At 52.5% G+C, this 57,671-nt stretch carries 55 protein-coding genes and 1 pseudogene; 33 read left to right on the top strand and 23 right to left on the bottom strand.

Features of this window, described 5'->3' with window-relative positions:
* Positions 1 to 90: 90 nt before the first annotated feature.
* The gene (locus tag ACO0K9_RS08850; RefSeq protein ID WP_422983918.1) at positions 91 to 1,383 is read left to right on the top strand and encodes a tetratricopeptide repeat protein; all 1,293 of its coding nucleotides are present in this window, start codon (positions 91 to 93) and stop codon (positions 1,381 to 1,383) included.
* A gap of 490 nt (positions 1,384 to 1,873) precedes the next feature.
* Here the strand turns inward: ACO0K9_RS08850 and ACO0K9_RS08845 are convergent, their stop codons facing one another.
* Genes ACO0K9_RS08845 through ACO0K9_RS08835 form a run of 3 tightly spaced genes read right to left on the bottom strand, consistent with a single transcriptional unit; the run spans position 1,874 to position 4,596 of the window.
* The gene (locus ACO0K9_RS08845; RefSeq protein WP_422983916.1) at positions 1,874 to 3,475 is read right to left on the bottom strand and encodes an ammonium transporter; all 1,602 of its coding nucleotides are present in this window, start codon (positions 3,473 to 3,475) and stop codon (positions 1,874 to 1,876) included.
* 20 nt (positions 3,476 to 3,495) lie between these two features.
* On the bottom strand, positions 3,496 to 3,834 hold the full coding sequence (locus ACO0K9_RS08840; RefSeq protein WP_110254759.1) for a P-II family nitrogen regulator: 339 nt from the start codon (positions 3,832 to 3,834) through the stop codon (positions 3,496 to 3,498).
* A gap of 15 nt (positions 3,835 to 3,849) precedes the next feature.
* The gene (locus tag ACO0K9_RS08835; RefSeq protein ID WP_422983914.1) at positions 3,850 to 4,596 is read right to left on the bottom strand and encodes a TorF family putative porin; all 747 of its coding nucleotides are present in this window, start codon (positions 4,594 to 4,596) and stop codon (positions 3,850 to 3,852) included.
* Positions 4,597 to 4,967: 371 nt separating this feature from the next.
* Between ACO0K9_RS08835 and ACO0K9_RS08830 the strand changes: the two genes are divergently transcribed.
* From ACO0K9_RS08830 to ACO0K9_RS08810, 5 genes are all read left to right on the top strand, one after another.
* Positions 4,968 to 5,210, top strand: coding sequence for an accessory factor UbiK family protein (locus ACO0K9_RS08830; RefSeq protein ID WP_422983912.1), 243 nt, complete (start codon positions 4,968 to 4,970; stop codon positions 5,208 to 5,210).
* 16 nt (positions 5,211 to 5,226) lie between these two features.
* Positions 5,227 to 6,750: a YifB family Mg chelatase-like AAA ATPase gene (locus ACO0K9_RS08825; protein ID WP_422983910.1), complete on the top strand. Its 1,524-nt coding sequence runs from the start codon at positions 5,227 to 5,229 to the stop codon at positions 6,748 to 6,750.
* Positions 6,751 to 6,885: 135 nt separating this feature from the next.
* Positions 6,886 to 7,629, top strand: coding sequence for a DUF2076 domain-containing protein (locus tag ACO0K9_RS08820; protein ID WP_422983908.1), 744 nt, complete (start codon positions 6,886 to 6,888; stop codon positions 7,627 to 7,629).
* 433 nt (positions 7,630 to 8,062) lie between these two features.
* Positions 8,063 to 9,640: a DUF1800 domain-containing protein gene (locus tag ACO0K9_RS08815; protein WP_422983906.1), complete on the top strand. Its 1,578-nt coding sequence runs from the start codon at positions 8,063 to 8,065 to the stop codon at positions 9,638 to 9,640.
* A 24-nt stretch (positions 9,641 to 9,664) separates the two neighbouring features.
* Complete coding sequence (locus ACO0K9_RS08810) at positions 9,665 to 10,867, top strand: DUF1501 domain-containing protein (protein ID WP_422983904.1); 1,203 nt, start codon at positions 9,665 to 9,667, stop codon at positions 10,865 to 10,867.
* Here ACO0K9_RS08810 and ACO0K9_RS08805 read toward each other — a convergent pair.
* On the bottom strand, positions 10,839 to 13,040 hold the full coding sequence (locus tag ACO0K9_RS08805) for an ATP-binding protein (RefSeq protein ID WP_422983902.1): 2,202 nt from the start codon (positions 13,038 to 13,040) through the stop codon (positions 10,839 to 10,841). The two genes, ACO0K9_RS08810 and ACO0K9_RS08805, sit on opposite strands and share 29 nt — an antisense overlap.
* Before the next feature lie 248 nt (positions 13,041 to 13,288).
* Here ACO0K9_RS08805 and ACO0K9_RS08800 point away from each other — a divergent pair, with 248 nt between their 5' ends.
* Together ACO0K9_RS08800 and ACO0K9_RS08795 are read left to right on the top strand one after the other, a co-directional pair.
* A complete protein-coding gene (locus ACO0K9_RS08800; RefSeq protein WP_422983900.1) occupies positions 13,289 to 13,609 on the top strand; it encodes a hypothetical protein in 321 nt (106 codons plus the stop codon).
* Positions 13,606 to 13,872, top strand: coding sequence for a DUF1161 domain-containing protein (locus ACO0K9_RS08795; RefSeq protein ID WP_422983898.1), 267 nt, complete (start codon positions 13,606 to 13,608; stop codon positions 13,870 to 13,872). Before ACO0K9_RS08800 ends, ACO0K9_RS08795 begins: the two co-directional genes overlap by 4 nt.
* Before the next feature lie 96 nt (positions 13,873 to 13,968).
* Here ACO0K9_RS08795 and ACO0K9_RS08790 read toward each other — a convergent pair whose 3' ends face one another.
* Both ACO0K9_RS08790 and ACO0K9_RS08785 read right to left on the bottom strand, forming a co-directional pair.
* Entirely contained in the window at positions 13,969 to 14,460 is a 492-nt protein-coding gene (locus ACO0K9_RS08790) for a GNAT family N-acetyltransferase (protein ID WP_422983896.1), read from the bottom strand.
* A gap of 36 nt (positions 14,461 to 14,496) precedes the next feature.
* On the bottom strand, positions 14,497 to 14,853 hold the full coding sequence (locus ACO0K9_RS08785; protein ID WP_422983894.1) for a hypothetical protein: 357 nt from the start codon (positions 14,851 to 14,853) through the stop codon (positions 14,497 to 14,499).
* 276 nt (positions 14,854 to 15,129) lie between these two features.
* On the opposite strand from ACO0K9_RS08785, the gene ACO0K9_RS08780 reads away from it, so the two are divergent.
* The 10 genes from ACO0K9_RS08780 (at position 15,130) to ACO0K9_RS08735 (ending at position 24,809) form a co-directional block, all read left to right on the top strand.
* On the top strand, positions 15,130 to 15,630 hold the full coding sequence (locus ACO0K9_RS08780) for a hypothetical protein (RefSeq protein WP_422983892.1): 501 nt from the start codon (positions 15,130 to 15,132) through the stop codon (positions 15,628 to 15,630).
* A 106-nt stretch (positions 15,631 to 15,736) separates the two neighbouring features.
* The gene (locus ACO0K9_RS08775) at positions 15,737 to 16,081 is read left to right on the top strand and encodes a DUF1840 domain-containing protein (protein WP_422983890.1); all 345 of its coding nucleotides are present in this window, start codon (positions 15,737 to 15,739) and stop codon (positions 16,079 to 16,081) included.
* A gap of 4 nt (positions 16,082 to 16,085) precedes the next feature.
* Entirely contained in the window at positions 16,086 to 16,985 is a 900-nt protein-coding gene (locus ACO0K9_RS08770) for a lysophospholipase (RefSeq protein WP_422983888.1), read from the top strand.
* 129 nt (positions 16,986 to 17,114) lie between these two features.
* Positions 17,115 to 18,629, top strand: a complete 1,515-nt coding sequence (rsmB, locus tag ACO0K9_RS08765; protein WP_422983886.1) for a 16S rRNA (cytosine(967)-C(5))-methyltransferase RsmB — start codon at positions 17,115 to 17,117, stop codon at positions 18,627 to 18,629.
* A gap of 56 nt (positions 18,630 to 18,685) precedes the next feature.
* On the top strand, positions 18,686 to 19,273 hold the full coding sequence (locus ACO0K9_RS08760; RefSeq protein ID WP_422983884.1) for a DUF4390 domain-containing protein: 588 nt from the start codon (positions 18,686 to 18,688) through the stop codon (positions 19,271 to 19,273).
* Positions 19,270 to 21,624 (top strand): ATP-binding protein, encoded by a 2,355-nt coding sequence (locus ACO0K9_RS08755; protein WP_422983882.1) that lies wholly within the window; start codon positions 19,270 to 19,272, stop codon positions 21,622 to 21,624. Before ACO0K9_RS08760 ends, ACO0K9_RS08755 begins: the two co-directional genes overlap by 4 nt.
* 198 nt (positions 21,625 to 21,822) lie before the next feature.
* Positions 21,823 to 22,545: a response regulator gene (locus tag ACO0K9_RS08750; protein ID WP_422983880.1), complete on the top strand. Its 723-nt coding sequence runs from the start codon at positions 21,823 to 21,825 to the stop codon at positions 22,543 to 22,545.
* A gap of 2 nt (positions 22,546 to 22,547) precedes the next feature.
* Positions 22,548 to 22,919 (top strand): GTPase, encoded by a 372-nt coding sequence (locus ACO0K9_RS08745; protein WP_422983878.1) that lies wholly within the window; start codon positions 22,548 to 22,550, stop codon positions 22,917 to 22,919.
* Between the two features lie 283 nt (positions 22,920 to 23,202).
* On the top strand, positions 23,203 to 23,460 hold the full coding sequence (locus tag ACO0K9_RS08740; RefSeq protein WP_422983876.1) for a BTH_I0359 family protein: 258 nt from the start codon (positions 23,203 to 23,205) through the stop codon (positions 23,458 to 23,460).
* Positions 23,461 to 23,777: 317 nt separating this feature from the next.
* Entirely contained in the window at positions 23,778 to 24,809 is a 1,032-nt protein-coding gene (locus tag ACO0K9_RS08735; RefSeq protein ID WP_422983874.1) for an adenosine deaminase, read from the top strand.
* A gap of 1 nt (position 24,810) precedes the next feature.
* On the opposite strand, the gene ACO0K9_RS08730 is transcribed toward ACO0K9_RS08735, so the two are convergent.
* Positions 24,811 to 25,977 (bottom strand): NAD(P)/FAD-dependent oxidoreductase, encoded by a 1,167-nt coding sequence (locus tag ACO0K9_RS08730; protein WP_422983872.1) that lies wholly within the window; start codon positions 25,975 to 25,977, stop codon positions 24,811 to 24,813.
* Between the two features lie 35 nt (positions 25,978 to 26,012).
* Entirely contained in the window at positions 26,013 to 27,014 is a 1,002-nt protein-coding gene (locus ACO0K9_RS08725; RefSeq protein WP_422983870.1) for a GlxA family transcriptional regulator, read from the bottom strand.
* Between the two features lie 139 nt (positions 27,015 to 27,153).
* Between ACO0K9_RS08725 and ACO0K9_RS08720 the strand changes: the two genes are divergently transcribed.
* The 5 genes from ACO0K9_RS08720 to ACO0K9_RS08700 all read left to right on the top strand — a co-directional run bounded on the left by ACO0K9_RS08720 (position 27,154) and on the right by ACO0K9_RS08700 (position 30,517).
* Entirely contained in the window at positions 27,154 to 27,417 is a 264-nt protein-coding gene (locus ACO0K9_RS08720) for a tautomerase family protein (protein ID WP_422983868.1), read from the top strand.
* A complete protein-coding gene (locus ACO0K9_RS08715) occupies positions 27,417 to 27,845 on the top strand; it encodes an MAPEG family protein (protein WP_422983866.1) in 429 nt (142 codons plus the stop codon). The genes ACO0K9_RS08720 and ACO0K9_RS08715 overlap by 1 nt, the downstream gene beginning before the upstream one ends.
* Positions 27,846 to 27,933: 88 nt before the next feature.
* Positions 27,934 to 28,515 (top strand): gamma carbonic anhydrase family protein, encoded by a 582-nt coding sequence (locus tag ACO0K9_RS08710; protein ID WP_422983864.1) that lies wholly within the window; start codon positions 27,934 to 27,936, stop codon positions 28,513 to 28,515.
* Between the two features lie 126 nt (positions 28,516 to 28,641).
* Entirely contained in the window at positions 28,642 to 29,835 is a 1,194-nt protein-coding gene (locus ACO0K9_RS08705; protein WP_422983862.1) for an HDOD domain-containing protein, read from the top strand.
* Positions 29,836 to 29,980: 145 nt separating this feature from the next.
* Positions 29,981 to 30,517, top strand: coding sequence for a DUF6985 domain-containing protein (locus ACO0K9_RS08700; protein WP_422983860.1), 537 nt, complete (start codon positions 29,981 to 29,983; stop codon positions 30,515 to 30,517).
* Between the two features lie 33 nt (positions 30,518 to 30,550).
* Here the strand turns inward: ACO0K9_RS08700 and ACO0K9_RS08695 are convergent, their stop codons facing one another.
* The 4 genes from ACO0K9_RS08695 to puuE all read right to left on the bottom strand — a co-directional run bounded on the left by ACO0K9_RS08695 (position 30,551) and on the right by puuE (position 34,370).
* On the bottom strand, positions 30,551 to 30,994 hold the full coding sequence (locus ACO0K9_RS08695; protein WP_422983858.1) for a carboxymuconolactone decarboxylase family protein: 444 nt from the start codon (positions 30,992 to 30,994) through the stop codon (positions 30,551 to 30,553).
* Between the two features lie 137 nt (positions 30,995 to 31,131).
* A complete protein-coding gene (locus ACO0K9_RS08690; RefSeq protein ID WP_422983856.1) occupies positions 31,132 to 32,028 on the bottom strand; it encodes an RNA polymerase sigma-70 factor in 897 nt (298 codons plus the stop codon).
* Positions 32,029 to 32,149: 121 nt separating this feature from the next.
* Positions 32,150 to 33,247, bottom strand: coding sequence for a porin (locus tag ACO0K9_RS08685; RefSeq protein ID WP_422983854.1), 1,098 nt, complete (start codon positions 33,245 to 33,247; stop codon positions 32,150 to 32,152).
* Positions 33,248 to 33,419: 172 nt separating this feature from the next.
* Entirely contained in the window at positions 33,420 to 34,370 is a 951-nt protein-coding gene (gene puuE / locus ACO0K9_RS08680) for an allantoinase PuuE (RefSeq protein ID WP_422984363.1), read from the bottom strand.
* A 493-nt stretch (positions 34,371 to 34,863) separates the two neighbouring features.
* Between puuE and ACO0K9_RS08675 the strand changes: the two are divergent.
* Both ACO0K9_RS08675 and ACO0K9_RS08670 read left to right on the top strand, forming a co-directional pair.
* Positions 34,864 to 35,008, top strand: a pseudogene (locus tag ACO0K9_RS08675) (DUF817 family protein); the annotation flags it as partial.
* A 360-nt stretch (positions 35,009 to 35,368) separates the two neighbouring features.
* The gene (locus ACO0K9_RS08670) at positions 35,369 to 35,497 is read left to right on the top strand and encodes a hypothetical protein (RefSeq protein WP_422983852.1); all 129 of its coding nucleotides are present in this window, start codon (positions 35,369 to 35,371) and stop codon (positions 35,495 to 35,497) included.
* 435 nt (positions 35,498 to 35,932) lie between these two features.
* On the opposite strand, the gene ACO0K9_RS08665 is transcribed toward ACO0K9_RS08670, so the two are convergent.
* The 5 genes from ACO0K9_RS08665 to ACO0K9_RS08645 form a co-directional block, all read right to left on the bottom strand.
* On the bottom strand, positions 35,933 to 36,955 hold the full coding sequence (locus tag ACO0K9_RS08665; RefSeq protein ID WP_422983850.1) for an ABC transporter ATP-binding protein: 1,023 nt from the start codon (positions 36,953 to 36,955) through the stop codon (positions 35,933 to 35,935).
* On the bottom strand, positions 36,948 to 37,946 hold the full coding sequence (locus ACO0K9_RS08660) for an ABC transporter ATP-binding protein (RefSeq protein WP_422983848.1): 999 nt from the start codon (positions 37,944 to 37,946) through the stop codon (positions 36,948 to 36,950). Before ACO0K9_RS08660 ends, ACO0K9_RS08665 begins: the two co-directional genes overlap by 8 nt.
* Before the next feature lie 11 nt (positions 37,947 to 37,957).
* On the bottom strand, positions 37,958 to 38,869 hold the full coding sequence (locus ACO0K9_RS08655; protein WP_422983846.1) for an ABC transporter permease: 912 nt from the start codon (positions 38,867 to 38,869) through the stop codon (positions 37,958 to 37,960).
* Between the two features lie 6 nt (positions 38,870 to 38,875).
* On the bottom strand, positions 38,876 to 39,853 hold the full coding sequence (locus ACO0K9_RS08650; RefSeq protein WP_422983844.1) for an ABC transporter permease: 978 nt from the start codon (positions 39,851 to 39,853) through the stop codon (positions 38,876 to 38,878).
* A 193-nt stretch (positions 39,854 to 40,046) separates the two neighbouring features.
* Positions 40,047 to 40,187 (bottom strand): hypothetical protein, encoded by a 141-nt coding sequence (locus ACO0K9_RS08645; RefSeq protein WP_422983842.1) that lies wholly within the window; start codon positions 40,185 to 40,187, stop codon positions 40,047 to 40,049.
* A gap of 174 nt (positions 40,188 to 40,361) precedes the next feature.
* Between ACO0K9_RS08645 and ACO0K9_RS08640 the strand changes: the two genes are divergently transcribed.
* Positions 40,362 to 41,558 (top strand): M20 aminoacylase family protein, encoded by a 1,197-nt coding sequence (locus ACO0K9_RS08640; protein WP_422983840.1) that lies wholly within the window; start codon positions 40,362 to 40,364, stop codon positions 41,556 to 41,558.
* Positions 41,559 to 41,660: 102 nt separating this feature from the next.
* Complete coding sequence (locus tag ACO0K9_RS08635) at positions 41,661 to 42,239, top strand: ATP-dependent Clp protease proteolytic subunit (RefSeq protein WP_422983838.1); 579 nt, start codon at positions 41,661 to 41,663, stop codon at positions 42,237 to 42,239.
* A 116-nt stretch (positions 42,240 to 42,355) separates the two neighbouring features.
* On the opposite strand, the gene ACO0K9_RS08630 is transcribed toward ACO0K9_RS08635, so the two are convergent.
* The 6 genes from ACO0K9_RS08630 to ACO0K9_RS08605 form a co-directional block, all read right to left on the bottom strand.
* Positions 42,356 to 44,089, bottom strand: coding sequence for a methyl-accepting chemotaxis protein (locus ACO0K9_RS08630; protein ID WP_422983836.1), 1,734 nt, complete (start codon positions 44,087 to 44,089; stop codon positions 42,356 to 42,358).
* Positions 44,090 to 44,564: 475 nt separating this feature from the next.
* Positions 44,565 to 44,942: a hypothetical protein gene (locus ACO0K9_RS08625; protein WP_422983834.1), complete on the bottom strand. Its 378-nt coding sequence runs from the start codon at positions 44,940 to 44,942 to the stop codon at positions 44,565 to 44,567.
* 304 nt (positions 44,943 to 45,246) lie between these two features.
* Positions 45,247 to 46,671: a metallophosphoesterase family protein gene (locus ACO0K9_RS08620; RefSeq protein ID WP_422983832.1), complete on the bottom strand. Its 1,425-nt coding sequence runs from the start codon at positions 46,669 to 46,671 to the stop codon at positions 45,247 to 45,249.
* Between the two features lie 89 nt (positions 46,672 to 46,760).
* On the bottom strand, positions 46,761 to 47,906 hold the full coding sequence (locus ACO0K9_RS08615) for a serine hydrolase domain-containing protein (RefSeq protein ID WP_422983830.1): 1,146 nt from the start codon (positions 47,904 to 47,906) through the stop codon (positions 46,761 to 46,763).
* Positions 47,907 to 48,044: 138 nt separating this feature from the next.
* The gene (locus ACO0K9_RS08610; RefSeq protein WP_422983828.1) at positions 48,045 to 48,365 is read right to left on the bottom strand and encodes an AzlD domain-containing protein; all 321 of its coding nucleotides are present in this window, start codon (positions 48,363 to 48,365) and stop codon (positions 48,045 to 48,047) included.
* Positions 48,362 to 49,096, bottom strand: coding sequence for an AzlC family ABC transporter permease (locus ACO0K9_RS08605; RefSeq protein ID WP_422983826.1), 735 nt, complete (start codon positions 49,094 to 49,096; stop codon positions 48,362 to 48,364). The genes ACO0K9_RS08610 and ACO0K9_RS08605 overlap by 4 nt, the downstream gene beginning before the upstream one ends.
* A gap of 495 nt (positions 49,097 to 49,591) precedes the next feature.
* On the opposite strand from ACO0K9_RS08605, the gene ACO0K9_RS08600 reads away from it, so the two are divergent.
* From ACO0K9_RS08600 to ACO0K9_RS08575, 6 genes are all read left to right on the top strand, one after another.
* Positions 49,592 to 51,178, top strand: a complete 1,587-nt coding sequence (locus ACO0K9_RS08600; RefSeq protein WP_422983824.1) for an ABC transporter ATP-binding protein — start codon at positions 49,592 to 49,594, stop codon at positions 51,176 to 51,178.
* Positions 51,171 to 52,265, top strand: a complete 1,095-nt coding sequence (locus tag ACO0K9_RS08595) for an ABC transporter permease (protein ID WP_422983822.1) — start codon at positions 51,171 to 51,173, stop codon at positions 52,263 to 52,265. The genes ACO0K9_RS08600 and ACO0K9_RS08595 overlap by 8 nt, the downstream gene beginning before the upstream one ends.
* 6 nt (positions 52,266 to 52,271) lie before the next feature.
* Entirely contained in the window at positions 52,272 to 53,192 is a 921-nt protein-coding gene (locus ACO0K9_RS08590) for an ABC transporter permease (RefSeq protein WP_422983820.1), read from the top strand.
* 98 nt (positions 53,193 to 53,290) lie between these two features.
* Entirely contained in the window at positions 53,291 to 54,460 is a 1,170-nt protein-coding gene (locus tag ACO0K9_RS08585; protein WP_422983818.1) for a BMP family ABC transporter substrate-binding protein, read from the top strand.
* A 284-nt stretch (positions 54,461 to 54,744) separates the two neighbouring features.
* The gene (locus tag ACO0K9_RS08580) at positions 54,745 to 55,362 is read left to right on the top strand and encodes a P-loop NTPase fold protein (RefSeq protein ID WP_422983816.1); all 618 of its coding nucleotides are present in this window, start codon (positions 54,745 to 54,747) and stop codon (positions 55,360 to 55,362) included.
* Positions 55,259 to 57,571, top strand: a complete 2,313-nt coding sequence (locus tag ACO0K9_RS08575; protein ID WP_422984361.1) for a P-loop NTPase fold protein — start codon at positions 55,259 to 55,261, stop codon at positions 57,569 to 57,571. Before ACO0K9_RS08580 ends, ACO0K9_RS08575 begins: the two co-directional genes overlap by 104 nt.
* Positions 57,572 to 57,671: the final 100 nt, after the last annotated feature.

Below are 57,671 nucleotides of genomic sequence, written 5' to 3'. Positions count from 1 at the left end.
GCCGGCCAGTTTGCCTGGTCCCCGGCAGGCCTTGTATTGTGTCATGCTCATCCTAATGCGGCAATTTTCATTTTTTTATCTGGATCATTCATGAAAAAAATCTCTTACCTGTTCGCCGCCATGATGCTGGCAGCCTTCGGATCTGGCTTCTCTACCGTGACCGCGGATACCGCGCAGGCACAGGCAGCAGCACCTGCGGATCCCACCAAGCAGCAAACCGTCCGTGCAGAAATGGGCAAACCGCTCAATGAGATTCAGGAATTGCTGAACGCCAAGCAATATCCCCAGGCATTGGAAAAAATCAATGCTCTGGATGCGCTGGAAAAGAAAACGCCTTATGAGATGTTTGCCCTCCATCGCTTGCGTGCCGTGGTTGCTTCCGGTACCAATGATTCAGCCATGATGGCCCAGTCATTTGAAAACATGATCAATACGGAATTTCTGAAAGAGCCAGAAAAACTGCGCCTGATCGAAGCCATGGCCGGCACCATGTTCAATGAGAAAAAATATGTACAGGCAAGATCCTGGGCCGGCCGCTATCTGGAGAGGGAGCCAGGCAACGTCGGCATGAACAACCTGGTCGCCCGTTCCTATTATCTGGAAAATGACTATGCCAACACCATCAAGGTGTTAAACAACCAACTCGCTGAAGATGACAAGGCCGGCCGCAAGTCTACCCAGGAAAACCTGCGGCTGCTGGGCGGTGCCTATCAGCAGTTAAAAGACAACAATGGTTATGCAACGGTGCTGGAACGCCTGCTGGGCACCTATCCACAAAAAGAATACTGGAGTGACCTGCTGTACCGTATCGAACACAGGCCAGGTTTTGCAGAACGTCTGCGTCTGGACATGTACCGCTTGCTGCTGATCACAGACAACCTGGACGACGGCTCGCAATATGTGGAAATGGCTGAACTGGCCCTGCTGGCTGGTTTGCCGACTGAAGCCAAGAAAGCCGTGGATGCTGGCTTTGCAGCCAATATTCTGGGTACCGGCAAAGAAGCCGCCAAACACAAGCAATTGCGTGACCGCGTCAACAAACAGGCTGCAGACGATCTCAAAAACCCGGATGCGGGCGAAGCATCCGCCAAATCGGCAAAAACCGGTATTGGCCTGCTCAACATCGGCTACAACTATGTCATCAATGGTCAGCAGGAAAAGGGCCTGGCACTGATGGAGCAAGGCCTGGCAAAAGGTGGCCTGAAATCGGTAGACGAAGGCAAGCTGCATCTGGGCATGGCCTACCTGCAAGCTAAAAACCGTGAAAAAGCCAAGGAAATCTTCAAATCCATACAAAGTACAGACGGTGCAGCCGATTTGGCCCGTTTGTGGTTGCTGGTACCAGAAGACGGCAGCAAACCAGCCCCAGCACCTGCCAAATAAGCTGTAGTCAAATAAGCTGTAATCAATAGCTGACGGCTGTCATGCAGCCATAGAAAAAACGCGTTACCCATCAAGGGGTAACGCGTTTTTTTATGTACGTCTCATCAGCAGATGCAAAATCAAGAGCCGTCTGCAACGCCGCCCATGTCCCTACCCTCCATCACTACTCAGGACCACGATACAAACTTGATGTGATAGTGCCGCTGGTATAAAAAAAGGCCGCTCTGCGGGTAGCAGAACAGCCTGTTAAATTCAGTACTGCAAGCTCTGATTACGGTACTGACACACCTTTGGAAACTAGTGGGCTGTAACAGTTGAAACAGAAGTGAAAGACGCTTACCCGGCGATCAGGGCAAGGCGCAAAGCACAGCGATAGTGAACTATCGCGAGCATTTGCAACGCAGCCATGGTCGTCGCGCAAGCGGAAGGCACTCTGTTTTCAACTGTTACAGTCCACTGGTACTCTTCAAATTATTTTTATTAACTCTGATCAAGAGTGATAGGCAGACTCACCATGGCTGGTGATGTCCAGGCCTTCACGTTCTTCATCTTCTGGTACACGCAAGCCAACCACCAGGTCAACCAGTTTGTAAGCGACCAGAGAAACAATACCTGACCACAGGATGGTGACGCCAATCGCAGTTGCCTGCGTCATGACCTGACCCATCATGTCATAAGGATCGGCAGACATTTTGTTAGTGACATAATCAAAAATACCTTGACCGCCGAGGGATGGTGCAGCAAACACACCAGTCAACAAGGCACCCAGGATACCGCCGACGCCGTGTACACCAAATACGTCGAGGGAATCATCTGCACCCAGCAGGCGTTTCAGACCATTGACACCCCACAGGCAGATGATACCTGCCAGCAGACCGATGATCAGCGCACCCATAGGACCGACGAAACCGCAAGCTGGCGTAATCGCTACCAGACCAGCTACCGCACCGGATGCACCACCCAGCATGGAAGGTTTGCCTTTGGACATCCATTCACCAAATACCCAGGAAACAGTAGCTGCAGCAGTTGCCAGCAAGGTGTTGATGAATGCCAGTGCTGCGACGTCGCCTGCTTCCAGCGCGGAACCGGCATTGAAACCAAACCAGCCCACCCACAACAGGGATGCACCGATCATCGTCATGGTCAGGGAGTGCGGTGCCATCGATTCTTTACCGTAGCCTACACGTTTGCCTATCAGATAAGCACCCACCAAACCGGCGACCGCTGCATTGATATGAACCACCGTACCACCGGCAAAATCGAGCGCGCCTTTTTGTTGCAGGAATCCGCCTTTAGCCAATTCAATTGCCCCGCTAGCCGCATCTTTAATGGTATCCGGACCTGTCCAGAACCAGACCATATGTGCAATCGGCAGATAGCTGAAAGTGAACCACAACACCACGAACAACAGAACCGCAGTGAATTTTGCACGTTCAGCAAATGCACCGATGATCAGGCCGCAAGTGATGGCTGCAAATGTCGCCTGGAAGGCCACATAGGCAAATTCAGGAATGACCACGCCTTTGCTGAATGTCGCTGCCGTAGCGAATGTTGCCTTGGCTGGATCCCAGATGCCTTTCAGGAACAGACGGTCAAACGAACCGATGAACTTGCCACCTTCGGTGAATGCCAGTGAGTAACCGTAGATACACCACAAGACAATGATCACCGCGAAGATCATGAAGACCTGCATCAGGATGGAAAGCATGTTTTTGGAACGAACCAGACCGCCGTAGAACAGGGCCAGGCCTGGTATGGTCATCAAAATGACCAGCAAGGTGGCAACCATCATCCAGGCGGTGTCGCCTTTATTCGGTGTGGGTGCCGGTGCCGCCGCCGCAGAAGCGGCAGCCGGATCGGCCGCAACCGCTGGTGCGGCTGGAGCAACCGCTGCCGCTGCCGATGCAGGCGCTGCTACTGCCGAAGCAGCAGGAGCAGATGCTGCGGGGGCGGATGCCGCTGCAGATACGGCGGTAGATGCTGCTGCAGCCTCAGGCTTGGCTGGTGCATCTTCGGCGATTGCCATCGATGCGAAACCCAGACTGACCAGTATGGCTGTCCCTGCCACTACATTTTTTAATAGTTTTTTCATGTGAACTCCCTGGTAGCCGATCAGAGCGCGTCGTTGCCGGTTTCACCGGTACGAATACGCACAACTTGTTGCAAGTCGTAGACGAAAATCTTGCCATCGCCGATTTTTCCGGTGCGCGCAGCGGTTTCTATCGCTTCGATCGCACGGTCAACAATGGCATCATCCACGGCTGCTTCAATTTTTGTCTTCGGCAGGAAGTCAACGACATACTCGGCGCCACGGTACAGCTCGGTATGGCCTTTTTGACGGCCAAAGCCCTTCACTTCAGTCACCGTGATCCCCTGTACACCGATGGTGGACAAGGCTTCGCGGACTTCATCGAGCTTGAAAGGCTTGATAATTGCAGTAATCAGTTTCATGCTAGCCTCAAATGTTTAAAAGGTTTTGACTGCAGACAATACCAGAGTGGTCTTGCCTGTAAACTTGCCTGCTGGTGTCACATACAGCTTCTTGTCGGCATTGGTGCCCAGTGCTGCCAGACCAAAGTTGACGCCGAAGAATTCCTTGTTGATGCTGATTTTCCAGTCAGAGTAAGAAGAAGCACCATTGTTCTTGACAGTTTGGCGGCCTACATGCAGACCCAGTGTATAGCCTTCAGGCACATCAATATTCGCGCCCAGGTCCAGGTAACCACTGTTTTTACTGTTGACGAAACCGAACAGGTTGGTCACGGAGTGCGAATATTTTGCATACACAGGGCCGGTGCCGATCTGGCCATAGATTTCTGTCGTGTTGGCATCAGCAAAACCAGCCACTTTGTTCAGGCCATTGGATGGGTATATATAGCTCAGTACACCGACATCATACGAAACGTCTTTGACGATCTCGCCCTTTTTACCGCCATAGATATCCCATTCGATGTCGCCACTACCACCTGCATCCTTGGTCCATTTGATGGTCGACAACCATGTACCAGCGTAAAAACCGCTAGGATTGTTCACGTAGTCAGCACCGCCCTGCAGAGCCGGGTCAAGACGAGATTGCGAAATGGCACGATAGCGATATTCACTGGCTACGCCAACGTTGAAGCTGACTTCATTATCTGGCTTGGCATCTTCTGCCTGGGCAAAACCACCAAAGAATGATGCGGCTACAGCAGCGGCGATTACTAATTTTTTCATTACGCTTCCCCCTAGTTGATTAAGATTTGAATCGAATTAAACCTTTTGTGCATGCATGGCCTGCTTAGAACCTGTTTACGATCCTGCAGATACCACTGCCATGAATGCCTGAATTCTCTTTTCATCTGTCTGTTAGCAGGAGTCGTGCCAACTACGCAAGTTTCTACGTATTAACCGAAATACCTCCGGCAATACCAATAGGCATCAGGGATAGATGCGTTATCATTCCCTTATGGGTAAAATGGCAAGCGCATTGTGCAGCATTGATGCACCAATAAAATGCACTGATTTTTCTGCACAAAAAAGTGGCGCCAGCAAATTTGCACCATACGGGTGCAGATCGGGTGCAGATTCAAGATAGAGGATAGAAAATGAATAAGCAAAATTTCTTTAGTGACATGCAGGCCAAAGTAAACCAGGTGCTGGAAAATTCCCCGGCAAAAGACCTGGAAAAAAACGTCAAGGCCATGATGAGCCAGGGATTTTCCAAGCTGGATCTGGTCACCAGAGAAGAATTTGATATACAGGCGCAGGTACTGGCCAAGACCCGCGCCAAGCTGGAAGCACTGGAAGCCCGGGTCGCCGCCCTGGAAGCCCAGCAAAACGACGAATAAACAGGTTCAGCAGCTGATGTCGCTCGCCGTCCTCAAAAGCCGCGCCCTGAATGGCATGGATGCACCACAAGTTACCGTGGAAGTGCATCTGGCCAATGGCCTGCCAGCCTTTACCATCGTCGGCCTGCCCGAAACCGAGGTCAAGGAATCCAAGGACAGGGTCAGGGCTGCGCTGCAAAATGCGCGTTTTGATTTCCCAGCAAAGCGGATTACCGTCAACCTGGCGCCAGCTGACTTGCCGAAAGAATCTGGCCGTTTTGATTTGCCCATCGCGCTGGGCATACTTGCCGCCTCCGGGCAAATCCCGGCAGATGCACTGGACCAATATGAATTTGCCGGCGAACTGTCACTATCGGGTGAACTAAGACCGATACGCGGCGCACTGGCCATGACCTTTGCCATCTGCAAAAGCCAGCAGCACAGTAAACAAGAACCCGCCTTCATCCTGCCGCGAGCCAATGCCGATGAAGCCGCACTGGTCAGTGATGCCGCCATTTACCCGGCAGATTCATTGCTACAGGTGTGCGCTCACTTTGCCGCGCTGGGTAATGACAGCAAGCTGGTACGCCACCGCGCGCATTCCCAGGTGCAGCGCCCGCGCTATGCCGACTTTGCCGAAGTCAAAGGGCAATTGCAGGCCAAGCGGGCACTGGAAGTAGCGGCAGCAGGTTCTCACTCAGTCATCATGGTGGGCCCGCCAGGCACCGGCAAATCCATGCTGGCAGCCCGCTTCCCCGGCATTCTGCCAACTATGACCGATCAGGAAGCACTGGAATCAGCCGCTGTGCTATCGCTGACATCCGGCTTTGCGATAGAGCGCTGGAAGGCCAGGCCCTACCGTTCGCCGCACCACACAGCATCTGCCGTGGCGCTGGTTGGTGGTGGCAGCACCCCACGTCCAGGTGAAATTTCACTGGCGCATCGCGGCGTGCTGTTCCTCGATGAACTTCCGGAATTTGACCGGAAAGTGCTGGAAGTCTTGCGGGAACCACTGGAATCAGGCCACATTACCATTTCAAGAGCGGCGCGGCAGGCAGATTTTCCCGCCAGCTTCCAGTTAATCGCTGCGATGAACCCATGCCCTTGCGGATATTTTGGGCACAGCAACGGCAAATGCCGCTGCACGCCGGATAACATCGCCCGTTACCAAGGCAGGATATCCGGCCCCCTGCTTGACCGCATAGACTTGCAGATACAGGTCGGTGCCCTGCCCCATGCAGATTTGCTGAAACAGGCGGATGGCGAAGCCAGCCAACAGATACACGCCCGGGTTGAAGCTGCTTTTGCACACCAGCAGCAACGCCAGGGCAAAGCCAACAACCTGCTATCCACCACTGAAATCGACGAATACTGCCGCCCCGACAGCAGCGCCGAACAGTTGTTGCGCAATGCCATGAACAAGTTCAGCTGGTCTGCCCGCGCCTATCACCGTGTATTAAAAGTGGCCCGCACCATTGCCGACCTGGCAGGCGCAAGGCAAATCACGGCTGCGCATGTGGCCGAATCCATACAGTACCGGCGGGCGCTGCGGGAACACTAAGTACCTTCTAAGCATTTCTGTGTCGGATGCCAACATGCACGGCCATGACACCAAATCGCATTGACCTTGAACAAGCATTGAAATCTCCATCTACGTAACCACATAGGGATTAGTTAGCACCATCAGGAGAGAACTATGTCCCCGCAAGAAACCCAGGTTTTACAGAATTTTCTCGATCAGTTAGTGAAAGTACAAGGCATCAGCAAGGATGTGCAGGCGCAAAGCCTGATTAATGATGCTGTCAGCAAACAGCCTGATGCCAGTTATCTGCTGGTACAAAGGGCTTTGCTGCTGGATCAGGCATTGGCCCAGGCCAATAGCCAGATCACCAGCCTGCAGACGGAGCTACGTGAATTACAGGCGAGTAAGAATAACGGCTATGGCAGTTCTGCCGGCAATTTCCTGGACCCGGCCACCAGTGCCTGGGGTAATAGTTCCAGCAGCCGCCCCATACAGGCAGCAACAGCAGCGACCACAGCAACATCGGTCACTGGTAGCCCTTTGCCAGGCTACAGCGGCATGCAACCACCACCGCTGCCAGTCAGCACCATGGCTGCGACACCGGCTTCTAGCTTCTTTGGTGGTACTGGCGGCAGCATGCTGGGCACAGTGGCAGCAACGGCCGCCGGGGTAGCGGCGGGTGCTTTTTTGTTCCAGGGTATAGGTCATTTGATGGGCAACCAGTCGCATCAGCAAATGGCTGACAGCGGCAACGGTGCAGCGCAATTGAACCAGGGTGGCGGTGATTTGTTACCCGGTTATTTTGACAAGGCACCAGAAGTGCAAGAGACTGCACCGGAAGTTCCAGCGGTAGATGACACGCAATCGGCCAGTCTGACAGATGATTTTGGTGACGATGATATGGCGGATTTTTCCTGACCCCTCGCTGGCGACCTGCCTCCTCTTGTCGCCTGCTGCTCCGCAAGTAACAAAGCTTGCAAATTGATTACGGCACTGTAACAACTACCTTTGTTCAGCGCTGCATAAAGACAGCTTTCCCCTTGCCAGATCAGATTTACAGCCTTGCCATTGCGCAAGGCTTCAAGCATGTCCGGAAAGCACATCGATGCTGACACAGCGTTTGCGGCGGGTGCTTCCAAAGGCGCAGTCACAATCCTGGCAACATTGATCCCCATGGCAATTTTCTGCGGGAAGATATCGCCAGATCTGCGTTGTTACAGCGCGTTACCAAATTTCCTTAAAATTTCTTATTTCAGGTATCACAATTCGCCAGTCGGTGCGTTAATGGCTGATGTCAGTCCGTAATCGGGTGGCACCACTATTCTTTTGTGCAATACGGAAGAGGTTAAAAATGAGAATTCAACAGACCGTGCAGCAGATGCTGAGTGCCAGCCTGATCGTCTTGCTGGCAGCATGTAGTACCAATCCGCAACAAGCGAGCAATACTGGCAGCAGCAAAAGCCAGCCTGTCATAGGCAACACCCTGACGCAAGCGGCGATCCCACCCGAACAATTACTGAACCGCATCACCTGGGGTAGCAACCCAACGACCCTGCAAGCCTTGCAGACAGTTGGCCCGGATCAATACCTGGACCAGCAATTGCGCAGCCGTACTGCGGCCTTGCCTGCCCCTATCCAGGCGCAGATTGATACCCTGACCATTTCCAGCAAGCCGTTTGAAGACATCATGCGTGATCTGGAAGCGCGCCGTATCGCTTCAGACCAGCAAAAAGGCACGGATGACACCTTGCGCAAGGAATACCAGCAAGAGTTGACCCGTCTGGCACGCGAAGCGTCCAACCGTGCGCTGCTGCGCGATGTGTATTCGTCGAATCAGCTGCAGGAACAGATGAGCTGGTTCTGGATGAACCATTTCAATATCCATAATGGCAAAGCGAATGTACGCGCCATGCTGGGTGATTTTGAAGAACAGGCGATACGCCCGAATGCGCTTGGCAATTTCCGTGACCTGTTGCGCGCCACGGTCATGCATCCTGCCATGCTCAGGTATCTGGACAATGAACACAATGCCGTCAACCGCATCAATGAAAACTATGCGCGCGAGCTGATGGAATTGCATACCATGGGTGTCAACAGCGGCTATACCCAAAAAGATGTGCAGGAACTGGCGCGGGTACTGACCGGTGTCGGCATCAGCATGAATAAAGACACGCCACGCATGAAGCCGGAACTGGAAAAGCTGTACTACCGCAAAGGCCTGTTTGAATTCCAGCCGCAACGTCATGACTTTGGTGAAAAACTGATCCTCGGCAAAACCATCCAGGGTCGCGGCATGGCAGAACTGGACGAAGTCTTGCTGATGCTGTGCAGGCAACCTGCCACCGCCAATTATGTCAGCCAGAAACTGGCAGCCTTCTTTGTCTCTGATAGCCCGTCCAAGGCACTCATAGACAAAATGGCGAGCCGCTTCTTGCAGACCGATGGCGATATTCCATCTACCTTGCGGGCGATGTTTGATTCACCTGAATTCATCGCTTCGCTGGGCAAGAAGTTCAAAGACCCTATGCACTATATGCTGGCATCGGTACGCCTGGCGTATGACGGCACCACCATCGTCAATACCGGGCCGATGCTGAACTGGCTGAACATGATGGGTCAGCAATTGAACGGACGCCAGACACCTGACGGCTATGGCCTGAATGAAAGCGCCTGGGCCAGTTCTGGCCAGATGACGGTGCGTATCGATATTGCCAAGTCCATCGCCGGTGGTAACCCGGGCCTGTTCAAGGTAGACAATCAGCCCGCACCACAGGAAAAACCACCACAACCAGCGCTGGCGGTATCCAATTATGTCAAGAGCTGGACCAAGCAATTCAGCCCGTCTACCCAGACGGTCCTGAGTCAGGCAAATACGACACAGGAATGGAATACCTTGTTTCTTGCCTCCCCCGAAATGATGCGTCGTTAATCTTTTCATAGAAAGATCAAGGATATGAACCGCCGTGACTTATTGAAAGCGATGGCCTTGTTGCCATCCACCGCCATGCTAGGTATGAGCAGCCACGTAATGGCCGCACCCGCCACCCAAAACCGCCTGCTGCTGGTGTTTTTGCGTGGTGGCTATGACGCAAGCAATTTGCTGATCCCTACCTCCAGCAATTTTTATTATGAAGCCAGGCCAAATATCGCCATTGCGCGGCCAGGCTCAGCACCGGATTCGGCGCTGGAACTGACCGCCGACTGGGGCCTGCACCCGGCACTGAAGGATACGGTCTACCCCATGTTCCAGAATGGGGAAGCCAGCTTCATCCCGTTTGCGGGCATTGATGACCTGTCGCGCAGCCATTTTGAAACCCAGGACAGTATAGAACTGGGGCAACCACTGACGGGCAGCCGGAATTTCCATTCCGGTTTCATGAACCGTCTGGCCAAGGTATTGAGCAACAACAGCAAAGTTGCTGCCATGTCCTTCACCGACCAGTTGCCGATCGCCATGCAGGGCTCGGCGCGCATCTCGAATACCGCTTTGCGCAATGTCAACAAGCTCAATGTCGATCAGCGTCAGCGCGACATGATCTTGCAGATGTATGGCGATACCAGTCTGTCACAGGCAGTCAAGGATGGCTTTGCCATGCGCGAAGAAGTGGCCCGTGACTTGCAGGAAGAAATGAACAGCGCCAACCGCAATGCCATTTCCACCAAGGGCTTTGAACTGGAAGCACAAAGAATCGCCAAGCTGATGCGGGAAAAATATGCGCTGGGTTTCATTGATGTCGGCGGTTGGGATACGCATGTGAACCAGGGTGGTGTCAACGGTACGCTGGCAGTCAAGTTTGAAGAACTGGGACGCGGCCTGGCGGCCTATCGCACCGAAATGGGCAGCGCCTGGCGCAATACCACAGTGGTGGTCATCAGTGAATTTGGCCGCACCTTCCGTGAAAACGGCAAGCGTGGCACAGACCATGGTCATGGCAGCGTGTACTGGGTGCTGGGCGGCGGTGTCAAGGGCGGACGTATTGCCGGTGAGCAGATCGCGCTGGAACAAGGCAAGCTGTTCCAAAACCGTGATTACCCAGTGCTGAACGAATACCGCGCCGTGCTCGGTGGCCTGTTCACCAATATCTACGGGCTGAGTAGCGCCCAGGTGGACCAGGTCTTCAGCGGTGTCAAAGCGCGTGATCTGGCTTTGGTGTGATGGTACCCATGTCGGTAATCACTTCTTCATGCAGGGGTAAGTCGATATAAAAATGGGTGCCGACAGCCTCAAACGCGGACTCCATGTAATAACCGATATCACCATGCATTTGCCGGATGATGGCCTGGGAAATTGCCAGGCCTAATCCGGTTCCCCCTTTGGCGCGGGTATCTGAAGAATCTGCCTGTGAAAATTTCTGGAACAAGCGTTCGCGGAAATTTTCCGGGATGCCGCTGCCCTGATCTATCACTTCTATACGTACGCTTTTCCCCTGACGAATCTCGGTCAGGACGCGCACGACTGTGCCTTCCGGCGAATATTTGCAGGCATTCGACAGCAGATTCGCCATCACTTGCTGGAAGCGGCCCGCATCGACCATCACATGGGCATCCATGATCTGGGCGTCAAAGACGATTTCCGTGCCTACGCTGTGGGCAAAAGCCTGGTTATTGTTCACGGCAATTTGCAACAGCGCATACAGGTTCAGGTGTTCAAACATGAAGTCCATCTTGCCCGCTTCGATTTTCTGGATATCCAGCAAATCATTGATGAGCCGGGTCAGGCTTTCGCTATTCTTGTGCGCCATGTTGAGCAGAGGGGCAATCTTGTCCGGCACACTGCCGACGGCACCCCCCACCACCAGGCCGAGTGCGCCACGGATGGCAGTCAGCGGGGTACGCAACTCATGGCTGACGGTAGAGATGAATTCACTCTTCATGCGTTCCATCTTGCGTCGTTCGGAAATATCCCTGACGATGACGATCAGCTTGCGCCGACCTGCATGATAATACTCACTGATGGCCAGTTCGGCGGGGAACAGGCTGCCATCCTTGCGCATTCTTTCCACCTCGGTACGCAGGCAGCCGGTTTCCAGAAATTCACTGCGGCTCATGGCCAGGCCCAGCAAATCGGGTTGCCCCGGCGGCGAAAAAAACCTGCCATTCTTGCCCACCACTTCGCTGGCCGGATGACCATAGATGGCCACCGCAGCCGGGTTCAGTGCCTCTATCTTGCCGGTATCATCAATCATGACGATACCGTCTGCGGCGTTCTGGAAGATGGCTTGCAGGCGCTCGGATGAGTCTTTCAACGCGATCTGCTGTTCCGTCAGGTTTTTCAGCAAATGGGCCTGGTTGCGGTTGATGATTTCAGCCTGCTGCTTCAATTCTGTCGTGGCGAGCAAATCATGTTCGCGTTTTTCCAGCAGATTGACCAGCACGCTAAATGCCGCCACCAGCGCCAGAATGCCACTCATGGCGACCACCACGATGCCGGTCGTGATCTTGCGCCAGTCAGACAGGTATAAATCTTCATCCACCGAGAAATTAATAATCAGCGGATATTTCTGCAACGATTGTACGGCCGCCATGCGCGTCACATGCTTACCCCCATCCCCCATGCGTGAAGTGTTGGTGATGATGACGCCGGATTTTTTGTTTTGATTGTGCACCAGCTCATAGGTGCTGCCGGTCAGGTTTTTCATGCCCATGATTTCACCGCGCTCTGGCCAGCGGGCCAGATAGGTAAAATCATTCCTCAGCAAGGCTATCGATGCATGTCCGTCGGCGCTGAGTTTTTCATAAAACTGTGAATAAAACGAGGGTGACATGCCAAGGATGACCACACCGATGAATTCACCATCACTGCCAGTCAATCTGTGGCTAAGGAAAAACATCCATTTCCCGGTGGTCTTGCTGCGCACCGAAGCACTCAGGTAAATTCCCTGCACAGGATTGTCGCGCTGGGCAATGAAATAATCACGATCAGCCAGGTTGTAGGTCGGTGCCGGAAAATTGCGCGAAGTGTTGATCACATTGCCGTTCACGTCCAGCACAGAAATCACTTCAACGGCCGGCGACAGGCTGGCCTTTTCGCGCAAGAACTGATGGAAGTCATACGTTGATAATTTGGCAGACAGGTATTCAGCACTGACGCTCCAGCGATCCTGTATGCGTTCAGAAATACTGTCCAGCGCCGTATAGGCAAAATCCATTTGCTGGCTGACGGTTTCAGTCAGGACGACACTGAAGGTCTCGGTCTGTTTTTCCCATTTGCCGACTTCCTGCGCCCGCAACATCCAGACCGCACTGGCTGCCCCCAGGATAATCGCCAACACCAGGCACGCGGCAAGCGCGATGGCCAAACGACTGGTGGGTAATCCTGTTTCCTTCATCTCAATCTGTCCATTGACGCTTATTCGCCATATTATTCACCATGTTATACGCCATGTTGTCCGCCAAATAGTATTCGTAAATTTTGCCACACAGACATGTTGCCTGATTTTTACACTTGGGGGAATGCCTGTCGATGTTGCCCAACAATTTAGCGACGATTCGTCTATAGTAAAAAAGGATACTGGTGATCCCGGCATCGCTTCTTATCATAGCTATAACTGCTGTTTTACGCGAAAAACAGGTATGCATGACGAACGCCACAACTGCCACAGCTTATATTAATAAAAAAATAATTCCACTTTTCCCCAGGAGCTGTCGTAGAAAAGCCATACCATTCAACATAAAAATAGCGAACAATTACCACTGCAATGCATTGTTGCAGATGATTTGCTACACTTTCCCTCAAGAAATGAATGTATTTCTGTTAAAACTTGGCAAGAAATGTTACGGTTTTACCACCTGCTGGACAGAGCACCGTTCAAACAACAATCATGACCCGGAAATGCAACATCAAGCATGGAACAGGTCTGCACAATATCCGATCAAGGAAAAGGAGCAAACAAAATGAAAAAAAACGCATTGGTACATACCTTGGCAAGTGGTTTGCTGCTCATTGCCGCCACAGCCCATGCAGAGGCCGGCATACTCAGTTGCGAAGCCTTGAAAGAAAAAATTGCCACCAAGCTGGAAGGCAAGGGAGTGAATAACTATACCCTGCAAGTCGTCTCAAAAGACACTGAAACCAAGCACCGCGTGGTTGGTTCCTGTGAAGGAGATAAGAAAAAGATCATCTATAAAAAGGAAAAGGCTGGTGCCAAAGCAGAAGAATAAGCCGAAGAATAAATAGAAGATTTGCGGTCGCCGTCCCAGGCGCATTGCACTTATAAAAGTGCAATGCGTTTATTTTTCTACCTGCGTATCAACGTATCAACGTCGGTATGTAAGTGCTAGCTTCATGTAAAACGCGTCGCCGGCATAACTAGCCAGCTTTTCAAGCTGCTGTTGGTCTAGCCCGGTTTGCTCGACAAATCCACGGCGTTGCCAGAATGCCCTGGTGCTTTGTACTGATACCAGACATACGTGCTGCCAGTTTTGCCTGTGGGCATAGGCAAAGGCATGCGCCAGCAGGGCCTGTGCCAGACCTTTGCCAGCATGTGCCGGATCAACCGCCAGATCATGCACATACAAAACATTGGGCTGGCCAGCCAGGCTGAATGCCTGACCCAGTGCAGAAATACGACCGCCGATACTGGGATAAGCGACCAGATATGCCATGACGCAGCCGTCCTGCTCTGCCACCCAGGCCGTATCAGGCGCACTTTGCAGGCGAGCTGCCAACAGGGGCAAGGCTTCCACCATAGCGGGCACGTAGGCCAAACACTGTATATCAAATACCGCCGCCACATCCTGCGGCAGCATAGCGCGCACCTGCCACGTCATGTCTGCGGATTTCTTTTACTTTTCTGCTTTGGCACTGGCAGCGACACTGGCACTGGCACTTTCTGCCTTGGCGGATGCATCTGATTTGGCCAGTTCTGGCTTGACGACATCGATCTTGTTTTCGCGCATGTAGTCATTCATTTCCTTCCAGCCGGCGTATACCGCAGCACGGGCCGCATCAGGATTGAGGGCGTAACAATCTTCGATGGCACGTCCGGCATGACGACAGGCGCTGCCGGTCGCCCTGGCATCCGATTCCCTGGCAGCCGCGTCTCTTGCCGGATCAGGCAGACCAAGGCGGTCACAGGCGCTGATCGATATCAATGATATCAATAGCAATAAGGAAATTCCAAGTGGTTGGCGTAGTGACATCGTGGCACCAGAATAATAAATAAAAAACCATAGTCGAATTCAGACTTGCCCCCATGATACCCCAGTGTGTGGCTGCTTTGACAGCAGTGATCATGGAAGCAAAGTCAGAATATTGCATGCTGACAGTGTTTACGGCCAATCTGGCCCAGACTTAAAAAACCGGCGCAAGTCTGGGCAAAGCCTTATCATGTGGGCTTGATCGCTGGCCTGACCAGTTGGCCAGTGTTTGTCTCGCACACCCACAGAATTGACGTCATACCAGAAACCGCAAGTCTCATGAAACTCATCATCAGAAGTATTATCCTCAGTGCTGCCATCGGTCTGGCGGCATGCAGCCCCAGGTTTGACTGGCGCGAAACCCGCAGCAATGACGCCCCGTTTTCCATCCTGATGCCCGGCAAGGCTCTCAGCGATACCAAGAGCATGCAGCTGGAAGGCGTGGATGTAAAAATGACTATGCTGGCTGGGGAAGCAGGTGGCGTCAGTTTTGCCGTCGGCAGCACCAAGCTAGCGGACGTGGGCCATGCAGGCCTCATCATGGAAGCGATGAAGAAGGGCATGGTACGCAATGTCCAGGGCAATGCCGACAATACCCGTGTCACCCCCGAAGGGGATGTGGAAGTCCGCGGCAAATTACGGAATGATGTACCGGTACTGATGGTAGGCCGTTTCCTGATACGTGGCCCCTGGGTATATCAAATCGTCATACTGGGGCCGGAAAAAGCGGTCAGCCGTGATGTTATTGATACATTTATGACATCATTCAAAACAAACTGAACCAACACCGGGTAAATTTAGGATTATGATAGGACTATGCGAGGCGCATTTCTCCATCCGACATGCGCGCCAACATCATAGCTACCCACAAAGAGGAGAGATGTCCATGCTGATCACATTCAAATCCAAAGCTGCTACAGAAATCACCATGTATAAAGAGCATGCGCGTCGCATCCTGGATCTGATACAGAAAGATGTGGAACGCGGTGTGATTACACCGCAGGAATTGCCACAAGCCATACAAAAGATTGAAGCTGCAGTAGCGGACAGCAAAGCCCATCCCATCTCGGACGAAGTCAACCGTGACATCAATGCGCATCACAATGAAAACGGGGATGACAACGAGCATGAAGCGCCGGAACCCGTCAGTTTTGCCACCCGCGCCTTCCCGGTACTGGAAATGCTGCACGCGGCCAACAAGATGCAACGCGACGTGATGTGGGGCGTATAAAGCCATGACTTCCCATGTAGAAAATACCCGGGAATTCGATTTGGAGGCCACTGACGGCACTCCCATTTTTGTACGCGACTGGCCACCGACAAACCCGGCCAATGCCACCAATACAGCATTACCACAGCAGCAGGGCGTGCTGATCATGCATGGCCTGGGTGAGCACTGTGGACGCTATAGTCACGTGGCACGCTTTTTCAATGCCCTGGGGTTTGTAGTCAGGACTTATGACCACCGCGGGCATGGCAAATCCGGTGGTGCCGTGGGCGACGTGCCGGATAACCATGCCATGCTGGACGACGCGCAGATGGTGCTTGCCGACTTCCGCCAGCAACTGTCCGGCCCGCCGATTTTAATGGGGCACAGCATGGGTGGCCTGTTTGCAGCCCGCTTTGCGCTGGAACACCAGAACGACTTGCGTGCCTTGATCCTGTCTTCGCCAGCGCTGGCGATACGTATGTCGGGCTTCCAGCAAGGTCTGTTGAAAACAGCATTCCGCCTGATACCTGGCGTAGGCTTGCCGAACGGCTTGCAAACCCGTTACCTGTCACATGACGCAGAAGTGGTGCAAGCCTATAAAAACGATGCGCTGGTGCACGGCAGGCTCAGTGCACGGCTGTTGACCAGCATGCTGACGGCCATGGCCTATTGTCACGAACATGCGATAGAGCTGCAACTGCCCGCGCTGCTGATGGTGGCCGATGACGATCACCTGGTTGATCCCGACGGTAGCCGCCGCTTTGCGCAAAAAGTCAATGAAACCTGGCTCAGCAGTCATTTTTATGCCGGTTTTTATCACGAAATTTTCAATGAACTCGATGCAACTCAGGTTTTTGATGACTTGCGTACCTGGCTGGAAGAGCAACAATTCACCCCACTGGAAATGGGCCAGAGAGCAGCTTAAGTCCGCGCAGCCAGCGCTAATCGCTCACAGCCTGAGCGGGTTTCATCTGCAGCAAAAGCCATAGAAACCGGGTTTATACGCACCTGCTGTTACACTTACGCGTCGGTTCAGACCTAGCCAATTCAAAATATGCAAGAAAATACGAGAAAAACACTGGGGAAACCCCAAAAACCCGCACGCCCGGATACACGTAAAGATCCTCGTTCAGGTGTGCGCTCAGGTGCTCGCCCCGATGCAAGTAAAAATGCACGCCCAGACACCCGGACAGAAGCGCGCCCGGCGGTAGCAGTGGCCACAGCCACAGCGGCCGCAGAATTCCAGCCTATCGACATCAAACCCGATTCGCTGGCCTTTTGCCTGGTAGGTGCAGCGCAGGCGGTCAGTTATGTACTGGAAGGCACGGCCTTGCCCATGGCCCTGTCACGTGTGTTTACCCAGACCAATGCCCTGCCTCAAGCACGCGGCGCGATCCAGGATATTTCTTACCGGACCATGCGCCAGGTAGGCCGGGTAGATGCCCTGATCAAGGTCATGGCCAGCAAAACCCCGGAACCAGCCCTGTTGTACAGCCTGTTGTGCTGTTCCCTGACTTTATTGATAGGCAATGAAGGGGAAGAGCATCCCGCCTACGAAGAGTTCGTCGTGGTGGACCAGGCGGTCACCGCCGCCACCTCCAGCCCGCATATGGTGTTTGCCAAAGGCATGGTGAATGCCGTGCTGCGCCGCTATTTGCGCGAAAAAGACGATTTGCTGAAGCTGGTCATGAAACAACCAGCCGCCACCTGGAATTATCCACAATGGTGGGTTGACCAGTGCAAAACTGCCTATCCGCAAGACTGGCAAGCCATACTCAGCACCGGCAATCATGCGCCACCCATGACTTTACGGATCAACAGCCGTGTCACCACGGTCGCTGCCTATCTGGAATTGCTGGCATCAAAACAAATTGCCGCCAGCCAGATCGGCCCGTCTGCCATCAAGCTGGCAAAACCCATGCCGGTACAGCATATTCCCGGCTTTGAAGAAGGCATGGCATCAGTGCAGGATGCTGCAGCCCAACTGGCGGCCCCATTGCTGGATGTGCAAGACGGCATGCGCGTGCTGGACGCCTGCGCCGCCCCCGGGGGCAAAACCGGGCATTTGCTGGAGCTGGCTGATATTGAACTGCTGGCGCTGGATAGCGATCCGGCCCGCATACAACGCATACATGACAACTTAGCAAGACTAAAACTGTTCGCCACCGTCAAGGATGGTGATGCCAGCCGCACTGGCTGGTGGGATAGCAAGCCGTATGACCGCATCCTGGCCGACGTGCCCTGCACCGCCTCTGGCGTGGTACGACGCCATCCGGACAGCCGCTGGCTGCGCCGCAAGACGGATGCTGCCCAATTGGCAGCCCTGTCGGCCCGCATCCTGGACAATCTGTGGCACATGCTGAAGCCGGGCGGCAAGATGCTGATGGTGACCTGCTCGATCTGGCCACTGGAATCAGAAGCACAGGCTACCGCCTTTGTCACCCGGCACGGGGCCATAAGGCTGGATGCGCCAGGCCAAATGTTGCCGACACTACCAACAGCGTCCGCTGGCAACAACGAACATGATGGTTTGTTCTATGCATTGTTTCAAAAACCACTGCAAAATTAACGAATGCCAACAAGTTCAAGCTATCATTAGCAGACTTTTGATTTCGTATTGATTGCATGATCCGACGCTCAACCTCCCTGCTGCGCCAATTGCTGCTGACGTTTCTGTTAGCCTTGCTGGCATTGGCGGGCCCATCGCTGGGCCATGCGGCGGATGTGGAAGTCAAATCAGCCAAGATAGAATCCAGCGAGGAAGGCTACCGGCTGGCAGCCGTGTTTTCCATAGAACTGAGTGACGGCCTGCGGAAAGCCATCAAGGAAGGCATTCCGGTATCCTTCACGACCGAGGTCGAATTGACACGCTCGCGCTGGTATTGGGTTGATGAAAAAGTCGTGCGCAGCGAAAACACAGTCAAGATCGCCTTCAATGAATGGACGCAGCAATACACCGTCACCGTCAACAATGGTCTGCAACAGACCTTTCCCTCCCTCGATGCTGCGCTGAACCTGGTAGTCAGGCCCAGTCGCTGGCTGATCGCCGAAAAATCGTTGCTGGCCAATGGTGCCACGTATAACGTGGCTCTACAGTTACGCATGGGCCTGTCCAAGATACCGATCCACTTCCAGATTCCGTCCTTCAATGACAGTAACTGGAGTCAAAAGACGGAGTGGAAGCGTTTTTCCTTCAAGGCAGACGACAAGTGACACGATTTTTGCGGTATGCCCTGATTATCGGCGGTGCTCTGATGAGCATACTGCTATTCTTTCTGACCACCATTTCAGAAAATTCCTCGCGCTTCGAACGTTATTATGAATGGCTGCTGGACGCCAATGCCATTGTTGCCCTGGCACTGCTGATCCTGGTCCTGACCCTGGTCTGGCGTTTGTTCCGGCGCTTTCGCACGCGCGAATTCGGCTCGCGCCTGATGACCCGGCTGGTGGTCTTGTTTGCCCTGGTCGGCATTTTGCCGGGTACCGTCATTTATGTGGTGTCGGTACGCTTTGTGTCGCTGTCTATCGAATCCTGGTTTGACGTCAAGGTCGAGTCGGCACTGGATTCCGGCAAGAACCTGGGCCTGACGGCACTGGATTTCCTGCTGGCCGATTTGCAAACCAAGGCGCGTGACATGGCGTCCGAACTTTCCGACCCGACCGAAAGCTCGATGTCCATCCACCTGTCGCGTCTGCGTGAAAAAATGCAGATACAGGAAGCCACCATCGTCAACGGCAAAGGCCGGCTGATCGCCACTGCCAATGAAAATGTCGGCAGCCTGTTGCCCGAATTGCCCACCGCAGAAATGCTGCGCCAGGTTAAGTTGTCACGCTATTACGCCGCCAGGGATGAAAAAATCGCCCCGGCCGATTCGGAAACCGCCACTGCCGCGAATGCCAATCGCGGTGCAAGCCACCCGACGCTGGCGGCAGAACCAGCCCGGATACTACGCTCGCGGGTGGTCGTGCCGATACGTGGCAACAACTGGATTTCCCTGCAAAATCAAGCGCTGTACCTGCAACTGATACAACCCGTGCCCACCAATCTGGCCATGCATGCAGAAGCACTGAGCAGTGCCTCACGCGAATACCAGGTGCGCTCCATCGGTCGGGTGAACCTGAAAAAGATGTACATCATCACCCTGACGCTGACCTTGTTGCTGGCGATTGTGGCCGCCATTACCAGTGCCTTCCTGATTTCCGGTGAAGTGGCCCGCCCCCTGCTCTTGCTGGCGGAAGGTACCAAGGCGGTGACTGAGGGCGATTTCTCGCCACGCCCTATTGTCACCAGTGCGGATGAACTGGGCAGTCTGACCAAGTCCTTCAACACCATGACCAGGCAGTTGTTTGATGCCCGCGCAGCGGTGGAAAAAAACCGCAGTGAACTGGAAAATGCCAAGGCTTACCTGGAATCGGTACTGGCGAATATGTCGGCCGGGGTGATGGTGCTGGACCAGAGCGGCAATCTGGTGACCTGTAATGAATCGGTGGAACGCATACTGCAACGCAAGCTGGAAAGCGAAATCAATAAACCGCTAGCCACCATCGAAGGCATGCAGGCATTTGCCTTCGCTATTTCCAAAGCGTTTTCCGAACAGCATGCACAATCGGCTGCCGGTGGTGAAAACGAACGCGAACAACACTGGCAGCAACAGATAGAAGTACCCCGCCCCAACAAGGGTAAAAAAGTAGCCACGACAGGGGACAACGTCGCCGCCGAAGAAGAACAAAGCATTACCCTGCTGGCACGTGGCTCACACTTGCCGGTTGTGTCCGGCAGTGGCTACGTGGTGGTATTTGATGACATCAGCAATATCATTTCTGCCCAGCGCTCTATCGCCTGGGGTGAGGTAGCACGTCGTCTGGCACATGAAATCAAGAATCCGCTGACGCCGATACAATTGTCGGCCGAACGTCTGCAAATGAAACTGCAGGACAAGCTCAGCGAGAGTGATGTCCTGATACTGAACAAGAGCACAACAACGATTGTCAATCAGGTCACTTCCATGAAACGCATGGTGGATGATTTCCGCGATTATGCGCGCACGCCGCCAGCGGTTTTGATGCCTTTGAACCTGGCTGGTCTTATCGACGAAGTGCTGCATTTATATATCGCCGGCGACGACAGGGACGCAATACGTTTGACGCTGGCCCCCGATTTGCCGCAGATAATGGGCGACGCAACCCAGCTTCGACAGGTAATTCACAATCTTTTACAAAATGCCCAGGACGCGGTTGCCGACAACACCAATCCAGATTTTGTGCCACGCATTGACGTCATCACCGATGTGGTGCGTTACACCGGGACTGACCAGATTACTCATTCTGCAGTACGGCTGTCAATTATCGATAACGGCCCGGGATTTTCGAGCAAAATTCTCGGTCGCGCGTTTGAACCCTATGCCACTTCCAAGCCGCGAGGCACCGGTCTGGGGCTGCCAATGGTGAAGAAAATCATCGATGAACACGGCGGTAGAATTGATATTCAAAATCGCAGCGATACAAACGGTGCAAAAGTAGCGATTTTGCTGTTAAAGTTAGCACCGGATTCAAATACAGTGTAAGAAGATGGTATTTGAACGAACCATCCTTCCGATGTTCCCAAAAGAGGAATACGGACAAAAAGCAGTCGGGTCATTTTGAAATTTTTATCCGGCAGACAGTAGGCGGCAATTCCCAGAAACGGGATGATGGCAGACAATGCAGGAAATGAACGGCAAGAAGCACCCAAGAAAACATAGAGGCAGTAATAGGGTAGATTTATGGCAAACATATTGGTCGTAGATGATGAAATGGGGATCCGGGAATTGTTGTCTGAAATTCTTGGGGATGAAGGCCACGTGGTCCAACTTGCTGAAAATGCACAGCAGGCGCGACAGGCGCGACAGGAAGCGCGACCAGACCTGGTCTTGCTCGATATCTGGATGCCGGATACCGACGGCGTGACACTGCTGAAAGAATGGCAGCGCGACGGATTGCTGACCATGCCAGTCATCATGATGTCTGGCCATGCCACCATCGATACCGCCGTGGAAGCAACCCGTATCGGTGCCCTGAATTTCCTGGAGAAACCTATTGCCCTGCAAAAACTGCTGAAAGCCGTACAACAAGGCCTGACCCGCAGTTCAGAAGCGCCAAAACCGGCCACACCGGCCCTGCGTGTGATCAGCAATGACAACACAGCAGCACCGACCATGTCTGGCAGCTTTGGCAATGCCACCCCGGCGTATGAAGCACGTCATTTTTCGGCAGCGCAACCGGTAGCGGCAACGCCGAATAACCAGTTTGCCAGCCTGTCCTTTGACTTGCCGCTGCGCGAAGCGCGCGACGCCTTTGAACGCATCTATTTTGAATACCACCTGAACCGCGAAGGCGGTAGCATGACACGTGTTGCTGAAAAAACAGGCCTGGAACGTACCCATCTGTATCGCAAGCTCAAGCAACTGGGTGTGGAATCGATGAAATACGCCAAACGTGGTGAGTGAGTTTGAACACCGCGAAAGCGCAATTACATCTGGTACACGGTGGTAGTTATACGCAAAGGGAGACGGCGATTGCCGCCTCCCTTTCCCGTTTACCTGTCACACTGAGCAATGCCGTCATCCTCGAAGGCTTGCCCGCCGGGCAAGATATCCTGCTTGCCACCAACAATCTGCACGTCACTCGCATTGCTCCCGGCTGTTTTTGTTGCATAGGCAATCTCAGCCTGCGCGTCACCCTGAATCGCGTCCTGCGTCAAAAACCTGCCCACATCTTTCTGGGCGTCGCCAGCAATGCCCATCTGGACCAGTTAAGCCTGACCCTGCAAGAGCCGGGTTATGCAGACTGGCTGGAGATCGCCAGCCAGTCTGGCTTGTGAACCAATGTTACGCGCACTAAAGTTGAGGGGTTGCCGTGCCGTAATACTTCATGTAAGCCAGTAACACATAAAAAGAAGAGAACCCGAGAAAGCGTAGCGAACGGCGCCAGTTTGAGTTAAGAAGCGCAACCGTACGAAGCTACGGTGAGCATCACTGGCACAAAATTGCGTTCGCAGTAGCTTCATCAGGTACTATTCTTGAAATTCGCTGTCGTCAGCACCATGTCTGCTCTATGTACGGTAACCAGAGGAAAACCTCCTCCAGCCAGAAAGGATGCACAAAATGAATCTTATTTATAACAGCGAACAATACAGCGTCATCGAATATGTCGCTGACACTGATCACGAAGCCTTGCGCTTCGGCGGTTATGAAATCACTGACAAGTCGGTACGCCGCGAATGGTTTATCGGTGGTCCACTGGCGATCAATTTCCGCAAGGACGTCACCGACCTCATCGCATCCGAACCCAGCATAGAAGAAATCGACGATTTTCTTGGCCAATATGATGGCTATATGGGCCAAAGCGTCCTGCTGCACTAACTACACTAAACACCAGTCTGCCATGACACCGCTGTCATGGCAGCATGTTTACTTTCTTTCCCACATCCATCATTGCTTGCCGTGATCGAACAAACGCTAAGCAAAACCACTGGCGATATGCCGCCAGCGATACAGGACATCATGTGCACCTGATATCCGCATCGCTGTCAGAATGTTATTTTAGAACGCATTTCATCCATATTTCATCAATACGTGGCTGGCATGATTGATGCATCCTCCGCTGATACGAAACGGCGTTTGCATTACACTGAGCGCTTGGCGTCCCACTATTTTTATTCTTGATCCAGGGCTGACTTATGAGTACTACGCACCATGACTTTATCCGCGGCCTGCCGAAAGCCGAATTGCATCTGCATATAGAAGGTTCACTGGAACCGGAACTGATGTTCGCCCTAGCACAAAAGAATGGCGTGCAACTGCCGTATGCGACGGTGGATGAAGTACGCGCTGCCTACGACTTTGAAGACTTGCAGTCTTTCCTGAACCTGTATTATGCCGGTGCAGCCGTATTGCAGACCGAACAGGATTTCTTTGACCTGACCCACGCCTATATCCAGCGTGCGCTGGCCGACAATGTGCGCCACGTGGAATTGTTTTTTGACCCGCAAACCCATACGGCACGCGGCATCCCCATCGCCATCGTGTTTGCCGGCATCGCCCGCGCCTTGCGTGAAGCACGTGCCAGCCATGGTTTTTCTGGTGCAATGATATTGTGCTTCCTGCGTCATCTGAGTGAAGAAGACGCCATCACCACACTGGAAGCCGCACTGCCCTTGCGTGACCAATATGCCGACCTGTGGACAGGCGTGGGGCTGGATTCTGCCGAAGTCGGCAATCCACCAGAAAAATTTGCCCATGTGTTTGCCATTGCCCAGGCCATGGGTTTTCGCTTGGTCGCGCATGCGGGTGAAGAAGGTCCACCGGCTTATATCCATAGTGCCCTGGATGTGTTGCAGGTCGAACGCATAGACCATGGTGTACGTGCCGAAGAAGACCCGGCCCTGATGGCGAAACTGCAGCAAAGCCGCATGCCACTGACCGTCTGCCCGCTATCGAATCTGAAACTGTGCGTGGTCAAGGATATGCGTGATCACAATCTGGCGCGCATGTTGCGGGCTGGCTTGTGCGTGACCATCAATTCAGACGACCCCGCTTATTTCGGCGGCTACATGAATGCGAATTACATTGCCACCGCCGATGCCCTGCAACTCAGCCAGGAAGAATTGCTGCAACTGGCGCGCAATGCGTTTGAAGCCTCGTTTGTCACGCCTGAACAAAAACAGGTCTGGCTGGATGAGCTCGATGCATATGCTGCTGGCGCGCATTAATTCAAATCACATTCTTTTCCAGCAGCGGCCTGCTGTCCAGTAAACGTTGCGCTGACAAAGGCGACAAATCCAGGCTGCTGTATGCACCATCCGTCACCAGTTCTGCAATACCGCGTCCGACTGCGGGGGCGTGTTGCATGCCATGACCACTGAAGCCATTTGCCAGTATCAAATTCGATAACTGCGGATGCGCGCCGATGACTGCATTCTGGTCAAACACATTGTATTCATAGTAACCAGCCCAGGCTCTTTGCATGCGCAGGGCTTCAAAAGCAGGAACGCGATTGGCCATGATTTGCCAGACTGTATCGAACTGTTCGTAATCCGCTTCCAGCGGCGCATCGTCGGGATCATCTGCCGGCGGCAAGCCGCATATCCAGTACTGACCTTCGGGACGTAACCACAAACCGGATGGATCTATGATGAGAGGGCAGGCGGGTGTCTGTGCCGGGCTGGACACCACAAATACCGTGCGCCTGCGAGCAACCACCGGCAAATCGAAACCTGTATCGGCCAGCAAGGGGCGCGCCCATGCACCGGCCGCATTCACTGCCACATCACAAGAGATGACGCTACCATCGCGCAAACGCACGCCCTGCACTTTGCCCTGACTGTGTTCAAACCCTTGTGCATCCGCCTGCGCATAATTGACACCCAGGCTGCGCGCCTTGCGCCGAAACGCCATCAGCAAGGCATAGCCATCGAACCAGCCTTCACCACTCAAACCTAAGGATCCCAGCGCCAGATCATCTACATTCAACCATGGAAATCGGCGTTGCAATGCATCTTGCCCAAGCAGGGCGACATCCACCTGCTGTGCCTTTTGTATCTGATGATTTTCCCGTAGGGTGACGGCACCGGCCGCCGTTGCCAGATACAGGTAACCGTGTTCGGTCAAACCCAGTTGCGGTACCTCGCCATCCACCGCCAGGTGCTGATGCAGTTCACGCAGGAAGGCGATACCGAACTGCGACATCTGTATATTCAGCGGGGTACTGAATTGCTGGCGTATGGAACTGGCCGACAGGGCTGAAGACGCATGGGTATAAGTGGGGTCGCGTTCCAGCACGCTCACCCGGCCCTGAAAGCGCGCATGCGCTGCCAGAAAATAGGCAATCGCACTGCCAATGACGCCACCACCCACGATGACTATGTGTCTGTTATCCATTGCGCTATCCATTGCGATTGTCCCATCCCGGACGTTTAAAAACGCAGGCCAAATCTGCGCCGGTAATCCTTCGGTGTCACCTGCGCCCACTGCTTGAAGATTTTACTGAAACTGGAGACATCTTCATACCCGCAACGTGCAGTGATATCTTCCAGCGACAGGCGGGTGGTTTCCAGCAGTGCCTTGGCACGTTCAACCCGTAATTGCTGCACATAGTGGATGGGGCTGAGATTGGTGGCATCCTGGAAGCGTCTGAGCAAGGTGCGCTGGCTGACATGGCAATAGCTGGCCAGTTCTGCCATGCTCCAGCGCTGGTCCAGGCGCTGGTTCAGCCAGCGACGTGCGCGCTCTATTACTGCATGGCCCTGATCCTGCATCATGGCCTTGGCAATATACGGTGCCTGGCTATTCCGGTTGGCATCGACTACCAGAATCTTGGCCGTCAACTGGCGTAATTCTTCACCACCGAAATGGGCCACCAGCCACAACGACAAATCAATATACGAAGTCACCCCGCCCGAAGAAACCAGCTTGCCATCCTGAACGATGAGTTCTTCTGCCTCCAGCAAAACCTTGGGGAAATGCTTGCGGAAATAGGCACTCAGCCACCAACTGGTGGTAGCACGGCGGCCATCGAGTTTGCCGGTCCTGGCCAGCAGGCTGGTGCTGGAACAGCTGGAAATCAGCAGGCTGTCACGTTGCAGGTAATCATGCAGTAAAGCCTGTTCCGGCCCCAGTGCGGCCATCAAGGCATCGAGCTGACTACTGTCCCTGTGATCAATGCCAGGCACCATAAGCGCATCCAGCTTCTGCGTTGTGATGTCACGTGCCTGGAAATGCAGGCCGCCAACTTCCTGCAAGATGTCGCCGCGGGCACTGACCCAGAAGGCATCGAACTGTACTGGCCTGGCACCAGCCGGGCGTATGCCGGCCAGGGTATTGGCAATCGAGAATACATCCAGCGGCATCACCGCACCGCTGCGCAAACAGCCGGGATATACCAGCACGCCGATACGAATAACAGGGTCTGCGATCATCATATGGCCAATTCACACCTTTTTTTGTCGATTCAGCCAATGGTACAACTTTTCCCTGCCCGCCACAATCAAGGCTCTTACCAACCGGCTGTGAACTGTGCCTCAACTTCAGCCACAACCATCTCTACAGGAATCCGCTATGCCCTACGTGCAAATACACACCATCAAAGGAATGTTAAACCCCGGTCAAAAACAGTTATTACTGGAAAGAATTGCCGATGTCATGGTGGACATCGAGGGGACGGGTGACCCGGAATTCAGGAAATCCATCTGGATCAATATCCAGGAGACCGAGGCAGAAAACTGGTCCATGAGTGGCTTGCGTCCGTCCACCCGGCACATCGAACAATTCCTCGCTGTCAGGGAGGCACGGGCTACAAGGCAAGCGGAGGTGGCCAAATGATGGCCTTCCCTGCCCTGTCCAGCTTTGTGCTGGCTTTGCTGGCCCTGTTTTTGAAAGCCAGCCTGTTAAGTGCCATACAGATCATCAGCCGCATACGCAGCCGCCGCTACCTGTTGCCGGAAGACGCGGGCATGGTCGGTCTGCGACCGGTGGAGGCCGAAGTTGAACTGGTGCAGCGCTGCGCCCGTGTCTGGCGCAATGATGTCGAAAACCTGCCGCTGTTTCTGGCACTGGCACTCAGCCATGTCTTGCTGGGTGGCGACGCCTACAGCGCCAACTGGCTGTTTGGCAGCTATGTGCTGATACGTTACCTGCATACCATTGTCTATCTGCGTGGTTTGCAACCCTGGCGTGCCATGCTGTATTTGGCGGGCATGCTGGTATGCTGGATGATCGCAGTGGGCAACTTTCACCATATCCATCCATAAAGCAGTATGCTGTTATTTTGCTGCATGTTCAGATGCATACTCAAAGACATATTCGTAGGCATATTCAGAGACATACTCAAAGGTAAATATGGCTTTCATTGGTCCCGATGTCACACTAGATCAACCTGTGTATGTGCATGACACGGCACACCTGTATGGCAAGATCAGCGTGGGGCAACATGCCTCTATCTGGATCAATGTGGTCGCCAGGGCCGAGCACAAGGAAATCATCATCGGTCCCTACACCAATATCCAGGATTTTGTCATGCTGCATATCGGTGACCAGACCCCGACCATCATAGGCAGCCATTGCTCGATCACCCATCATTGCACCATCCATGGCTGCACCATAGGGGACAACTGCCTGATAGGCATCAATTCCACCATCATGGATGGCTGCGTGATCGGGAAAAACTGCATTATTGCCGGCCACAGTTTCCTGAAGGAAGGCACGGTGATTCCCGACAATTCCATCGTCATGGGTACGCCAGGCAAAGTCGTACGCACCCAAAACAATTATGTGCGTAATCGCCTGAATGCCTATATGTACTATAAAAATGGGCTGGCCTACGCAGCCGGGGCATACCGCGAATGGGCGCGGGAAGAATTTCCGGTAGAAATCATGGCAGAAATTGCCAGGCTGAACGCCCAACTCAATGTTGAAGAATGACAACTTAAGTTAAAAGCCGGCCTGAAACCGCTTGCAAGGCCGGCTTGGGATTGACACGCCTCAGGCAAATATACACACTGAAAGCTCTGGCCTGCGCGGTCGATTAGTTGAAGTGAAAGGGACACCGTGTCGAATACCCTGAGCAAATTCTTTAGCCGTCTATTTGGTGGTGGCGGTGGTGGTGATCAGCTACCGGCAAGCGCCCGCCCTGCCAGTCTGCCTGCTACCGCTTCAGAACCGGCAATGAGCGCCGCAGCGGCGCTGGTCAAGGCGACTACGCCAACAGCAACGCCTGTGGCAACACCAGTTAGTGCCGGAACCGATACCAGTAACACGCCAGCGTCACCGGTAATAGCCAGCACCGTCAATGCAGAAAAACTCATTGCCTGGAAACCGGCATTGCCTATCGACAGTCTTTATTTTGACTGGATCATGGGCTATCCGGGTGAAGGCGGCAACGTTGACACTGAACAGACCATCCTGCAGGCCCTGTACAAATTGCTGGCATCTGATCTTAACGATGCCGTCATCGTGCCACGTGTGCCCAGCGTCGTCCCGCAATTGCTGAACAGCCTGCGCAACAAAACCATCTCTGCCGGTGAATTGTCACGTCAGATCGTCAAGGACGTGGTGCTGGTCGGTGAAGTCATCAATACGGTCAACAGCGCCCTGTACAATCCGGCCGACCGTATCAACAGCCTGGAAAAAGCCGTGATGATCCTGGGTGAAGAAGGCTTGCGGCTGGTGATTGCCAAAGTTGCCTTCCGCCCTATCATCAACCTGAACGCCGGACAATTTACCCGCCGTGCTGCACCCCATATCTGGAACCAGTCAGAAAAATGTGCCGTCGCCTGCCACACGCTGGCCCGCAATATTGATCCTTTTCATGCTTTCTTGACGGGGCTGATGAAAAACGTTGGCCTGATCATCGCCTTCCGCCTGCTGGACCAGACTTGCGAACAGGGTAAGTTCAAATATTCAGCCAGTTTCCAGCCTATATTTTCGTCCGTGGCTGCCACCCTGTCGTATCGCATCGCCCAGCGCTGGGAATTCCCGGAGCATGTCATCCTCGCCTTGCAACAGCAGGCAGGCGGGCGCAAGCCCATAGAATGGAGTCCACTCGGACACTTGCTGCATACCGCCGACCTGATCAGCAAGATGCGCCTGCTGGTCAACCATGCGCAATTGGGCAGTAGTGACAAAAAACTCAGGGTAGGCCTGAACCCGGATGAAGTCAGCTGTTTTGATCTGTTGAATGAAATCCAGTTGTATGACACCACTGGCGTACAGCAGCAAGCAGCGGAATTGAAGGAAAGTTAGCGTCAGCCCCTGGCCAACACTCCTGCTGCCAGACTTGTATGGGACAATTGTATGGGACAATACAGTCCCTTCCCGGAACATGCGCGCTTCAGGCCGCAACCGGCGACACATCAACAAGCGGCATCAGCAAACTGGAAGACAGACCATGCATATTCCCGGCCTTGGAACACTGGAAAAAGATCAAGAAAATGGCTGGCATATCAGCCAGACTGTCGTGGTCCCGGCACTGAATCAGCAAGCCTGTACTTTCTTGCTGGAAGGCTATGACGATGCCGACGAGGCGACCAAAACCGCCTATCAAAGCGCCATCACACACTTCATTGCGCTGGATCCAGCCGTCCTGAACAAGGCAGAAGCAGAGATCTTTGCCTATTACCAGGATACAGCCGCTTACCGCAAATCCGAAAAGCTGGATGTGGTACACATCGCCACCGCAGCCGATGTCTGGCAACACATACAGTTCGGTGATGAAGCGCTGGTATGCCAGCGCCCGAATGGCGACAAGACCGTCTATATTTCTGTCGAATGCGATTGCGACTGGGAAGTTGAACAAGGCTTGCAAATCGTCTTTCGCCAGGGCCAGGCGATCAGCAAGCTCGGTCCTTTCGATGACTTCATGAGCAATGCAGATGCCTATGGCGAACCCGGCCTTGATAAAGTCATTTATCAAAGCCGCGGCTAACTTACCACGACCCGTCACCAAGACCAGGGTGTATCAACGCATGGAAAAACTTTTTCCAGAAGCAATCGCCACCCGGTTCCATGCATTCATGACACCAACGGCAAAGGCCAGGTCAACCTGTTCCTTTTCTGTGAAATGTTTCGGCAATGCTTGCTTAAGATCTGCGTCAACATGCTTGCTGGCGATGCCGGTGAGCGCTTCGCTCCAGGCCAATGCGGCCCTTTCACGCTCACTGAAGCAAGGTGCTTCGCGCCAGCATACCAGGCTGTTCAGGCGTTGAAAGTTGTCGCCATGCTCAAGCAGGTCATGCGCATGTTTGTCGACACAAAACGCGCAGCCATTGATTTGTGAAACCCGTAAAAAAACCAGGTCGATGAGGGACTTGCCAAGACTGCTGCTATCGAGGGCAGCATTGACACCCGCCATGGCTTGAGTGGCGGCCGGTGCCAGGCCAGAAAAATTGAGTTGGATTGTCATGATAATGCTCCAGTTAAGGTTAAGAAATGAGAGAAGTCAGAGTCTGTTAAGCATTAATTGCTTGAAGTCCCTATTGCTCTCTTCATCTATAAGACGCTGGAAGAAATCATTTTGTGACAGTCTGATTGAATAATTTCTTAATTATTTTTCGTCGGTATGCGCATACCCTGATAAGCCTGCAATTTATCCGGATTGCGTACGGTGTAAATATCAAGAATTTTTTCACCGTCGCTGACGATGGAGACGGTGCCATCAAGTTTGCCATCAATAAAACGCAGCAAGCCGGGTTCGCCATTGATGTTAACTTCGACAAACTGCATGCGTAGTGCAAAGTTTCGGGCAATCACATGGTACAGACGGGATATGCGACTTGCCCCGTGCAGGACACGGTTGACCGAGGCTACCTTGCCACCGCCATCACCTATCAATTGTGCATCATCGGCAAACAGGGCATTCAGGGCCTTTAAATCACCGCTTTGCGCGGCCACGGAAAACCGCTGCAGCAATTGGCGATGATGATCGCGGCTGACATGAAAGCGGGGTTTATCCTGCTGTACCCGCTCTTTTGCCCTGTGCACCAGTTGGCGGCAGGCTGCTGCCGTCTTGTTGAGCATGCCGGCAACCTCGGGATAATCAACATCAAAGACCTGGTGCAAAAGAAATGCCGCCCGTTCTTCTGCCGACAAACGCTCCAGCATGGTCAAGAAAGCCAGTGACACATCGCTGCTGAATTCGGCCATCAGTTCCGGGGTCTGGTTATCGACTTCGATCAGGGGTTCTGGCAACCAGGGGCCGGTATAGTTTTCACGCTCGCGCTTGAGTACCCGCAGTCTATCCACGCAAAGACGGCTGATGACGGTCACCAGCCAGGCCTGGGGTTCACGGATTTGCAGCACTTCATCCTCACTGAGTGCATGCCAGCGTAGATAGGTGTTTTGCACCAGGTCTTCCGCCTCGGCGCGCGAAGCCAGCATGCGGTAGGCAATACCGAACAGGCGTGGTCTATGGTCAGTAAAGCTTTGCAGGCGGTTCATCATAGTTGTATTCAGAATTAATCGTGATGATAAGACGAAACAGCCTAGCCATTTGTGACAGACAAATAAAAAAAACCACCATTTTTTCAGATGACGGTTTTTTCTTTCGCACTGAAGGCACTCAGAATCTGTGACGTATGCCAGCAATTACACTGGTGGCACGATCCGCCGTGCTGATCTTGTCACTCATCAGCACGCCATAGATATCGGTACGCTTGGACAAGTTATAGTCATACCCGGCCGACAGGGTATCGCGCTTGAGCTCGGTATTGGCGGTCAGCGAGCCATTGCGCCTGGTGTTGGCATAGGCCAGCAAGATATCACCGCCGCCTGCCGGAATCTTGGCGCCCAGGGTGTAAATCTTGTCATCCATTTGCTTGCCTGCTGCCGTGTCATTCTTGCTGGATATATAAGTTGCATACAGCTTGGCCGCTGTCAGGTCGTAACTGCCCCCCACAAAATAGGCAGTCTGATTATTGATGGAAGCAAAGTTCACCGGGGTGGCCGTGGCATCGACAATCGCAGACCCGCCAGTAGGGTTGGATACCTGCACTTTTTGATAGAAGGCACCCAAAGCGAACGGGCCATTGAAGTACAGGGCATTCAAACCGATATTGCGGATACTGGTATCACCGGCTTTTTCGCCAAACTGGTAATGCATATTCGAACTGAAGCCGTCGAAATTGGGCGTGCTGTATATCACCTCATTGCTCCAGCCAGAATCACCCGCGGCTGAATTAGCCCAGCTACGCGCAGCAAAACCACCGGAAGGCACATACCAGTGCAAGACCAGCGGTGACACATCAAAGGAATCACCATAGGGATTGAAAATCACTACCGGTAAAAAACTGGGTGCCAGATCACGGCCAAGCGAAACACGGCCAAAGCTGCCGGACAAAGCAATGTTTGCATCACGCGAAAACAGGGTGTCGCCACTAAAACGGCCAGACTCGCCAGTATCTGCACGCAGGAAGGAAGTCAGCGCAAATTCCGCTTTCAAGCCACCGCCCAGATCTTCTACCCCCTTGAAGCCCAGCCATGATGTCGTCATGCCGCCAGGTGTGATAGCAGCCGTGCTGGCTTTGTCGCCGCTCATTTTGACTGAGCCCACGGACAAATCGACCAGACCCTGCACCGTGACACTGGATTGTGCCAGCGCGCTAGCGGCCAACAGACAAGATGCAACAGCCAACGCCAGGTGTTTCATTTGCATTTTCATCTTTCTTCCTCTTCATCAGGTTAATCAAGTTAATCAAATGGGACTTACGCAAAATTGTCCCGGCAAGGAGCTGCAACGCAGCCGGGGCGGTTTTGCGTAAGTCCTGTCAAATAGTCCCATCCATATCGAAGCATGATTGCAGATTCAACTTTGTTCCCACTCTTTTCATTGCTCAGGGTCTTGCGGTGTGAAACGGGTGGACCTGCATCCAGTGCTGGGCAATGTCGATGCGGCGGCAGATCCAGACCTTGTCATGCGCCTGCAGGTAATCCAGGAAACGTTGCAAGGCGCGAAAACGCCCGGGCCGCCCCAATAAGCGGCAATGCATGCCTATCGACAGCATCTTTGGTGCATTGTCGCCATCCGGATCACCTTCGGCATACAGCACGTCGAAACTGTCTTTCAGGTAATCATAGAAATGGTCGCCGGTATTAAAGCCTTGCGGGGTTGCAAAACGCATGTCATTGCTGTCCAGCGTATACGGCACCACCAGATGCGGCTTGCTTTGCCCGCTGCTGGTGGTCACCTCAGTCCAGAATGGCAGGTCATCACCATAGTAATCAGCGTCATAGGTAAAGCCGCCATGCTCCACCAACAGGCGGCGGGTATTCGGCGAATCGCGCCCGGTATACCAACCCAGTGGGGCTTTGCCAGTCAGTTCACGCAGTATCTGTACTGCCTGCTGCATATGTTCACGCTCGGTCGCTTCATCCATACCCTGGTAATGTATCCAGCGCAGGCCGTGGCAGGCGATTTCATGACCGAGTTCGCCAAAGGCAGTGGTCAATTCCGGATGACGCTGCAAGGCCATCGCCACACCAAAGACAGTCAGCGGCAACTGGCGCTTTTCAAATTCGCGCAAGATGCGCCAGACCCCTGCACGCGAGCCATATTCATAGATGGATTCCATCGACATATGGCGCGCTTCATACGCGGCTGCACCAACGATTTCGGACAAAAACTGCTCGGATGCACGATCACCGTGCAAAACACAGTTCTCGCCACCTTCTTCATAATTCAGTACAAACTGCACGGCTATCCTGGCCTGTTGCGGCCATTGCGCATGGGGCAGATGACGGCCATAGCCTATCAGGTCACGTGGATAATCATTCGGTGTGGACATGCTGGTGTTCTCCGGGAAATGCCGGGCCGGCCTTGCCTGACCCGTGTTTGTTCTGGTCTGTTTCGCTACCGAATGCAAGTGACGTGCCATCTTAGAACCTGTTTGCGATCTTACTGCGCGAGCGCAATCGGAATACACGCGGGGCTCATGCGCTGCTCAAAATGCTCATGTACTTAAGTACATTCCGCTTTTTGCGCTGCGTTTTTGTTACCCTTACCCCGCTGACGCTCGCTACAGATCGTAAACACGTTCCTACTAAGCTGCTACGACAGCTTGTAACAACACGCCCTGGTCTTTTGCATTTACGAAACACGATTGTCAGCAATTTTATGGCAATGTTTATACTGGTTTTAGTATAAGTTCTATTCAGAATTTCTTAGCCATGAATATAGCTTTATCATTAATGCCGCAGCACTGCTACGTGTTGACCACTATGTACTGGCTAAAATGCCGCGTATGCGCCCGCACTCCATAGAGCAATTGCTCATCCAGTCTCTGGCGTTACCTCAATCAATTGGGTGCCTGGCCTACCGTCCACCTGGGGGAAATGGAGTTCATGGTCTTTGCTGGCGATCATGAGCTTTACCATCGTTGCCCATCTCAAGCATATCAAACGACATATTCATGTTGCTAAATGAGTTGCAAAAGCTACGGACAAAAAAATAGCCCGCAAAGTTTGCGGGCTTAAATCCAAACCTTAGTAGGTGTTGGAGGAGACAGGTCCACTTTAATGCGCCGCAACATATTTGTATGCTTTATTCTTAATATATCAGGTATACACAAAACGAATATCTCTATCAACATACATACCACTACTAAATTATTCCCTTTAAAGCACAGATCAGTAGCAATACCAGTTAATTTGTAACAGGTAGTAAATTCTTTGTACCCACCACTATTTCCCCGTAAATCTGCCTTGCATTGCATCAAGAAAAACGCAATTCAGGAATTTTGTGGCGATTACACCATCAGATTAAATCATCAATATAGTCAGCTTCATGACTGCGCCGAAAAAAAGCCAGTCCGCGCAGATTGTCAGGCGCAACGACGCTTTCTATCCTGCGCAAACCCTGATGTTGCAAGACCAGCATGGACTGGGCGACGCCCTGTCGCCGGAATTGCAGTAAATAATAAGATTGACGAAAAAATGGCAAAAAAAAACCCGCAAGTGATTGCGGGTTTAAATCCAAACCTTAGGAGGTGTTGGAGGAGACAGGTGTAACTATATCGCAGCGCAACAAATTCACCAACATCTATTTTCGTATATCAATCATTCAAAAATCATATATTTGGACATATCAAATACAAGACAAGGATTTTTATAAATTGGACATCAAAATGTCATATCCCCGCAATATTGTTAAATTTTCTCTGCAAATGTAAAAGGACAAAAAAAACCCGCGACCTTGCGGTTGCGGGTTAAATCCAAACCTTAGGAGGTGTTGGAGGAGACAGGTACTACTTTACCGCAGTGCAGCAAATAAATCTGCTTTATTTTTTGTATACCCAACATCACTGATGCAAATATCAGACAGTTGTACTTACAAACCAGGCAAGACAGCTCAGGTATTCAAATGGCAGGCAGAAAAATGCCGTGCTGCGATCTGTTTCAGCTCAGGCTTTTCCACGGCGCACCGGGGCATGGCATGTGGGCAACGCGGATGAAAATGGCAACCGGCAGGAGGATGTAGGGGTGAAGGGATTTCGCCCTTGATGGCAACAAAGTCGATCTTGCGCACTTCCAGTTTCGGGGCGGAAGCCAGCAAAGCCTGGGTGTAGGGATGATTGGCATGCCCGAAAATTTCGGCGGTCGCTGCCGATTCCACGATGCGCCCCAGGTACATGATGGCGACCCGGTCAGACACATGCCTGACGACACCCAGGTCATGGCTGATGAACAGATAGGTCAGCTCAAGCTCATCGCGCAGGCGTATGAACAGATTCAGTACTTGCGCCTGTATCGATACATCGAGTGCGGCCACGGCCTCGTCACAAACCAGCAATTCCGGCTTCACGGCCAAGGCCCGGGCAATGCCGACACGGGCACGTTGACCACCAGAAAACTGATGCGGGAAACGCCGCAGTACAGCCGGGTCCAGCCCCACTTTTTGCAGGATTTGTTCTACATACTCGGCCTGTTCATTGGCCTTGATCAGACCATGCACTACTGGTGCCTCACCGATGATGTCCAGCACACGCATGCGCGGATTCAGCGAGGCATATGGGTCTTGAAATATCATCTGCATGGCCAGCTTCATTTTTTGCTGGGCTGACTTGTCTGCCAATGCCAGGTCATTTCCACGCCACCAGCGCGTGCCATCAGACAAGCCATGCAAACCGACGGCCATACGCCCCAGTGTCGATTTGCCGCAACCGGATTCACCGACCAGACCCAGCACTTCACCAACACGCAGGGACAAATCAATATTGTCCACGGCATGCACGATATCAGGTACTGCCGCGGCCCCCAGCCATTGCGTCAGCCTGGCTGTCAGAGCTACGGGTTTGGCAAAACGCTTGCTGACGCCGCGTAGTTCCAGCAAGGGGGTGTCGTCCACTGGCATGGCTTTAATCACTTCAGACATGCGCGGCTCCGGCTCTCGGACTGCCCGTGCTGTGCATAGGATGGAAGCACAGCACGCTGCGCCCATCCGTCTGCTGCAAAGGCGGCACCTGCTCACAAGCCGTACTGGCACGTTCGCAACGATTGCGAAAAGCACAGCCGGACGGCAGATTCAGCAAGGAAGGCGTAGCGCCGGGTATCTGGTGCAGGGTCTGGCCATGCAGGTTACGTGACGGTGAGGAGGCAATCAGGCCGTGGGTATAGGGATGCAAGGCTTGCTCCAGCACCTGGCTAACCGTGCCGCTTTCGACGATCTTGCCGGCATACATGACGCTGACAGTATCCGCCAGCCCGGCCACCACCGATAAGTCATGAGTAATCCAGATCAGGGCAGTGCCGGATTCTCTGCACAGCTTCTGCATTTCATACAATATCTGCCCCTGTATGGTGACATCGAGTGCGGTGGTCGGTTCATCGCAAATAATCAGTTCAGGCTGGTTCAGCAGGGCAATCGCAATCGCCACCCTTTGCCGCATGCCGCCGGAAAACTGATGCGGATACGCCAGCAGTCTTTCATCTGGCGAAGCAATGCCGACTTTCACCAAGGCCGCACGCGCCATCTCGCGGGCGCTTTCGCGGCTGACCTGCTGATGGGCAGAGATGGTTTCCATCATCTGGGTATCGATGCGCAAGACCGGGTTCAGGGTCATCATCGGGTCCTGGAAAATCATGGCGATACGGTTGCCGCGAATTTGCCGCATGGCTTCTGCCGACAGGCCACGCAAATCCTGGCCCTTGAACAAGACCTGGCCACCACTGACCTTACCAGGCGCATCAACCAGGCCCATGATGGAATACGCGGTCATGGATTTGCCAGAACCGGATTCGCCGACCAGACCCATGATCTGTCCGGGCTGCACACTGAATGACACATCGTTTACCGGCTGGACAGTACCGTCCCGGCTTTTGAATTCTGTTTGCAGATTTTGCACTTCCAGTGTCGCCATAGTCATGTCCATTTCACCTATTGCGTCTGCAAGCGCGGATTGAGTACATCACGCAAATGATCAGCTACCAGATTGATGGACACCACCGTCAGCAACAAGGCCAGACCAGGGAAGAAACTGATCCAGTATTTACCCGACAGCAGGTATTGAAAGCCATTGGCAATCAACAATCCCAGCGAAGGTTCGGTCACCGGCAAACCCAACCCAAGGAAGGACAGTGTTGCTTCCAGCGAAATGGCCGAAGCCACCTGCAAGGCAGCAATCACAATCAGCGGTGGCAGGCAGTTGGGCAATAAATGACGCCAGATGATGCGTGCCGGTGACAAGCCCAGGCCAACTGCCGCTTCTATATATTCCTTACGTCTTTCCACCAGCGCCGCACTACGTGCCGTGCGGGCATAATAAGCCCACTGTACCAGTACCAGCGCCAGGATGATCTTGCCCACGCCCTGCCCGGTCAGGGCCAGCAAGATCAGGGCAATCAGGATCGCCGGGAAGGACAACTGTATATCGGCGATACGCATGATCAGTGCTTCGCTGCGGCCGCCCCGATAACCGGCCAGCAAACCCAGGCCCAGGCCAATGAAGAGGGCAATCACGGTGCTGGAAAAACCAACGACGAGGGAAATCCTCAGCCCATAAAAAATCGCCGACAGCATGTCGCGCCCCTGTTCATCGGTGCCGAGTAAAAAAGTGTGCAGGCCATCGGCAGACACTTTGCCTGGCTCCAGCCGTGAATCCATGACATCCAGCGCCGCCAGGTCATAAGGATTTTGTGGCGATATCAGTGGCGCAAACAGGGCCACCAAGACCAGCAGCAATAACACCAGACTGCCGAGGGTCGCGATGCGGCTGGCAAAAAAATCACGTAGGAAACGTCGCAACGGCGTTTCGGCAATGTGGGTAGATGGCTGGCTGGTCGATAGCATGGAGGTTCAGGCCTGGTTATCGGACAGGCGTACACGCGGGTCCAGCAAGGAATACAGTACATCCACCACCAGATTGATGAGGATGAACAGGCTGACGATCAGCAACAGATAGGCGACGATAACTGGCCGGTCCAGTACCCGTATCGAATCAATGATCAGCTTACCCATGCCAGGCCAGGCAAATACCGATTCAGTCACAATTGCAAAGGCAATGATGGAACCGAATTGCAGGGCGATCACCGTCACTATCGGTATCAGGATATTTTTCAACACATGCACGCCTATGATGCGGCTATTGCGCAAGCCCTTGGCACGGGCAAAGCGCACGTAGTCTTGCAACAAGGCTTCCTGCGCGCCTGAGCGTGTCAGGCGTATCACCATGGCGATATTGAACAGGGCCAGGTTCAGGGCTGGCAAGAGCAGATGCCTGAGGCCATCGGCACTCAGGAAACTGACCGGCACACCCAATAGCAACACAGTTTCGCCGCGGCCACTGGAAGGCAGCCAGCCCAGTTGTACAGCAAATACCATGATCATCATCAGGCCCACCCAGAAGGTAGGTAAAGAAAACCCGAGTATGGAGATGGCCATGATGCTTTTGCCGGCCAGGCTGTCAGGCCGTAGCCCCGCCAGCAACCCCAAGGGTATACCCAGCGCGATGGAAATCAGGATAGCAAACACTGCCAGTTCCAGCGTCGCTGGCATGCGTTCCAGTATCAAGCCCAATGCTGGCGTGGCATGGGCGAACGATAGCCCCATGTCGCCGGACAAGGCATTGCGCAGGAACAACCAGTATTGTTGCGGCAAACTCTGATCCAGGCCAAAGGCGGCGATGATGCGCGCACGTTCGATCTGATCGGCATCCGGGCTGATCAGCACATCGACCGGATTGCCTATCGCATACACACCGGCAAACACCAGCAGCGACATCACCAGCAAGACAGCCAGGCTTTGCAGCAGGCGACGCAAGATAAACTCCAGCATCAGTCAGGCCTGCCTGGTGAGCACAGGCAACGCACAGACAATATGCAGGCAAGGCAAAGCCATCGCCGGATGCACGATCCGCGTATGGGTACAGCACTGCTTGAGAGAGTTCTTCATCATTGACGGTCTATATGCTTTCTTTACCTGCGGAAATTCCTAGCCGGCGGATGCGGTTTGCCTGTTTTGCGGAATTTTACAGGCTTTGCCATAGTGCCGTGCTGCCGGGCAAAGCCTGGCGGCTGTCTTGCCTGCAAGCCAGCATGCTACTACCACAGCAATTCAACTGGCAAACCCGTTTTTGTAGAATGGATATACGGTCTGCGACTACCAGCATGCATGGAATCTGGTATCTTTCTCTATATGGAGAAAGACATGCAAACAGGCCCATGAATCGGGCCCTGGCTGAGCTTTTTCATCAACGGGATGATATCCTGATAAGAATAATGTGTATTTATGACCATGCGCCTGCCCATGGCTGCAATACACGATACGCGGTACGGAGACAATAATGAAACTGATCGATCCCATAGTGCAATTTCATGCTGAAATCCAGCAAATCCGACGTGATATTCATGCGCATCCCGAGCTGTGCTATGAAGAACACCGGACTTCCGAAGTCGTGGCGCAAAAACTGCAAGCCTGGGGCATCCCTGTGGTGCGTGGCCTGGGCGGCACCGGCGTGCTGGGTATATTAAAGAATGGCAGCAGCGAACGCGCCATAGGCTTGCGGGCCGACATGGATGCCCTGCCCATGCAGGAAATCAATACCTTTGCCCATACCTCCCAACATGCGGGAAAAATGCATGCCTGCGGGCATGATGGCCATACCGCCATGTTGCTGGGCGCGGCCCATTATCTGTCGCAATACAAGGATTTTGACGGCACCGTCTACCTGATCTTCCAGCCTGCCGAAGAAGGGGGTGGCGGTGCCAGACGCATGATAGAAGAGGGCTTGTTCGACAAATATCCCATGGATGCGGTGTTTGGCATGCACAACTGGCCTGGCGTAGCGGTCGGCACCTTTGGTGTCACAGCCGGCCCCATGATGGCTTCATCAAATGAATTCGAAGTCGTGGTCAAGGGCAAGGGTGCCCATGCAGCCCAGCCACACAAGGGTATAGACCCGATTATCGTGGCAATACAGATCGCCCAGAGCTGGCAAACCGTCGTCAGCCGCAATGCCAGCCCGCTGGAATCAGCCGTGCTGTCAGTGACGCAGATCCATTCTGGCAGTGCGACCAATGTCATCCCTGACGATGCCACGCTGATAGGTACGGTACGTGCGTTCAGTACAGAGATGATCGATCTGATAGAAAAACGCATGCAGGCCATCGCCGAACACACGGCGGCGGCGTTCGATGCCCAGGTGGATTTCCAGTTCAATCGCAATTACCCGCCACTGATCAATCACGCCAAAGAGACTGCTTTCGCTGCCGAAGTCATGCGCAGCGTGGTCGGTGACGACCATGTCAACGCCCAGGTGGAACCCACCATGGGTGCCGAAGATTTTGCCTTCATGCTGCAGGCCAAGCCGGGCTGCTATGCCTTCATCGGTAATGGCGATGGTGATCACCGTGACATGGGTCATGGCCTGGGGCCTTGCAATCTGCACAACCCCAGCTATGATTTCAACGACGATTTGTTACCCATAGGTGCAACTTATTGGGTCAGACTGGCCGAAGCCCACTTGAAAAAAGCGACTTAGGTAGCCATGTAAGTAACCATCTAAGTAGCCATATTAACCACCAGAATCATCATTACTGAATCATTCAAGCCCAACATTAACCAAGACTTCACTAAGACTTCCATGGCCGACGACAAAGACAACAACGATATACAACGCAGCCCTTTTCTTGAAGAAAAGGCCTTTAAATCCCGTACCGTGCTGGTATTTGGCACCATCAACGACAAACTGGCAGCCGAAGTCAGCAAGCGCCTGATCGCGCTGGCGGCAGAATCGAAAGACCCGATCACCATCCTGGTCTCTTCCCCTGGTGGTCACGTGGAATCAGGCGATGTCATCCATGACATCGTCAAGTTCATCGATGCCCCAGTCAATATGGTGGGTACAGGCTGGGTTGGCAGTGCAGCAGTCAATGTGTTCCTGTCGGTGCCGAAAGAACGCCGCGTCTGCCTGCCAAATACACGTTTCCTGATTCATCAGCCTAGCGGTGGTTGCGGTGGTCAGGCAACCGATATCGCCATCCAGGCACGTGAAATCGTCAAGGTACGCGAACGCATCGCCGCCCTGATCGCCAAAGAATCTGGCCAGACACTGGAAAAAGTCACGGCCGATATCGACCGCGATTACTGGATGAGCGCCGCTGAAGCCAGCGAATATGGCCTGGTATCACGCATTATCGTCAAACAGACAGAATTGAGCTGATTTCTGCCAGGCAGACCAAGGCCTGAACAGTAGGATCATAAGCAGGTTCTAAGTAGCAAGATCAGGTCATCCACATAGGCACTATGCGGATGACCTTTTTGCTTTCTGAAACCTTTCTAAAATTCTTCCCAGTCAGATTGCCCACCATTCACCACCGCTTCTTTCCGTGAAACAGCCGTTGTATTCGCCGCTATGGCTGGGCGGGCCACTCTGACTATCGGTTTCAGCGCTGGCTGCGCGGCCCGCGTCATCGTCGGGACAGCCAGTCTGTCAGCGGCTTGCCGGGGTCGGTCGCCGGATTGATCGAGCTTGAAAATACTCACGACTTGACTCAGGGTGGCCGCCTGTTCCTGCAAGGCCGCTGCCGCTGCGGCAGCCTGTTCCACCAGCGCTGCATTTTGCTGGGTGACCTGGTCCATCTGTATGATGGCGGTATTGATCTGGTCTATGCCGGAACTCTGCTCCGATCCGGCTGCCGTAATCTCGCTGATGATGTCACTCACGCGTTTGACGCTTTCCACCACTTCTTTCATGGTGGAACCGGCCAGATCGACCAGGCGCGTACCCTGGTCGACTTTTTCTACCGAATCATTGATCAGGTCCTTGATTTCTTTGGCGGCACTGGCCGAACGCTGCGCCAGATTGCGTACTTCCGACGCCACCACGGCAAAACCACGGCCCTGTTCGCCAGCCCGTGCAGCTTCCACCGCCGCATTCAAGGCCAGAATATTGGTCTGGAAGGCGATGCCGTCAATGACCGCAATGATATCGACAATCTTTTTCGATGAAGCATTGATGAAGCCCATGGTGTCCACCACCTGCGACACCACATCCCCCCCCTTTTGAGCCACGGCCGAGGCCGAGTGGGATAGTTGATGGGCCTGGCGCGCATTGTCACTGTTTTGTTTGACGGTCGACGCCAGTTCTTCCATCGACGACGCGGTTTCTTCGAGTGAACCAGCCTGGCTTTCAGTGCGTGCAGACAAATCCATATTACCGCTAGCTATTTCTGTCGAGGCTGTCGCAATCAGGTCAGTACCGGTGCGCACTTCGCTGACGACAGACAGCAAGTTGCCATTCATCTCTTTCAGGGCCTGCAATAACTCACCGGTTTCATCCCTGGATTTAACTTCGATATCACTGGTCAGGTCACCGGATGCCACCGTTTTGGCAACCCTGACAGCCTCCTGCAAGGGACGGGCCACCACTCTGGCTATCCAGTAAGCCAGCAATAAACCCAGCGCAATGGTCAGCAGGATCAAACCCAGTATCAGGGTCCTGGAATGGGAATAAATAGCTTCACCAAGGTGATAGGCGGCAGTGCCCCCCTCAGAATTGATCTGCACCATCTGGTCTGTCATCTTAAGTATTTCGGCATTCAGTCTGGAGGATTCTCCACGCAAGGTCGTACGTGCCTCTTCCATATTGCCGGCGTTGGCCTGCTCTGTCAGTTTTTTGGCCTGGATGGCGTACAAATCCCACAGCTTGGTGTATTCCGCAAATTTTTTTTGTTCATCTGCAGAACTGATCAGTTTGACGTAGTCTCCCTCATATTTCTTCAACTCGGCCACATAGTCTTGCCAGCGCTGTTCATATTTTTTCAGATTCTCTGCATCGCCTGCCGACAACACGATCTGCATTTCCTGGGTACGCAGGCGCGAGATTCTTTCCTTGATGCCCATGGCAGCATTCACACTGGGCATCCAGTTGGTGCCCAGTTCCAGTGCAGTCTGGTTGACGCGTGATAATTGAAAGATGGAAAAACTGCCCAGAAAGGCAGTCAATATCAACAGCAGAATGAAACCCACAAACAGCTTGGCTGAAATCCTCAGGTTATTAAACAATTTCATAGCGAGTCCTCAGGTAAAAGAACGGCACGATGCGATCAAAGGGAAATGAGGCGGGACGGATGGACTACTAAGGTAGTTTTAGTTGATATTTATACAAAAATCAACTTCCTGATGCGAATTGGCACACGAAACCGGATTCTCGTTGTAAAAATTGCCAAGGCAGAAGGCAAACTCATCACTGGCATGCGGTGTAAAACCTGTATCTGCCTTGCTTCAACGTGATGAAATTCAGATGGATAAAGAAGCTGAATGACAGCTTTGACTCTCGGAACGCAATGTTTTGCGCTCTCGCCAAAGAACGGAATTCGGCCACCGGGCCGAGACCCGGCTTGGTTCTACGAAGGGCAATTTCTTAATCAAAGTACGACGTGCAACGATGCCCATATGCAGGAGAGACGAAACGACGAATACGTGTTTGATAGCACAGTGTTGGGTTGATAAAGCGTAGCCTGGCGAGGCCCGACCCAACCTACAGCTAATGATTTACGTTGAGGCGACAAGTACCTTGCCACACACCGCAGTCGAAATCAGTGCTCTTGCTGTTGAAGTTGTAGCCAAAATAATTCTGGCTGGTCGGGTCATTGTTCAACACATAGTTTTTTCCGAATTGTGCGACCTGGTTCAAGGTCACACCACCTTTATCAGGTGTATAGCTGGTGATTTTGTTATAGGTGGAAAACACGGTGATCACCGTATCTTTGCGCAGGCTGCGCTGCAATTTGAACTGGTAATTATCTTCCGTCACGCCACTGTAAGTCAGGTAACCATCGGTAGTCAGGCGTGAGCCGTTGAACATGAAATGGGTATCACCAAAATGCGAGGAAATACCGCTATCAAGTTGTACACCCAGCATTTTTGTATTCCACGAACCAAAAGTCGCATACGGTGTGAAATTGAAATCCTGCGACAACTCTTAGTAAAACAGGTTGATGGAACCGCCAAATGTTGCCTGCCCCAGATTGCTGGCATTGCCCGGGCCACGTTCTATCGCCAAGCCACCGATGATGCGCGCCGGGAAATAAGAAGTCGAATGGTGGGTAGAAAGCCCGCCAGTGTAGGAAAGCGATATGACAAGAACGTGTAATGAAGATGGCCGTTTTGTGACACTACAAAAAAAAACGGAGCATCAAGCTCCGTTTTTTGCAGAAAGAAAAATATTACTTCATTGCCTTGCATTCGGTTTTATTACCCTGCATGCGACATTCGGTAATCAGCTTGCCCTGCTTGTTCCAGGCCTGGACTTTCCAGCTTTGCTGCTCGCGTTCCATGGTCATGAAACCAACGTCATTGGAATTGCTGAAATGATCGAGCTTTGCCTCGGTATAGGGTGTGGCATTGGCTTCCAATGGTGTTGGCAAAGCGGTATCGAGTGAAGAACCGCCATTGCCAGACACAAATTGCACAGGTTGACCACTACTGAAGGTCAGCGCTTCAAACAAGTGTACGTGGCCCGCCAGGGTAGCCTGTACCCTGGATGGAAACAGGCGTGTGCTGTTCAGCGTTTGCATGATATCTTGCATGGCAAGATTGCCTGGGTAGATTTTCAACTCACCGCCTTTTTTAGATTCCGCAGCAAAACCCAGTACCGGATGATGATCAATGAAGAGATTGAAGTCTGCTGTTTCTGCCAGTTTATTGACTGCCTTGAACTGCTCCATATACAACTGATAGGCAGCATCGGTTTTTGCCAGTGGCTTGTTGGGTACTTTGGCGGAATCAAAGACGATGAATTGTGCCTGCTCGCTGCCAACCCGGCCCAAAGGTACGGCATAGGGGGCGCTGTAATCGCCACCCTGGTCATCTTGCTCGGCGATGCAATCACGACCCGCCTGCAAAGGACGCGGGTCCATCAGGCGCCACCAGCCCTGGCCTGCCCGCGTACAGGATTCATGATTGCCGCGCACGACTATCCAGGGTGCGGTTTTCAGCAAAGCCGTGGCGGGGGAAAAGAAATCAGCCTGCCAGGTATCCCAGCCATAACCCCAGGGGCTGCCGGCACATTCCTTATTACCTTCGGGACAGGCATTTTCGCGGTAATGGTAATCACCCACATGTACCACCAGGTCAGGTTTGAAACGGGCCGCGGTTTCCACCATTTCACGGAAAGCCCATTTTTCACTGTCATTGCAAGACTGGAAGTAATTGTCCTTCGATTTCAAACGACAACCCGTATCACCGATCACTACAATTTTTTGCGTTACCGCTTTCGGCAAAGGCAAAGCATGACCCGCGATACTGGCGGTTTTGGCGTTCGCCGGTAATACTGCATCACAAGTCAGGACCGGGAAAGCAGATGCCTTGCTGTCTACCGGGTCGCTGGCGGTGTTGCGCACAGGCAGGGTAGCAGCAGCGGCGCGTATCTGCATGGGCTGGGCCACGCCATCTTGCATCAGGGTCGGGCATGCGGTATCTGTGGTGATGGCGCGGGCGATCGCCTGGCCATTTTCACCCAGTACCACCCAGGCCGCCTGCAACTTGCCAGCCGGTTCATTTTGCGTAGGCACCGTGCCGCACGCAGCAAGCAGGCTGACAAGCGTCAAGCTGGAAATCACACGCAGTCTTTGCGCCATATTGAAACTCATTATTTTCTCTCTCATGAAGTAATACCATCCTTGCTGCGCAGCTTAATGCGGAATCATGTCCGCTTGATGAAGGTCCGTCCGGTACTGATTTAAGTATGTCCCAGCGCCTCATACGTCAGGCGTTTGAAATCAAATGAAAACGGGTGCCAGAAACTCATCAGCCTTTGTGTCATCAGTACACCGGCAATATTGTGGCGTGGTGATAGCCACCAGTGCGTACCGGCGATACCACCCCATTCAAATTCACCTGTTGCTGCCGGCGGGTCGATTGATGAAGGCATCAAGGTTACTGCACCACCCAGGCCAAATCCTTTGCCGGGCACGGCACCAACGCCGGGAAAAGCTATCCCGGTACCTGCTGGCAACTGGTTCTGCATCATCAGCTTGATGGTCGAGGCTTGCAGCAGAGTATCGCCATCCGGCATGAAACTGCGCATCAGGGACAGCATGTCCTGGATGCTGGAAACCAGTCCACCACCACCCGACAAGCGCGCCACCGGCGTGACAAAGGCACCGGGATACGGTGATTTGTCGAGCTTGCGCAAACCGCGTTGCAGGATATTTTGCGGATCAGTACCCGCATAATAAGACGCCAGGCGATCACGCTTGTGTTCGGGTACGACAAAACTGGTGTCATGCATGGCCAGGGGGTTGAGTATGCGCAATTGCAGGAAGCGGTCAAAACCCATGCCGCTGACCACTTCCACCAGGCGCGCCAGCACGTCGGTGGCGATCGAATATTCCCAGGCTGTGCCCGGATGAAAGCTCAAGGGCAGTCCGGCCAGCACATCCATCATCTCGGCCAGGCTGGTGAAGGCATTCAACACCCGTTTTTCATTGTAGGTCTTATACATCAACGTGCCGTGATCCAGCAGGCCATAGCTGAGTCCGGAAGTATGGTTCAGCAATTGCCTGATGGTGATCTTGCTGCGTGACGGTTCGGTGTCATCCAGGCTGGTCGCACCGGGTTTCAATACCTGACGCTGTGCCAGTTGTGGCAAGAATTCTTCGGCGGGCTGATCCAGTTCCAGCTTGCCCTCTTCCATCAAGAGCAAAACCGCCATCGAGGTAATCAGCTTGGTATTGGAAAACACGCGAAACAGGTGGTCGTCGCGCATGGGCGTCTGGCTTTCGCGGTCTGCCCAGCCAGTGCAATGCTGATGCACCAGTTCGCGCCCGACCAGAACGGCGGTCGATACACCGGCCAGGATTTCCCTGTCCACATATTTTTGCATTGCTGCATTTACCTTGCTGAAATCGTAAGTCATAGCCTGAACTGTGCGGACATCAAAAAAACAGCTATCTTACTACGCAGTTGGTACATAGTTAGTCGTGCCACTCCTTGAACAAAGGGCTTGAACGCAAAACTTTCATCAGCCAAGCATGAATTGCCAACTGAAAAATACCAGCAGACCAACGATGATGGTAGCCAGTTGATGGCGTGTTGCGGCGCAGACCATGACAGCCACAGAGGCGGCCACCAGTTGCGGATTGCGCCAGCTCAATTCCAGTTCTTGTCCGTGCGGCGACAATATCATGGGGACGATAATGGCTGTCAGCACCGTCACCGGCACAAAGTCCAGCGCCTTGCGCACATTGGCAGAAAACATCACACGGTCACCCAGCATGAAGATCAGGGCCTTGACCAGGAAAGTGATGACGGCCATGCCTAATATGGTTAAAGTGATATTCATGCTGGCTCTACTTCTTTTTGCTTATTTGTACTGGATCTGGACGACAGCATGCCCGTACCCACACCTGCCACCACGGCAACCAGCAAACCCAGTTTGTAAGGCAAACCCTGCAATGCATAGGCTGTGCTGCCAGCCACGACGGCGGCCAGCAAATGCGGTCGCCGGTATAACTGCGGTACCACAATGGCAATGAAAGTTGCCACCATGGCAAAGTCCAGCCCCAGGGTCTGTAATTTCGGGAAAATCGCACCAAACAACAAGCCAACCAGGGTCCAGCACTGCCAGTTGGCATACATGGACAAGCCCGAACCAAAGAAATACCAATGACCGTCTTTGGCATGATGATGCTCGCGATAATAGCGATTAACCACGGCAAAGGTTTCATCCGTCAGCAAAAATCCCAGGGTCCAGCGCCAGCGGCGCGGTAAATGGCGTACATAGGGCATCAGTGAAGCCGCATACAGCATATGGCGCAGATTCACGATCAGGGTCGCCAGCCAGATCACCAGCATGCTGGCATGCCCGGCGATCAAGCCAACCGCAATGAACTGGCTGGAACCGGCAAATACCGACAGCGACATGAGCTGCCCCTGCCAGGCACTCAATTGTGCGGTAGCAACCAGGGTGCCAAATATCATGCCGAAAGGGGCTGCGCCCACCAGCATGGGCACGGTATCGCGCACGCCGGCGGTAAAATTGCTCAGACGGGAAGAAGTGTGCAAAGGAGGCATCCTTTTGAATCCCTTTTAATATGGATATGGAATCATGCCCGTTTCGGGAAATTTGCGCTTGTACGATCTTGCGCTTTGACGGCGCTGACGAGGAAAAAATCAATTCCCCTGGCTAACAGCGCCAACATTGGATAGTGCCAGCAGCAATTCTGCATCCGCAAAGAGCGAGGCCAGCGTTTTATATTATATGCACCAGGCGTTCAAGGCGGGAGGATGGCAAGCTGGCAGAATTCTTGCTGCGCGTAATGGGTACGACCTGCATGATTGATGCTTGAAAACAACGTGAACGGGCAGTCTGCTGAGAATTTCATCATTGCTACCAATTGCCTAGCATCATCACCAAACTCCTGCCATGTAAATGACGCAGAGATTTTAAGTTTGGGCGGTTGACACACTTATAATATGATGCAAATGATGCGCATGCCGTACACGTGATGTTGAGCGACATGCTTACTCTCTACTCTTGACTATCCACCTTTGTTTCGAAAGGATAAAGTGAATTCTGCCGCGCCACCAAGCTTGCCCCGACTGGAACTGAAAGGCATCTCCAAACGCTATCCGGCGGTCATTGCCAATGACCAGGTTGACCTGCAAGTGGCACCGGGTGAAATCCATGCGGTGCTGGGTGAAAATGGCGCTGGCAAGTCGACACTGATGAAGATCATCTTTGGTGCCGTCAAACCTGATGCCGGCACGCTGCGCTGGAATGGTGAAGAAACCAGGATCACGACGCCGCAAGATGCACGCAAGCTGGGCATTGCCATGGTGTTCCAGCATTTTTCTCTGTTCGATACCCTGACCGTTGCCGAAAACATTGCGCTTGGGCTGGACAAGAACGTCAATATGCAAGCGCTGGCAGAACAAATCGCCCAGACTGGCGACAAGTATGGGCTGGAACTGGAACCGCACCGCCATGTGCATACTCTGTCAGTCGGTGAAAGACAGCGGGTGGAAATCGTGCGGGCTCTGCTGACCAAACCGCAATTATTGATACTGGATGAACCCACTTCAGTGCTGACACCGCAGGCTGTGCAAAAGCTGTTTGTCACCCTGCGCCAGATTGCAGCCGAAGGTTGCAGCATCCTGTATATCAGCCACAAGCTGGATGAAATCCGTGAACTCTGTCATTCAGCAACCGTCATGCGGGGCGGCAAAGTGACTGGTCATTGCGACCCGGCCCAGGAAACTGCCGCCAGCCTGTCGCGCATGATGATAGGTGAAGACTTGCCACCATCCACAGAGACCGGTGAATGCATACTGGGTGATTCACGCCTGCTGCTCTGTGGCCTGAGTCTGCCCAAGGCGCATGCGTTTGCGACCGCACTATATGACATCGATATGGAAGTATTTGGCGGTGAAATCGTCGGCATCGCCGGGGTATCCGGCAATGGCCAGCAAGAATTGCTGGCCGCCCTGTCTGGCGAAGACCGTCGTGCCAACGCCAGAATGATACGACTGAAAGGCAAGCTGGTCGGCAACCTGGGGCCAGAAGCACGCCGCAGCCTGGGCCAGAGCCTGGTGCCAGAAGAAAGACTGGGCCGTGGTGCTGTACCGGAAATGAGCCTCACCAACAATATGTTGCTGTCACATCAGCATGGACAATTCGTGCGCCATGGGATGATCGACTTTCGCCATACCATGCAGGCGGCAGCAGATATCATCAGCCGCTTTCGCGTCAAGGCATCTGGCCCGGCGGCACTGGCGCGCAGCCTGTCTGGCGGCAACCTGCAAAAATTTATCGTCGGCCGCGAGATCACGCGGCAGCCCGATGTCTTCATCGTCGCCCAGCCCACCTGGGGGGTGGATGTGGGTGCTGCAGCCCAGATCCATGCCGAAATCCGCCAGTTGAAACAGGCTGGCTGTGCCGTGCTGGTGATTTCTGAAGAACTGGATGAATTGTTTGAACTGTGCAACCGCATGCACGTGATTGCCAAGGGGCGTTTGTCGCCCTCTATCGCCACGGCCACCGCCACACGCGAAAAAATAGGCTTATGGATGAGCGGCCTGTGGAAAGATGGAGAAACTGCCGAAACCGTCTCGCTGGGCAAGACCCGCCGCCGCAAAGGAGGGGAGCATGCTTAAGCTGGAATTACGCGCCGGCAGCTCGCGCAGCATGGCTTATTTTTCGCCAGTACTGGCGCTGTTGCTGACTATCTTTTTTGGTGCCCTGCTGTTCATGGCCCTGGGTAAAAACCCTTTGACTGGCTTGCAGGTATTTTTGATCGAACCGATACGCAGCAAAGCCGCGATTGCCGAATTATTGCTGAAGACCACGCCGCTGGTACTGTGCGCACTGGGGCTGTCAGTTTGTTACCGCGCCAATGTCTGGAACATCGGTGCCGAAGGCCAGTTGATAGCCGGTGGCCTGGCAGCGGGCAGCACCATCCTGTTTTTTGATACTGGCCTGTTTGGTACGCCTGGTACACCTGGCACATCCGGCCTGGCTGGCGGCACGGTGCTGGTACTGGCCACCTGCGCCGGTGTGGTCGGTGGTGCACTGTGGGCCAGCATTACCGCGCTATTGCGTGACCGCTACAATGCGAATGAAATCCTGGTCTCGCTGATGCTGACTTATATTGCACAACTGCTGTTGATGTATGCCGTGAATGGCCCGCTGAAAGACCCGGCTGGCATGAATTTTCCACAATCCAAGGTGTTTTCCAGCGACTTTTTATTACCGCATCTGTTCCAGGGCAGCCGCCTGCATGTCGGCTTTATCGTCATGCTGATTGCCAGTGGCCTGATGGTGGTCTTTGTGTATCGCAGCTTTGCCGGTTATCGCCTGACCGTGGGTGGGCTGGCACCGCTGGCGGCACGCTATGCCGGTTTTTCCAGCCGCAAGGCCTTGTGGTTGTCACTGCTGATTTCTGGCGGCTTTGCCGGCATGGCAGGCGCGTTTGAAGTGGCTGGCCCCATCGGCCAGGTCTTGCCATCGATTTCACCCGGCTATGGCTTTGCTGCCATCATCGTCGCTTTTATTGGCCGCCTTAACCCCATAGGCAGCATCTTTGGCGGTCTGGTGCTGTCGCTGTTTTATCTGGGGGGCGAGATGGCGCAATCACGGCTTGGTCTGCCGTCTGCCATCACCGGCCTGTTCCAGGGCATGCTGCTGTTTTTGCTGCTGGCCTGCGATACCCTGATCAATTACCGCCTTCGCTGGCAGAAATAAGCGACCATGGAAAATTTTGCTGCGCTGATCGCCGCCTCCATCAATTCCGGCACGCCCCTGCTGATTGCTGCACTGGGCCTGCTGATCAATGAACGTGCAGGTGTGCTCAATCTTGGTGCCGAAGGCATGATGCTGGTGGCCGCCATAGTCGGCTTTGCAGTCGCCCACCAGACCCATATGCCGTGGCTGGGCTTTGTCGCCGGTGCCGTCGCCGGTATGCTGATGGCGACCCTGTTTGCCTGGCTGGCGCTGGTGCTGGCGACCAACCAGGTCGCCACCGGGCTGGCACTATCCATCTTTGGCGGCGGCCTGTCGGCTTTTATCGGGCAGTCTTTTGTCGGTCAGTCACTGCCTGCAGGGGGACATGGCATACCGTATCTGTCTGATATCCCGTTCCTGGGCAAGGCCTTGTTCGACCAGCATGGCATCGTGTATTTCAGCCTGCTACTGTGCGTGGCGATTGCCTGGTTTTTGTACCGCAGCCGGGCGGGCCTGATCTTGCGCGCCGTTGGTGAATCGCCCGAATCTGCCCATGCCCTGGGGTATCCGGTACGCAAAATCCGTTATATAGCCTTGCTGTTCAGTGGTGCCTGTTGCGGCGTGGCGGGGGCTTACCTGTCTGTGGTCTACACACCGATGTGGGTGGAAGGCCTGGTAGCCGGCCGTGGCTGGATAGCCCTGGCCCTGACCACCTTTGCCACCTGGCGCCCGGCACGCGTCTTGCTCGGTGCCTTACTGTTTGGTAGTGTAACGATATTGCAGTTCCATTTTCAGGCGATAGGCATTGCTGTTCCTTCAGAAATCCTGTCCATGCTGCCGTATCTGGCGACCATCGTGGTGCTTATATTGATTTCACGCAATCCAGACTGGATACGCCTGAACATGCCGGCATCGCTGGGGAAACCTTTCCGTCCGGGGTCTGCATGACGGTATTGCCTGAGGGTATTATGGGATAAATTGATTGTTGTATTTTTCGTTTCAAGAAACTTTGTCATCCACGTTTCATCAATACTAGGAAGCTCACCATGAAAATTTCTCGCAGAAAAACCCTGACAGCCGGGCTGTCCCTGGCGATTGTTGGAATTGTTGGGACTATGGGTCTTGCCGCTTGTGGTCAGAAAGAAGAAAGCAAGCCTGCTTCCACTGCTTCGGCTGCGCCAGCCAGTGTAGCCGCCGTCCCTGCCGCACCCGAACCCTTGAAGGTCGGCTTCATCTATGTCGGCCCGGTAGGGGACGCAGGCTGGACATTTGCACATGATGTCGGCCGCAAGGCGGTCGAAGCCAAATATGGTGACAAGGTCAAAACCACCTTTGTTGAAAACGTACCAGAAAGCGCAGCCGATGCTGAACGCGTGATCCGCGACCTGGCCACCCAGGGTAACAAGGTGATCTTCGGTACCACCTTCGGCTACATGGAGGCCATGCTGAAAGTGGCGAAAGACTTTCCGGATGTCAAATTCGAACACGCCACCGGTTACAAAACTGCAGACAACATGGCGCAATATGATGTGCGTACCTATGAAGGTGCTTATCTCGCAGGTATCGCCGCTGGCAAGATGAGCAAATCCGGCAAGCTGGGTGTCGTTGCGTCCATCCCTATTCCTGAAGTGCTGCGCAATATCAATTCCTTCACTCTCGGTGCCCGCTCGGTGAACCCCAAAGCCACTACCAAGGTAGTCTGGGTTAACAAATGGTTTGATCCGGGCAAGGAACGTGAAGCTGCCACCACCCTTATTGGCCAGGGTGTGGATGTGCTGATGCAAAATACTGACTCTGCCGCCGTGGTACAAACTGCCGAAGAAAAAGGCGTGTACGCCTTTGGCTGGGACAGCGACATGAGCAAATTCGGCGCCAAAGCCCACCTGGCCGCATCCGTCATCGACTGGGGTGTCTATTACACCAAGCGCGTTGGTGAAGCACTGGATGGCAAATGGAAATCAGACACCACCTGGTGGGGCCTGAAAGAAAACATGATAGACCTGAAAAACTTCAACGCCAGCCTGTCCGATGACGTGAAAAAACTCATCGCCGACAAACGCCAGGGCGTCATCGACGGCACAGTCCCAATCTGGAAAGGCCCGATCAAGGACAACACCGGCAAGGAAGTGCTGGGCAAGGACGCCGTCGCTGATGACAAGTTCTTGCATGATGTGAAGTTTTATGTGGAAGGGGTGGAAGGTAAGGTTCCGGGTTAAATCGACAGAGTCCTACTTTCCACAAAAAACGTGGCTGCCTGATAACAGGTAGCCACGTTTTTTTTGAATCATTCGAAATGAACTTCAATCGCAATCCAGTAAATGCATATTTAGATTGAGAAAAACTGCTGATCAAAAAGTTTTAAATTCAACAAATAAATTTGCATTTCAAAAAGAACAACAAAAATCAACATAAATGACGAAAATTCTTGACCAATTTAACAACAAAAGCTTGAATGTAGATTATGAAAATATAAGTGCATCACATTAAAAGAAAGCAATCTATGTCTAAGCATGAAACCATTACTGGTTACAAGTTCAATATTTTGAACGAAGTCGTTGCAGAGAAGGATTTGTTTGAAGACCAAACTCATGCGCAGGTCAGCGAGAATTTGTTCAACTTGATTCAATCCTCAAATAAAGGCGTAACAATAGGCTTAGAAGGAAACTGGGGGTCTGGCAAATCCACGGTTATAAATTTACTCAAAGATCAATTGATAGAGGATAAGAATCAAAAAGCAAAATTCTTTATGTTTGACGCTTGGGCACATGATGGAGATCCGCTAAGAAGAATATTCCTGGAAAGCTTAATAAAAGAAATGGATCCTGATGGCCAGGACGACTATCTTCTCGAAATTGAAAAGGAAATCACAGGCAGGAAAAAGACCGTCTCCGTCGAATCAAAAAAATCAGCGTCACAGTTTGGAAAATTACTCTCATTCGTCGCACTGACTATCCCTTTGGGAACCGCATTATTGGGGAAAGTTAATTATGAAATTTTCAAACTCCCTTGGTCCAATGATGCTGGTTCAATTTACTGGTTATTTTTTCTTGGACTGTTTTTTTTGTTTATCTCCATTTATTTTTATAGGATCTTGGTTTTTTATAGGGGAAGAGGATAAAGCAACAGGGAAGGTTTCATGGGATTTCTTTAAAACTGAATCAATTGAGAGTTCAGTGCAAGATATAACGGAAGATGGCGAAAGAACTTCGATTGAGTTTGAGCGCTACTTTGAGAAAATATTAGGGCATGCGATTGAAAAAAATAAGATAGATAAATTTGTTCTAGTTATAGATAACCTTGACCGTGTTGACCCTCAACACGCGAAAAACATTTGGGCAACTCTGCAGACTTTTTTTCAACGACGATCCACAAACAAAAAGAATAAGGATTGGGTAGACAAACTTTGGTTCATTGTTCCATTTGACCGTGAAGGATTCATAAAAATTTGGGGGGAATCTAACGACGGCAATGCTACGAATATCTCATCTTCCTTTTTAAAAAAATGCTTTCAATTTATCGCAGAAGTACCTGAACCTGTCATGTCAGCTTGGCTTGAGTATGCACAGCGTAGTATTAATATTGCGCTAGAACACTGGCCAGAACAGGAACGTATAACCATTTTGGAAACGTTTAAAAGATATGCGAGTAGTTTAGGTAGTTCACCTACGCCAAGAGACATTAAAGTTCTTATCAATCAAGTTGGTATGCTAGGTATGCGGTGGGGTGGAATAATGTCTGCAGAAGCTATGTGCCTATATGGTCAATATCGACAACGCTACAATAAATCAGAATTAAGGAATGAGTTATTAGATGAAGGATTACCTAATAAATATGAAAGTCACACTGGTTCAACCATACTTAAAATGGAAATCGCAGGAATGCTATTTGGTGTTCGCAAGGAGAAAGGTGCTCAACTCTTACTGTCTCCACTTATTAAAGCTTCAATTAAAAATGGTGACGGAGGAAAAATCAAAGACATATTGACAGAACACGGCGATGCATTTTGGATTGTATGGCATTCGATCCGAGCCGAATTTCTACCATCAGTAACACATACAGAAGAATATGTAGTTGCGACGGTCAACGCAATACATGATGGACTATATGACGAGCGTACAAAGTTAACCAATGAAATCAAGCATATTCTAGACATCTGGAAGACACCCGACAAAGATTGGAATTTTGAAACCATTGATTATTCAGTTCCATTATTAAAATTAGCTTCGCTAAATTCAGCTCCTCAAGACGTATATATTTGGTCAAAAACAAAGTTACTTGAAAAAATTAAAGACATAGTTAAATCAGTTGGATCTGAAAAATTTAATGCCACTGAATTTGAAAATGTCGAAAAATTAAATGCCCTCCAGAAAAAGGTTGGACATGGAGTGGATAGATTACTTTATTCAAATTTGGATGTAAAAAATTGGTCTATTTGGCTAAATGAGCTTCATGAATACGATGTCTCAATACCTGAAGTTTTACCTGCAAGAGGAGCTATCACAGCAATCGCATCTAATGCTAGCAGCAATCCAAATACGTTAACCACTGCTGAATTAACTGATCTCATAAGAACGATACGTATATATCCAGACTCACCTGAATGGACAGGAGTCTCAGCTAAATTAGTAATTTGGGTAAATTCCCGAGAAAGAGAAGTGCATAATGAATTAGCTTATGAACTGATACTCAGATTTTTTGGTTCATGCCCTGAAAAAATCCAAGAACAGCTTTCAAACGCGCTCACACAACCAACTTTCTGGAATAGGGCTTTGGTTGAAGACATCGGAAAATCGAAATCGTTGCCTATATTGGCTTCAATTATTTGGAGAAATGATTTACTCAAAAAACCAAATATAAGTGAAAACATTAAAAACTACTGGCGCAAAAAAAGAGAGAAAGAAGAACTGACTAACATATTCAATCTTTTCATTGAATATAACCAAATTCATACTATTTGGTATTTAGCATCCGACTCCGAAAATATCTTGGCTATTCAAATAATCAAATCGTTTATTGATGAAGCTCTCTATTCTTCACAAATGGGATTGCTGTCTATAGATGAGTATTCTTGGGCTGACGAAGTAGAACTAGAGAAAATAATCAAAAATCTTTGTAAATTTGGTAGTGTAAGAAATGCAGAATCCTCATTATCTACCGATCCTATTTTGTACGGTAAATGCATCTATTTACTGAATTTGCATGGAGATCCGGAAGCTAAGAAATTTTCGGCAAGTATAGCTGCGAACTTATTCGTTTACGACTGGTATAAATGCTTCATGGAGTCCAACTATTTACTCCATTTCACTAGTGTCCGGTTAAATTGGTAAGTAAAGCCAGCAAAGCTAATGCAGGCGCTGGTTTTGGCGGTTTTAGGGGTGTCCACGATTTGAATTTAAAATATGTCATTTGCGATAATCTCCGGTTTAT

The organism is Undibacterium sp. Ji50W, assembly GCF_049340445.1.
Classification (GTDB): domain Bacteria; phylum Pseudomonadota; class Gammaproteobacteria; order Burkholderiales; family Burkholderiaceae_D; genus Undibacterium.
The sequence above is the reverse complement of the archived record's forward strand: the minus strand, read 5'-3'. Positions and strand labels throughout refer to the sequence as shown.

Coding starts and splice junctions, on each gene's coding strand:
- ACO0K9_RS08850 (WP_422983918.1), top strand. CDS start 91: ATGAAAAAAATCTCTTACCTGTTCGCCGCCATGATGCTGGCAGCCTTC.
- ACO0K9_RS08845 (WP_422983916.1), bottom strand. CDS start 3,475: ATGAAAAAACTATTAAAAAATGTAGTGGCAGGGACAGCCATACTGGTC.
- ACO0K9_RS08840 (WP_110254759.1), bottom strand. CDS start 3,834: ATGAAACTGATTACTGCAATTATCAAGCCTTTCAAGCTCGATGAAGTC.
- ACO0K9_RS08835 (WP_422983914.1), bottom strand. CDS start 4,596: ATGAAAAAATTAGTAATCGCCGCTGCTGTAGCCGCATCATTCTTTGGT.
- ACO0K9_RS08830 (WP_422983912.1), top strand. CDS start 4,968: ATGAATAAGCAAAATTTCTTTAGTGACATGCAGGCCAAAGTAAACCAG.
- ACO0K9_RS08825 (WP_422983910.1), top strand. CDS start 5,227: ATGTCGCTCGCCGTCCTCAAAAGCCGCGCCCTGAATGGCATGGATGCA.
- ACO0K9_RS08820 (WP_422983908.1), top strand. CDS start 6,886: ATGTCCCCGCAAGAAACCCAGGTTTTACAGAATTTTCTCGATCAGTTA.
- ACO0K9_RS08815 (WP_422983906.1), top strand. CDS start 8,063: ATGAGAATTCAACAGACCGTGCAGCAGATGCTGAGTGCCAGCCTGATC.
- ACO0K9_RS08810 (WP_422983904.1), top strand. CDS start 9,665: ATGAACCGCCGTGACTTATTGAAAGCGATGGCCTTGTTGCCATCCACC.
- ACO0K9_RS08805 (WP_422983902.1), bottom strand. CDS start 13,040: ATGAAGGAAACAGGATTACCCACCAGTCGTTTGGCCATCGCGCTTGCC.
- ACO0K9_RS08800 (WP_422983900.1), top strand. CDS start 13,289: ATGACGAACGCCACAACTGCCACAGCTTATATTAATAAAAAAATAATT.
- ACO0K9_RS08795 (WP_422983898.1), top strand. CDS start 13,606: ATGAAAAAAAACGCATTGGTACATACCTTGGCAAGTGGTTTGCTGCTC.
- ACO0K9_RS08790 (WP_422983896.1), bottom strand. CDS start 14,460: ATGCTGCCGCAGGATGTGGCGGCGGTATTTGATATACAGTGTTTGGCC.
- ACO0K9_RS08785 (WP_422983894.1), bottom strand. CDS start 14,853: ATGTCACTACGCCAACCACTTGGAATTTCCTTATTGCTATTGATATCA.
- ACO0K9_RS08780 (WP_422983892.1), top strand. CDS start 15,130: ATGAAACTCATCATCAGAAGTATTATCCTCAGTGCTGCCATCGGTCTG.
- ACO0K9_RS08775 (WP_422983890.1), top strand. CDS start 15,737: ATGCTGATCACATTCAAATCCAAAGCTGCTACAGAAATCACCATGTAT.
- ACO0K9_RS08770 (WP_422983888.1), top strand. CDS start 16,086: ATGACTTCCCATGTAGAAAATACCCGGGAATTCGATTTGGAGGCCACT.
- rsmB (WP_422983886.1), top strand. CDS start 17,115: ATGCAAGAAAATACGAGAAAAACACTGGGGAAACCCCAAAAACCCGCA.
- ACO0K9_RS08760 (WP_422983884.1), top strand. CDS start 18,686: ATGATCCGACGCTCAACCTCCCTGCTGCGCCAATTGCTGCTGACGTTT.
- ACO0K9_RS08750 (WP_422983880.1), top strand. CDS start 21,823: ATGGCAAACATATTGGTCGTAGATGATGAAATGGGGATCCGGGAATTG.
- ACO0K9_RS08740 (WP_422983876.1), top strand. CDS start 23,203: ATGAATCTTATTTATAACAGCGAACAATACAGCGTCATCGAATATGTC.
- ACO0K9_RS08735 (WP_422983874.1), top strand. CDS start 23,778: ATGAGTACTACGCACCATGACTTTATCCGCGGCCTGCCGAAAGCCGAA.
- ACO0K9_RS08730 (WP_422983872.1), bottom strand. CDS start 25,977: ATGGATAACAGACACATAGTCATCGTGGGTGGTGGCGTCATTGGCAGT.
- ACO0K9_RS08725 (WP_422983870.1), bottom strand. CDS start 27,014: ATGATCGCAGACCCTGTTATTCGTATCGGCGTGCTGGTATATCCCGGC.
- ACO0K9_RS08720 (WP_422983868.1), top strand. CDS start 27,154: ATGCCCTACGTGCAAATACACACCATCAAAGGAATGTTAAACCCCGGT.
- ACO0K9_RS08715 (WP_422983866.1), top strand. CDS start 27,417: ATGGCCTTCCCTGCCCTGTCCAGCTTTGTGCTGGCTTTGCTGGCCCTG.
- ACO0K9_RS08710 (WP_422983864.1), top strand. CDS start 27,934: ATGGCTTTCATTGGTCCCGATGTCACACTAGATCAACCTGTGTATGTG.
- ACO0K9_RS08700 (WP_422983860.1), top strand. CDS start 29,981: ATGCATATTCCCGGCCTTGGAACACTGGAAAAAGATCAAGAAAATGGC.
- ACO0K9_RS08695 (WP_422983858.1), bottom strand. CDS start 30,994: ATGACAATCCAACTCAATTTTTCTGGCCTGGCACCGGCCGCCACTCAA.
- ACO0K9_RS08690 (WP_422983856.1), bottom strand. CDS start 32,028: ATGAACCGCCTGCAAAGCTTTACTGACCATAGACCACGCCTGTTCGGT.
- ACO0K9_RS08685 (WP_422983854.1), bottom strand. CDS start 33,247: ATGAAAATGCAAATGAAACACCTGGCGTTGGCTGTTGCATCTTGTCTG.
- puuE (WP_422984363.1), bottom strand. CDS start 34,370: ATGTCCACACCGAATGATTATCCACGTGACCTGATAGGCTATGGCCGT.
- ACO0K9_RS08670 (WP_422983852.1), top strand. CDS start 35,369: ATGACTGCGCCGAAAAAAAGCCAGTCCGCGCAGATTGTCAGGCGCAAC.
- ACO0K9_RS08665 (WP_422983850.1), bottom strand. CDS start 36,955: ATGTCTGAAGTGATTAAAGCCATGCCAGTGGACGACACCCCCTTGCTG.
- ACO0K9_RS08660 (WP_422983848.1), bottom strand. CDS start 37,946: ATGACTATGGCGACACTGGAAGTGCAAAATCTGCAAACAGAATTCAAA.
- ACO0K9_RS08655 (WP_422983846.1), bottom strand. CDS start 38,869: ATGCTATCGACCAGCCAGCCATCTACCCACATTGCCGAAACGCCGTTG.
- ACO0K9_RS08650 (WP_422983844.1), bottom strand. CDS start 39,853: ATGCTGGAGTTTATCTTGCGTCGCCTGCTGCAAAGCCTGGCTGTCTTG.
- ACO0K9_RS08645 (WP_422983842.1), bottom strand. CDS start 40,187: ATGCTGGTAGTCGCAGACCGTATATCCATTCTACAAAAACGGGTTTGC.
- ACO0K9_RS08640 (WP_422983840.1), top strand. CDS start 40,362: ATGAAACTGATCGATCCCATAGTGCAATTTCATGCTGAAATCCAGCAA.
- ACO0K9_RS08635 (WP_422983838.1), top strand. CDS start 41,661: ATGGCCGACGACAAAGACAACAACGATATACAACGCAGCCCTTTTCTT.
- ACO0K9_RS08630 (WP_422983836.1), bottom strand. CDS start 44,089: ATGAAATTGTTTAATAACCTGAGGATTTCAGCCAAGCTGTTTGTGGGT.
- ACO0K9_RS08625 (WP_422983834.1), bottom strand. CDS start 44,942: ATGCTGGGTGTACAACTTGATAGCGGTATTTCCTCGCATTTTGGTGAT.
- ACO0K9_RS08620 (WP_422983832.1), bottom strand. CDS start 46,671: ATGAGTTTCAATATGGCGCAAAGACTGCGTGTGATTTCCAGCTTGACG.
- ACO0K9_RS08615 (WP_422983830.1), bottom strand. CDS start 47,906: ATGCAAAAATATGTGGACAGGGAAATCCTGGCCGGTGTATCGACCGCC.
- ACO0K9_RS08610 (WP_422983828.1), bottom strand. CDS start 48,365: ATGAATATCACTTTAACCATATTAGGCATGGCCGTCATCACTTTCCTG.
- ACO0K9_RS08605 (WP_422983826.1), bottom strand. CDS start 49,096: ATGCCTCCTTTGCACACTTCTTCCCGTCTGAGCAATTTTACCGCCGGC.
- ACO0K9_RS08595 (WP_422983822.1), top strand. CDS start 51,171: ATGCTTAAGCTGGAATTACGCGCCGGCAGCTCGCGCAGCATGGCTTAT.
- ACO0K9_RS08590 (WP_422983820.1), top strand. CDS start 52,272: ATGGAAAATTTTGCTGCGCTGATCGCCGCCTCCATCAATTCCGGCACG.
- ACO0K9_RS08585 (WP_422983818.1), top strand. CDS start 53,291: ATGAAAATTTCTCGCAGAAAAACCCTGACAGCCGGGCTGTCCCTGGCG.
- ACO0K9_RS08580 (WP_422983816.1), top strand. CDS start 54,745: ATGTCTAAGCATGAAACCATTACTGGTTACAAGTTCAATATTTTGAAC.
- ACO0K9_RS08575 (WP_422984361.1), top strand. CDS start 55,259: ATGATGCTGGTTCAATTTACTGGTTATTTTTTCTTGGACTGTTTTTTT.